This window comes from Streptomyces durhamensis, from assembly GCF_000725475.1.
Lineage (GTDB): Bacteria > Actinomycetota > Actinomycetes > Streptomycetales > Streptomycetaceae > Streptomyces > Streptomyces filipinensis.
The window spans coordinates 56,563-103,917 of the sequence record NZ_JNXR01000035.1 but is presented as its reverse complement, the minus strand read 5'-3'; the positions used below and the strand labels follow the sequence as shown (position 1 = coordinate 103,917).

41 protein-coding genes and 3 pseudogenes (1 of these 44 only partly in view) are annotated in these 47,355 nt (G+C 71.6%); 15 read left to right on the top strand and 29 right to left on the bottom strand.

Annotated features, from left to right (window positions below):
* The first annotated feature begins 98 nt into the window (after nucleotides 1-98).
* Nucleotides 99-2,962, top strand: a pseudogene (locus IO33_RS44785) (bifunctional [glutamine synthetase] adenylyltransferase/[glutamine synthetase]-adenylyl-L-tyrosine phosphorylase).
* A gap of 19 nt (nucleotides 2,963-2,981) precedes the next feature.
* Here IO33_RS44785 and IO33_RS0136610 read toward each other — a convergent pair.
* The 10 genes from IO33_RS0136610 to IO33_RS0136565 all read right to left on the bottom strand — a co-directional run bounded on the left by IO33_RS0136610 (nucleotide 2,982) and on the right by IO33_RS0136565 (nucleotide 13,568).
* Nucleotides 2,982-3,851: a phosphatase PAP2 family protein gene (locus IO33_RS0136610; protein ID WP_209438981.1), complete on the bottom strand. Its 870-nt coding sequence runs from the start codon at nucleotides 3,849-3,851 to the stop codon at nucleotides 2,982-2,984.
* Nucleotides 3,852-3,919: 68 nt separating this feature from the next.
* Entirely contained in the window at nucleotides 3,920-4,954 is a 1,035-nt protein-coding gene (locus IO33_RS0136605) for a LacI family DNA-binding transcriptional regulator (protein ID WP_031173221.1), read from the bottom strand.
* A 25-nt stretch (nucleotides 4,955-4,979) separates the two neighbouring features.
* Nucleotides 4,980-6,629, bottom strand: a complete 1,650-nt coding sequence (locus IO33_RS0136600) for a glycoside hydrolase family 13 protein (protein WP_031173220.1) — start codon at nucleotides 6,627-6,629, stop codon at nucleotides 4,980-4,982.
* Nucleotides 6,630-6,706: 77 nt separating this feature from the next.
* Nucleotides 6,707-7,615 (bottom strand): sugar ABC transporter permease, encoded by a 909-nt coding sequence (locus IO33_RS0136595; protein ID WP_031173218.1) that lies wholly within the window; start codon nucleotides 7,613-7,615, stop codon nucleotides 6,707-6,709.
* A 12-nt stretch (nucleotides 7,616-7,627) separates the two neighbouring features.
* Nucleotides 7,628-8,626 carry a carbohydrate ABC transporter permease gene (locus tag IO33_RS0136590; protein WP_037686884.1) on the bottom strand — a complete coding sequence of 333 codons (999 nt, stop codon included), beginning with the start codon at nucleotides 8,624-8,626 and terminating at the stop codon, nucleotides 7,628-7,630.
* 146 nt (nucleotides 8,627-8,772) lie between these two features.
* Entirely contained in the window at nucleotides 8,773-10,062 is a 1,290-nt protein-coding gene (locus tag IO33_RS0136585; protein ID WP_031173214.1) for an extracellular solute-binding protein, read from the bottom strand.
* Nucleotides 10,063-10,230: 168 nt separating this feature from the next.
* Nucleotides 10,231-10,692, bottom strand: a complete 462-nt coding sequence (locus IO33_RS0136580) for a S26 family signal peptidase (RefSeq protein WP_051927166.1) — start codon at nucleotides 10,690-10,692, stop codon at nucleotides 10,231-10,233.
* A complete protein-coding gene (locus tag IO33_RS0136575) occupies nucleotides 10,689-12,491 on the bottom strand; it encodes an ABC transporter ATP-binding protein (protein ID WP_051927165.1) in 1,803 nt (600 codons plus the stop codon). The genes IO33_RS0136580 and IO33_RS0136575 overlap by 4 nt, the downstream gene beginning before the upstream one ends.
* Nucleotides 12,488-13,042 (bottom strand): redoxin domain-containing protein, encoded by a 555-nt coding sequence (locus tag IO33_RS46185; RefSeq protein WP_167349493.1) that lies wholly within the window; start codon nucleotides 13,040-13,042, stop codon nucleotides 12,488-12,490. The genes IO33_RS0136575 and IO33_RS46185 overlap by 4 nt, the downstream gene beginning before the upstream one ends.
* A 4-nt stretch (nucleotides 13,043-13,046) precedes the next feature.
* A complete protein-coding gene (locus IO33_RS0136565) occupies nucleotides 13,047-13,568 on the bottom strand; it encodes a MauE/DoxX family redox-associated membrane protein (RefSeq protein ID WP_031173205.1) in 522 nt (173 codons plus the stop codon).
* A gap of 173 nt (nucleotides 13,569-13,741) precedes the next feature.
* Between IO33_RS0136565 and IO33_RS0136560 the strand changes: the two genes are divergently transcribed.
* Complete coding sequence (locus tag IO33_RS0136560; RefSeq protein WP_031173203.1) at nucleotides 13,742-13,942, top strand: hypothetical protein; 201 nt, start codon at nucleotides 13,742-13,744, stop codon at nucleotides 13,940-13,942.
* 49 nt (nucleotides 13,943-13,991) lie between these two features.
* On the opposite strand, the gene IO33_RS0136555 is transcribed toward IO33_RS0136560, so the two are convergent.
* Nucleotides 13,992-14,741, bottom strand: a complete 750-nt coding sequence (locus tag IO33_RS0136555) for an AfsR/SARP family transcriptional regulator (protein WP_031173201.1) — start codon at nucleotides 14,739-14,741, stop codon at nucleotides 13,992-13,994.
* A 206-nt stretch (nucleotides 14,742-14,947) separates the two neighbouring features.
* Here IO33_RS0136555 and IO33_RS0136550 point away from each other — a divergent pair, with 206 nt between their 5' ends.
* Complete coding sequence (locus IO33_RS0136550) at nucleotides 14,948-16,324, top strand: alpha-amylase (RefSeq protein WP_031173198.1); 1,377 nt, start codon at nucleotides 14,948-14,950, stop codon at nucleotides 16,322-16,324.
* On the opposite strand, the pseudogene IO33_RS48200 reads toward IO33_RS0136550, so the two are convergent.
* A pseudogene (locus IO33_RS48200) lies at nucleotides 16,263-16,481 on the bottom strand (carbohydrate-binding module family 20 domain-containing protein); the annotation flags it as partial. The gene IO33_RS0136550 and the pseudogene IO33_RS48200 sit on opposite strands and share 62 nt — an antisense overlap.
* A 164-nt stretch (nucleotides 16,482-16,645) precedes the next feature.
* On the opposite strand from IO33_RS48200, the gene pulA reads away from it, so the two are divergent.
* Nucleotides 16,646-22,012: a pullulanase-type alpha-1,6-glucosidase gene (gene pulA / locus IO33_RS0136545; protein ID WP_031173195.1), complete on the top strand. Its 5,367-nt coding sequence runs from the start codon at nucleotides 16,646-16,648 to the stop codon at nucleotides 22,010-22,012.
* Nucleotides 22,013-22,045: 33 nt separating this feature from the next.
* Nucleotides 22,046-22,408 carry a 5-carboxymethyl-2-hydroxymuconate Delta-isomerase gene (locus tag IO33_RS0136540; RefSeq protein WP_031173194.1) on the top strand — a complete coding sequence of 121 codons (363 nt, stop codon included), beginning with the start codon at nucleotides 22,046-22,048 and terminating at the stop codon, nucleotides 22,406-22,408.
* Nucleotide 22,409: 1 nt separating this feature from the next.
* Here the strand turns inward: IO33_RS0136540 and IO33_RS0136535 are convergent, their stop codons facing one another.
* The 4 genes from IO33_RS0136535 to IO33_RS0136520 form a co-directional block, all read right to left on the bottom strand.
* Nucleotides 22,410-23,099 carry a TetR/AcrR family transcriptional regulator gene (locus tag IO33_RS0136535; protein ID WP_107069463.1) on the bottom strand — a complete coding sequence of 230 codons (690 nt, stop codon included), beginning with the start codon at nucleotides 23,097-23,099 and terminating at the stop codon, nucleotides 22,410-22,412.
* 36 nt (nucleotides 23,100-23,135) lie between these two features.
* A complete protein-coding gene (locus IO33_RS0136530) occupies nucleotides 23,136-24,185 on the bottom strand; it encodes a PDR/VanB family oxidoreductase (RefSeq protein WP_031173190.1) in 1,050 nt (349 codons plus the stop codon).
* Nucleotides 24,185-25,063, bottom strand: a complete 879-nt coding sequence (locus IO33_RS0136525; RefSeq protein ID WP_031173187.1) for a metal-dependent hydrolase — start codon at nucleotides 25,061-25,063, stop codon at nucleotides 24,185-24,187. The genes IO33_RS0136530 and IO33_RS0136525 overlap by 1 nt, the downstream gene beginning before the upstream one ends.
* 87 nt (nucleotides 25,064-25,150) lie before the next feature.
* The gene (locus tag IO33_RS0136520; RefSeq protein ID WP_031173185.1) at nucleotides 25,151-27,070 is read right to left on the bottom strand and encodes a hypothetical protein; all 1,920 of its coding nucleotides are present in this window, start codon (nucleotides 27,068-27,070) and stop codon (nucleotides 25,151-25,153) included.
* Nucleotides 27,071-27,230: 160 nt separating this feature from the next.
* Here IO33_RS0136520 and IO33_RS0136515 point away from each other — a divergent pair, with 160 nt between their 5' ends.
* Nucleotides 27,231-27,623 carry a hypothetical protein gene (locus IO33_RS0136515; protein WP_031173183.1) on the top strand — a complete coding sequence of 131 codons (393 nt, stop codon included), beginning with the start codon at nucleotides 27,231-27,233 and terminating at the stop codon, nucleotides 27,621-27,623.
* A gap of 91 nt (nucleotides 27,624-27,714) precedes the next feature.
* Here the strand turns inward: IO33_RS0136515 and IO33_RS0136510 are convergent, their stop codons facing one another.
* From IO33_RS0136510 to glnII, 6 genes are all read right to left on the bottom strand, one after another.
* Nucleotides 27,715-29,268, bottom strand: a complete 1,554-nt coding sequence (locus tag IO33_RS0136510) for a DUF1996 domain-containing protein (protein WP_031173181.1) — start codon at nucleotides 29,266-29,268, stop codon at nucleotides 27,715-27,717.
* Between the two features lie 136 nt (nucleotides 29,269-29,404).
* Nucleotides 29,405-30,061 carry a LuxR C-terminal-related transcriptional regulator gene (locus IO33_RS0136505; RefSeq protein WP_031173180.1) on the bottom strand — a complete coding sequence of 219 codons (657 nt, stop codon included), beginning with the start codon at nucleotides 30,059-30,061 and terminating at the stop codon, nucleotides 29,405-29,407.
* Nucleotides 30,046-31,320 (bottom strand): sensor histidine kinase, encoded by a 1,275-nt coding sequence (locus tag IO33_RS0136500; RefSeq protein ID WP_031173179.1) that lies wholly within the window; start codon nucleotides 31,318-31,320, stop codon nucleotides 30,046-30,048. Before IO33_RS0136500 ends, IO33_RS0136505 begins: the two co-directional genes overlap by 16 nt.
* 32 nt (nucleotides 31,321-31,352) lie before the next feature.
* Complete coding sequence (locus tag IO33_RS0136495) at nucleotides 31,353-32,399, bottom strand: NAD-dependent epimerase/dehydratase family protein (RefSeq protein ID WP_209438980.1); 1,047 nt, start codon at nucleotides 32,397-32,399, stop codon at nucleotides 31,353-31,355.
* Between the two features lie 73 nt (nucleotides 32,400-32,472).
* Entirely contained in the window at nucleotides 32,473-33,039 is a 567-nt protein-coding gene (locus IO33_RS0136490) for a winged helix-turn-helix domain-containing protein (protein ID WP_031173175.1), read from the bottom strand.
* A gap of 1,135 nt (nucleotides 33,040-34,174) precedes the next feature.
* Nucleotides 34,175-35,206, bottom strand: a complete 1,032-nt coding sequence (glnII, locus tag IO33_RS0136485) for a glutamine synthetase (RefSeq protein ID WP_031173173.1) — start codon at nucleotides 35,204-35,206, stop codon at nucleotides 34,175-34,177.
* A gap of 172 nt (nucleotides 35,207-35,378) precedes the next feature.
* Here glnII and IO33_RS54230 point away from each other — a divergent pair.
* A pseudogene (locus IO33_RS54230) lies at nucleotides 35,379-36,143 on the top strand (alpha/beta fold hydrolase); the annotation flags it as partial.
* The gene (locus IO33_RS54225) at nucleotides 36,131-36,319 is read left to right on the top strand and encodes a hypothetical protein (RefSeq protein WP_425347992.1); all 189 of its coding nucleotides are present in this window, start codon (nucleotides 36,131-36,133) and stop codon (nucleotides 36,317-36,319) included. The pseudogene IO33_RS54230 and the gene IO33_RS54225, both read left to right, overlap by 13 nt.
* Nucleotides 36,320-36,322: 3 nt before the next feature.
* Here IO33_RS54225 and IO33_RS0136475 read toward each other — a convergent pair whose 3' ends face one another.
* Nucleotides 36,323-37,072: an RlpA-like double-psi beta-barrel domain-containing protein gene (locus IO33_RS0136475; protein WP_031173171.1), complete on the bottom strand. Its 750-nt coding sequence runs from the start codon at nucleotides 37,070-37,072 to the stop codon at nucleotides 36,323-36,325.
* Nucleotides 37,073-37,191: 119 nt separating this feature from the next.
* The gene (locus IO33_RS0136470; RefSeq protein WP_031173170.1) at nucleotides 37,192-37,560 is read right to left on the bottom strand and encodes an arsenate reductase family protein; all 369 of its coding nucleotides are present in this window, start codon (nucleotides 37,558-37,560) and stop codon (nucleotides 37,192-37,194) included.
* 220 nt (nucleotides 37,561-37,780) lie between these two features.
* Here IO33_RS0136470 and IO33_RS0136465 point away from each other — a divergent pair, with 220 nt between their 5' ends.
* Nucleotides 37,781-38,095 (top strand): hypothetical protein, encoded by a 315-nt coding sequence (locus tag IO33_RS0136465; RefSeq protein ID WP_031173167.1) that lies wholly within the window; start codon nucleotides 37,781-37,783, stop codon nucleotides 38,093-38,095.
* Nucleotides 38,096-38,360: 265 nt separating this feature from the next.
* Nucleotides 38,361-38,639: a hypothetical protein gene (locus IO33_RS0136460; protein WP_031173165.1), complete on the top strand. Its 279-nt coding sequence runs from the start codon at nucleotides 38,361-38,363 to the stop codon at nucleotides 38,637-38,639.
* A gap of 16 nt (nucleotides 38,640-38,655) precedes the next feature.
* Here IO33_RS0136460 and pspAB read toward each other — a convergent pair whose 3' ends face one another.
* The 3 genes from pspAB to IO33_RS0136445 all read right to left on the bottom strand — a co-directional run bounded on the left by pspAB (nucleotide 38,656) and on the right by IO33_RS0136445 (nucleotide 40,535).
* Nucleotides 38,656-39,243, bottom strand: coding sequence for a PspA-associated protein PspAB (gene pspAB / locus IO33_RS0136455; RefSeq protein WP_031173162.1), 588 nt, complete (start codon nucleotides 39,241-39,243; stop codon nucleotides 38,656-38,658).
* Between the two features lie 3 nt (nucleotides 39,244-39,246).
* Nucleotides 39,247-40,167: a zinc metalloprotease HtpX gene (gene htpX / locus IO33_RS0136450; protein WP_031173159.1), complete on the bottom strand. Its 921-nt coding sequence runs from the start codon at nucleotides 40,165-40,167 to the stop codon at nucleotides 39,247-39,249.
* Nucleotides 40,168-40,280: 113 nt separating this feature from the next.
* The gene (locus IO33_RS0136445; RefSeq protein ID WP_031173157.1) at nucleotides 40,281-40,535 is read right to left on the bottom strand and encodes an SCO2583/SCO2584 N-terminal domain-containing protein; all 255 of its coding nucleotides are present in this window, start codon (nucleotides 40,533-40,535) and stop codon (nucleotides 40,281-40,283) included.
* A gap of 264 nt (nucleotides 40,536-40,799) precedes the next feature.
* Between IO33_RS0136445 and IO33_RS0136440 the strand changes: the two genes are divergently transcribed.
* Nucleotides 40,800-41,042 carry a hypothetical protein gene (locus IO33_RS0136440; RefSeq protein ID WP_031173155.1) on the top strand — a complete coding sequence of 81 codons (243 nt, stop codon included), beginning with the start codon at nucleotides 40,800-40,802 and terminating at the stop codon, nucleotides 41,040-41,042.
* A gap of 110 nt (nucleotides 41,043-41,152) precedes the next feature.
* Here the strand turns inward: IO33_RS0136440 and glnA are convergent, their stop codons facing one another.
* The gene (glnA, locus tag IO33_RS0136435) at nucleotides 41,153-42,562 is read right to left on the bottom strand and encodes a type I glutamate--ammonia ligase (RefSeq protein ID WP_031173152.1); all 1,410 of its coding nucleotides are present in this window, start codon (nucleotides 42,560-42,562) and stop codon (nucleotides 41,153-41,155) included.
* Between the two features lie 209 nt (nucleotides 42,563-42,771).
* Between glnA and IO33_RS0136430 the strand changes: the two genes are divergently transcribed.
* Entirely contained in the window at nucleotides 42,772-43,239 is a 468-nt protein-coding gene (locus IO33_RS0136430) for an RDD family protein (protein ID WP_031173150.1), read from the top strand.
* A gap of 199 nt (nucleotides 43,240-43,438) precedes the next feature.
* Here the strand turns inward: IO33_RS0136430 and IO33_RS0136425 are convergent, their stop codons facing one another.
* Nucleotides 43,439-45,085, bottom strand: coding sequence for an FAD-dependent oxidoreductase (locus tag IO33_RS0136425; protein ID WP_031173148.1), 1,647 nt, complete (start codon nucleotides 45,083-45,085; stop codon nucleotides 43,439-43,441).
* A gap of 199 nt (nucleotides 45,086-45,284) precedes the next feature.
* Here IO33_RS0136425 and IO33_RS0136420 point away from each other — a divergent pair, with 199 nt between their 5' ends.
* The 3 genes in view from IO33_RS0136420 to IO33_RS0136410 are tightly spaced (at most 35 nt apart) and all read left to right on the top strand, a layout consistent with a single transcriptional unit that may run on beyond the window.
* Nucleotides 45,285-46,355, top strand: coding sequence for a SchA/CurD-like domain-containing protein (locus tag IO33_RS0136420; RefSeq protein WP_031173146.1), 1,071 nt, complete (start codon nucleotides 45,285-45,287; stop codon nucleotides 46,353-46,355).
* A 35-nt stretch (nucleotides 46,356-46,390) separates the two neighbouring features.
* Nucleotides 46,391-46,819 (top strand): cupin domain-containing protein, encoded by a 429-nt coding sequence (locus IO33_RS0136415; RefSeq protein WP_031173145.1) that lies wholly within the window; start codon nucleotides 46,391-46,393, stop codon nucleotides 46,817-46,819.
* Nucleotides 46,816-47,355 carry the start of a beta-ketoacyl-[acyl-carrier-protein] synthase family protein gene (locus IO33_RS0136410; protein WP_031173143.1) on the top strand. The gene runs 720 nt beyond the window's last position, so only the first 540 of its 1,260 coding nucleotides appear in the window; it begins with the start codon at nucleotides 46,816-46,818; its stop codon lies beyond the right edge, outside the window. The genes IO33_RS0136415 and IO33_RS0136410 overlap by 4 nt, the downstream gene beginning before the upstream one ends.

Sequence of the window (47,355 nt, the reverse complement as noted above, 5' to 3'; positions counted from 1 at the left end):
CACCCCCACCCCACCCCGACCCCGCCCTAAGCCGCTCCGCCCCCGCTTCGCCGGATAGGCTCTGGCCAGGACGACCGCACCCGAGGGAGGCCACGGAGATGACGCCGGGGCGCAGAAGCAGCACCTTCACCCGCCTGCTCCGACACGGCTTCACCGACCCCTCCGCCGCGGAGCGCCTCCTGGACGGCCCGGAACTCGCCCCCGTCCGCGACGACCCCGTCCTCCTGGAAGCCCTCGGTGCCACCGCCGACCCCGACCTGGCCCTGCACGGCCTGGTCCGCCTCCTGGAGGCCCAGGACGGCCCCACGTCCCACCGCGAACTGCTCGACACCCTCATCGCGGCCAAGCCGCTGCGCGACCGCCTCCTCGGCGTCCTCGGCGCCTCCGCCGCCCTCGCCGACCACCTGGCCCGCCACCCCAGCGACTGGTACGCCCTGGTCACCTACGAGCCCCAGGACCTGCACCCCGGCGTCGAGGAGTTCGCACGCGGCCTGGCCGGGGCCACCGACCCCGTCTCCCTCCGCGTCGCCTACCGCCGCTGCCTGCTCTCCATCGCCGCCCGCGACGTCTGCGGCACCACCGGCGTCGCCGAGACGGCCGCCGAACTCGCCGACCTCGCCACCGCCACCCTGCGCGCGGCCCTGGCCCTGGCGCGGACGAACGCCCCGGAGGACGCCGCCGCCTGCCGCCTCGCGGTGATCGCGATGGGCAAGTGCGGCGGCCACGAACTGAACTACGTCTCCGACGTGGACGTGATCTTCGTGGCGGAGGCGGCCGAGGGCACCACGGAATCCCACGCCCTCGCCTGCGCCACCCGCCTCGCCTCGCACCTCATGCGGATCTGCTCCGAGTCCACGGTCGAGGGCTCCATCTGGCCGGTCGACGCCAACCTCCGCCCCGAGGGCCGCAACGGCCCCCTCGTGCGCACCCTCTCCTCCCACCTCGCCTACTACCAACGCTGGGCGAAGACCTGGGAGTTCCAGGCCCTGCTCAAGGCCCGCCCGGTGGCGGGCGACGCCGACCTGGGCCAGGCCTACGTCGACGCGCTCGAACCCCTGGTCTGGAAGGCGGCCGAGCGGGACAACTTCGTCGCCGACGTGCAGAAGATGCGCCGCCGCGTGGTCGAGAACATCCCCGTGTCCGAGATCGAACGCGAGCTCAAGCTCGGCCCGGGCGGCCTGCGTGACGTCGAGTTCGCCGTTCAGCTCCTGCAGCTGGTCCACGGCCGCACCGACCCCGCCCTGCGCAGCGGCACCACCCTGGACGCCCTCCAGGCCCTGGCCGCCGGCGGCTACGTGGGCCGCGAGGACGCCGCCCGCCTGGACGAGGCGTACCGCTTCCTGCGCTCGATGGAGCACCGCATCCAGCTCTACCGCCTGCGCCGCACCCACCTCGTGCCCACCGCGGAAGCGGACCAGCGCCGCCTCGGCCGCTCCCTCGGCCTGCGCACCGACCCGGTCGCCGACCTGAACCGCGAGTGGAAGCGGCACACCGGCGTCGTACGGCGGCTGCACGAGAAGCTCTTCTACCGCCCGCTGCTCGACGCGGTCGCCCAACTCGCCCCCGGCGAGGCCCGCCTGAGCGCCGAGGCGGCCCGCGAGCGCCTGGTCGCCCTCGGCTACGCCGACCCGGCCGCCGCCCTGCGCCACCTGGAGGCCCTCGCCTCCGGCGTGACCCGCAAGGCGGCCGGGCCGGCGCCCGCGAGCGCCCGGCCACTGTCGTGTCGGCGCGCCGCCTCGCCCCCGACCTCCTCATGCGCGCCCCGGAAGCGGTGGCGCTGCTCGGCGACGGCGACGGCGGCGGGCTGGCGGCACGCGAGCGAAGCCCGCTCGAACAGGAGATCCTGGCGGCGGTGGGCCGCGCGGAGAACGCCGAGCAGGGCGTCACGGCGGCCCGCGGTGTGCGCCGTCGCGAGCTGTTCCGTACGGCTGCCGGGGACATCGTCGGCTCCTACGGCACCGAGACCAGCCCGGCCGAGGCCGACCAGGGCGCCCTGGTGGACCGGGTCGGCGCCGCGGTCTCCGACCTCACCGCCGCCACGCTCGCTGGTACCCTGCGCGCGGTGGTCCGGGACGGCTGGGGCGACACGCTGCCCACCCGCTTCGCGATCATAGGGATGGGCCGCTTCGGCGGTCACGAGCTGGGCTACGGCTCCGACGCGGACGTCGTCTTCGTGCACGAACCGCAGGAGGGCGTCGACGAGCACGAGGCGGCCGCGGCGGCGAACAAGGTCGTCGCCGAGATGCGCCGGCTGCTCCAGCTGCCCAGCGCCGACCCGCCGCTGCTGATCGACGCGGGCCTGCGCCCGGAGGGCAAGTCCGGCCCGCTGGTGCGCACGCTGAAGTCATACGAGGCGTACTACCGCCGCTGGTCGCTGGTCTGGGAGTCCCAGGCGCTGCTGCGGGCCGAGCCGGTCGCCGGGGACGAGGAGCTGGGCCGCCGCTTCACCGAGCTGATCGACCCCCTGCGCTACCCGGTCCACGGGCTCGGCGAGGACGCCGTGCGCGAGATCCGCCGGCTGAAGGCCCGCATGGAGGCCGAGCGCCTGCCGCGCGGCGCCGATCCCAGGCTGCACACCAAGCTCGGGCCGGGCGGCCTGTCCGATGTGGAGTGGACCGTCCAGCTGTTCCAGCTCCGGCACGGCTGGGACCAGCCCGGGCTGCGCACCACCCGCACCCGTGAGGCGCTGACCGCCGCCCGGCAGGCCGGGCTGCTGCCCGCCGAGGAGGCGGAGATCCTGGACGAGGCGTGGGTGCTGGCCACCCGGGTGCGCAACGCGGTGATGCTGGTGCGCGGCCGGGCCGGGGACACCTTCCCGACCGAGCCGCGCGAGCTGGCCGCCGTGGGCCGCTATCTGGGCTACGGCGCCGGGCACGCCGGGGACATGCTGGACGCGTACCGCCGTACCACCCGCAGGGCGCGCGCGGTGGTGGAGGAGCTGTTCTACGGCGACGGCGCCTGAGCCGGCACCGGCGGCCGGGCTACGGGGAGGTCGCCGGTGCCGGCCGCAGGGCCCCGGCCGGCGCCACCCGTGGCATCCGGTACGGCAGCGCGCCGTACCACGCCCGGGCGGCCGTGAAGCCGAAGCTCAGGCACAGCACACCGCCGACCGCGTCCAGCCAGAAATGGTTGGCGGTGGCAACGATGACCAGCAGGGTGAGCGTCGGGTAGAGCAGCCCCAGCACCCGCACCCATGGCACCGACGTCAGCGCGAAGATCGTCAGCCCGCACCACAGCGACCAGCCGATGTGCATGGACGGCATCGCCGCGTACTGGTTCGACATGTGCTTCAGATCGCCGGAGGCCATCGAGCCCCAGGTGTGGTGGACCATCACGGTGTCCACGAAACGCCCGCCGCGCATCAGCCGGGGCGGGGCGAGCGGGAACAGGTAGTAACCGACCAGGGCCACGCCCGTGGTCGCGAAGAGCACCGTCCGGGTCGCCGCGTAGCGGCCCGGATGCCACCGGTACAGCCACACCAGCACACCGATCGTGATGAGGAAGTGCAAGGTGGCGTAGTAGTAGTTCATGCCGACGATCAGCCAATCGACCGAGTTCACGGCACGGTTGACGGACTGCTCGGCGGCGATGCCCATCGTGTGCTCGGCGCGCCAGATCCAGTCGGCGTTGCGCAGCGCCTCGGCCTTCTGCTCCGGGACGGCGTTGCGGATCAGGGAGTACGTCCAGTAACTCACCGCGATCAGAAGGATCTCGAACCAGAGGCGGGGCCGCCGCGGATGCCGCAGCCGGGCCGCGAAAGCCCGGGCGCCCCGTCTGACCTCGCCCGTGACGGCCTGCGGAACGGCCACCTCCTCGCGACCTTCCGACTGCGTCACGGTCGAGTCACTCATAGCCATCAAGTCTGCCAGAAAAGGCTTCCTCGGCCGATCATCCCAAGGACGGGTCCGGGGCGCACCTTCTACGGCATACGGGCGACGTGCGGCGCCGACGCGGTGGAGCCGCGCACCACCAGCTCCGGCATGAACACGAACTCGCTGTGCGGCGCGGGCGTCCCGCCGATCTCCTCCAGCAGCGTGCGCACCGCGGCCTGCCCCATCGCCGGGACCGGCTTGCGGACCGTGGTCAGCGGCGGATCGGTGAAGGCGATCAGCGGGGAGTCGTCGAAGCCCACCACCGACACGTCCCGGGGCACCTCCAGACCCCGCTGCCGGGCCGCCCGTATCGCACCGAGCGCCATCATGTCGCTGGCGCACACCACGGCCGTGCAGTCCCGCTCGATCAGGGACGTGGCCGCCGCCTGACCACCCTCCAGGGTGTACAGGGAGTGCTGGATCAGCTCGGTCTCGATCACCTCGGCGGCGAGCCCCAGCTGGTCCTGCATGGCCCGCACGAAGCCCTCGATCTTGCGCTGCACCGGCACGAACCGCTTCGGCCCGAGGGCCAGCCCGATCCGGGTGTGCCCCAGCGACGCCAGGTGCGTCACGGCGAGCGTCATCGCGGCCCGGTCGTCGGGGGAGATGAACGGCGCCTGCACCTTCGGCGAGAAGCCGTCCACCAGGACGAACGGCACGCCCTGCGCGCGGAGCCGCTCATAGCGCTGCATGTCGGCGGTGGTGTCCGCGTGCAGCCCGGAGACATAGATGATCCCGGCGACCCCGCGGTCCACGAGCATCTCGGTCAGCTCGTCCTCGGTCGACCCGCCCGGGGTCTGGGTGGCCAGTACCGGTGTGTAGCCCTGGCGGGTCAGCGCCTGGCCGATGACCTGGGCCAGGGCCGGGAATATCGGGTTCTCCAGCTCCGGTGTGATCAGCCCGACCAGCCCCTCGCTGCGCTGCCGCAGCCGCACCGGGCGCTCGTAGCCCAGTACGTCCAGCGCGGCGAGCACGGACTGGCGGGTGGTGGCGGCGACGCCCGGCTTCCCGTTGAGGACCCGGCTGACGGTCGCTTCGCTCACCCCCGCCTGCGCAGCGATGTCGGCAAGCCGTGTGGTCACAGGATTGGACTGTACCGGTCGCATCTCAGACTGCCCACCAGATGGCGCAATCCGCGGGAATCTGCGTGCGCGCACCGCCCGGCTCCACATCGGTGCTGGCCAGCAGCAGCGTGCCGGGGGTGGCCACGGTGACCGGCGAGGCCGTGAGGTTGACCGTGCAGACGAAGGAGCCGTCGGCGGTGTCACGGCGGAAGGCCAGCACGCCCTCGGGGCTGTCCAGCCAGGTCACCTGGCGGCCGGCGCCGAGCGCCGGGTGCTCGCGGCGCACGGCCAGCGCGCTGCGGTAGAACTCCAGGGTGGAGGTCGGGTCCCCGTCCTGGGCCGCGACGGTGAGGTCCTTCCAGTCGGCCGGCTGCGGCAGCCAGCTCGGGCCGCCGTCGACGGGTCCGAAGCCGAACGGCGGCACCTGGCCCGACCACGGGATCGGCACCCGGCAGCCGTCGCGCGTGCCGTCCTGGCCCGAGCTGCGGAAGAACGCCGGGTCCTGGCGCACCTCGTCGGGCAGGTCGACGACCTCGGGCAGGCCCAGCTCCTCGCCCTGGTAGAGGTACGCCGAGCCGGGCAGCGCCAGCATCAGCAGGGTCGCCGCCCGGGCCCGGCGCAGACCACGCGCCTCGTCCCCTTCCGCGAGGCGCGTGGAGTGCCGTACCACGTCGTGGTTGGACAGCACCCAGGTCGCGGGCGCGTGCACGGCGCTCATGGCGCCGAGCGAGCGGTCGATGACGTCGCGCAGGTCCGCCGCGTTCCAGTCGGTGGTCAGGTAGGAGAAGTTGAAGGCCTGGTGGAGCTCGTCGGGCCGGATGTACAGGGCGCTGCGCTCCACGGTCGGCGTCCACGCCTCTGCGACCGCGACGCGCTCGCCCTGGTACTCGTCGAGGATGCGCCGCCAGCCCCGGTAGATCTCGTGCACGCCGTCCTGGTCGAAGTACGGCACGGCCTCGGTGCCGAGCAGCTTGACCTGCTCGTCCCGGCCGATGTCCGGCAGCCCGGCCGCCTTGACCAGCCCGTGCGCCACGTCGATGCGGAAGCCGTCGACGCCGAGGTCCAGCCAGAACCGCAGGATGGAGCGGAACTCGTCGTGCACGGCCGGGTGGTCCCAGTTGAAGTCGGGCTGCTCCGGCGCGAACAGGTGCAGGTACCACTCGCCGTCCGCGACCCGGGTCCAGGCCGGGCCGCCGAAGATGGACTCCCAGTCGTTCGGCGGCAGTTCGCCGTCCGCGCCCTTGCCGGGGCGGAAGTGGAAGCGCTCGCGCAGCGGCGAACCGGGCCCCTCGCGCAGCGCCTGCTTGAACCACTCGTGCTGGTCGGAGCAGTGGTTGGGGACCACGTCGACGATCACCTTCAGACCCAGCGCATGGGCGTCGCGCACCAGGTCGTCGGCGTCGGTCAGGGTGCCGAACATCGGGTCGACGGCCCGGTAGTCGGCGACGTCGTAGCCCGCGTCGGCCTGCGGGGAGGCGTAGAAGGGCGACAGCCACACGGCGTCGACGCCCAGCCGCTTCAGGTACGGCAGCCGGGAGCGGATGCCGGGCAGGTCACCCATGCCGTCGCCGTTGCCGTCGGCGAAGCTGCGCGGGTAGACCTGGTAGATGACCGCCTCGCGCCACCACTCCCGGCGCTCGGCGGCGGCGGAGGAGGCGTCGGTGGGGACTGCGTCGGTGACGTGCTGGGTCATGGATTCCCTTAAGGATGCGGGGGGAACGACAGAGGCGCTTGCGAGGTACGTGGATCCGCGGGCGTGCGCGGCGGCGGTCACGACTTGGTGCCGCCGGCGGTCAGTCCGGAGACCAGGCTGCGCTGCACGAGCATGAACACGAGGGCCGCCGGGACGGTGATGATGATCGCGGTGGCCGAGGTCCACGCCCAGTCGGGCCGCTGGTCCTGCGCGAAGGTGCGGATGCCGACGGCGAGCGTGTAGTGGTCGGACTGCATGAACTGCGTGGCGTACGCGACCTCGCCCCAGGCGGTGAGGAAGCTGTAGAACGCGGTCACCGCCAGGCCCGGCTTGGCCAGCGGCACGATCAGCCGCCAGAACGTGCCGATCGGGGTGAGGCCGTCCACCCGGCCCGCCTCGTCTATCTCCTTGGGGATGGTGTCGAAGTAGCCCTTCATCATCCAGGCGCAGAACGGCACCGCCGTGGTCGCGTACGCCAGGATCAGGCCGAGGTAGTTGTCGAGCAGGTCCAACTCGGACAGAAGCAGGTACAGCGGCACGATCAGCACGATACTGGGAAACATCTGGGTGACCAGGAACGTCCACATCAGCTGCCGGCTGCCCGGGAACTTCATCCGGGACACCGCGTAGCCGGCGGTCGCCGCGAGGAAGACGCCGAGGACGGTGGTGCCGCCGGCCACGACGACGGTGTTCAGGAACCACTGCGGCAGGTCCGAATGGGCCAGTACGTCGGCGTAGTTGTGGAAGCTGAGGTCCTTGAGCACCTCGCTCGGCTGCTGCCAGGCGTTCTTCGGGCCGAGCGAGATGAACAGGATCCACACCACCGGGAAGGCCGCGATCACCGTGGCCAGGATCAGGGTGGCGTGCAGGGCGATCGACGCCGCGGGGCTGCGCTCCTCACGCCCGCGCACCTTGCGGGAGGGGGCGGTGAGGGAGCGGGTGGCGGCGGGAGCGGTCGCGGGGGTCTCGTGGGTCGCTGCGGTCATGGCGGGTGCTCCTTACGCCTGCTCGGACTTCAGGGTGTTGCGGCGGTAGAAGGTCGAGAAGGCCAGCAGGAGGGCGAGGATGATGATCCCGTAGGTCGCCGCTCCCGCGTAGTCCGAGATGCCGGTGAAGGCCTTGCGGAAGGCGAAGGTGACGAGGATGTCGGTGTCGCCGGTGGTGTTGTTGCCCAGCAGCAGGTAGATGACGTTGAACATGTTGAACGTCCAGATGCAGCCCAGCAGGATCACCGTGTTGGACACCGGGCGCAGACCGGGCAGCGTGACGTTGACGAACCGCTGCCAGGGCGAGGCGCCGTCCATCTCGGCGGCCTCGTACAGCTCCTTGGGGATCGACTGCAGGCCGCCGAGCAGGGCGACCATGTTGAAGGGGACGCCGATCCAGACGTTCACCATGATCACGGCGACCTTCTGGGCGAGCGGGGTGCCCAGCCAGTTCTGCTCGGGCAGACCGACCGCGGTGATGATCTCGTTGAACACGCCGAACTGGGAGTTGAGCATCAGCCGCCAGGCGAAGACGCCGATGAACGACGGGACCGCCCAGGGCAGGATCAGCATCGCCCGGTAGAAGCCGCGCAGCCGCATCTTGCGGTTGAGCAGCACGGCGAGGCCCATGCCGATGGCGACGTGCAGCGCGACGCAGCAGACCGTCCACACGACCGTCCACACCAGCCGCGGGTAGAAGTCGCCGTCCGCGCCCGACAGGACGTGCCAGTAGTTGTCGAGGCCGACGAAGTCGTAGGTCGCGGGCCGGTGGAAGGCGCCGATGGTGGCGGCGACGTTCGACTCGTTGGCGTTGGTCAGCGACTGGTAGAAGCCGTACCCCAGCGGATACAGGACCAGCACGGCGATCACGACGGCGACCGGGGTCACCATCGCCCAGGCGTACCAGTACTTGTCCCAGGACCGCCTGAGGCGCGAAACGCGTGCGGGGCGCGGGGACCTGTCGTCCCGCGCTGTCTTGTCGGTCTGTGCCGTGCTCGCTGCGGTGGTCATCCTCATCGACTCTTTATCGGCTCGTTCGCGGCGGAGGGTGGGTGGTTCCGCAGCCCCGGGGAGCCCCGGTCGGGGCGGCAGCGGGGAAAGAACGTTCCCCGGGGCTGCGTGTCCTTCGGTTACGGTCCGGCTACCGACCGTTCAGGTCAGCCGATGGAGTAGCCGGGCAGCAGCGTCTGGAACTGCTTGGCGGTGGCGTCCAGGCCGGACTTGACCGACGAGTCACCCTGCAGGATCTTCACGTAGTTCTGCTGCAGCGGCGTGAAGAGCGAGCCGACCTGGGGGAGCGCGACGCGCGGCCGGGCGGTCTTCTCCAGGATCGGCTTGAAGCCGGCGATCTTGGCGTTGGAGGTGACCGCGGTGGTGTAGGCCGAGGTGCGGGTCGGCAGGGTGCCGGTCTTCTCCGCGATGGTGATCTGGCTCTCGGTGGACGTCATGAACTGCGTGAACAGGTAGCTGGCGTCCAGGTTGCCCGAACCCTGGTAGACGGCGAGGTTGTGACCGCCGGTCGGGGCCTGGGCCTTGCCGCCGGCGCCGGCCGGGACGGGCGCGTAGCCGAGGTTGGCCTCCTTGCCCTTGAACGCGGAGCCGGTCAGGTCGTCGCTGACGGACCAGGGGCCCTGGATCAGCATGGCCACCTTGCCGTTCTTGAAGGCGGTCTGCATGTTCTGGTAGGCGTTCGCGAAGTCGACCTTCATCGACGCCTCGTCGTAGATCTTCTTCGCGGTGGTCAGCGCGGTGACGGCGCTGCTGTCGCTGACGGTGATCTTCTTCGCCGAGGGGTCGGCCATGTCGGCGCCGTTGCTGTACAGCAGCGGGAGCAGGAAGTACGAGTCCGGGTTGACGTAGGTGCCGTAGGCGCCGGTCTTCTTCTTGATCGTCTTGGCGTCGGCGATGAACTCGTCCCAGGTGGCCGGCGGCTTGGCGACGCCGGCCTTCTTGAGCAGGTCCTTGTTGTACAGCAGGCCGAGGGTGTCGGTGACCGACGGGACGCCGTAGGTCTTGCCGTTGAACTTGGCGGTGTTCATCGCGCCCGTGCTGAAGTCCGAGGTGTTCTTCAGCGCGGCGGTGCCGTCGAGCGGGGCGATGTAGCCCAGCGAGGCGTACTCGGCCATCAGACCCACGTCGGTGCGCACCACGTCCGGCGCGCCCTTGCCGCTCTTGGCGGCCGACTTGAACTTCTGCTCGACGTCGGTGAACGGGACGCTCTGGTAGTTCACCTTGATCTTCGGGTACTTGGCCTCGAACTGCTTGATCAGGGCCTTGTACGTCGGAGCCTCGGTCGCCGCGTCGGAGGTGTCCCAGTAGGTGATCGTGCCCGAGACGTCCTTGGGGTCCTTCGGCTTGCCGTCGGCCTTGTCGTCCGAGCCGCCACAGGCGGTGGCGGCCAGGGCGACCACGGTGACCGCGGCGGCGATCGATATGCCACGTCGCATATGAACTCCTAGAAGAGGGTTGCCCGGATCATCCCCTGGGAAGACCGCGGGTGCCGTCTGTCCCAATCGACGGCCGCCGGGCGCGGGAGGAACGTAGCAAGGCTGCAAGTCCTTGCGAAAGATGTTGCAAGGAAATTTCCGCAAGATCCCGCAAGCGTGACGTCCCCGTTACCCCGGCATGTCCTCCGGACTGCGGCGATACGTGCGCACCGCCACCCCCACCACCCGCCGCACCGGGAAGTAACCGATCTCCCGCGAGTCGACGCTCTCTTGCAGGTTGTCGCCCAGCACCACCACGGATCCGGCCGGTACGGTGCCCGGCCCGAGCCGGTCGCGGGCGGCGGCCGGCACGGGCTCGCCGGGCACGGCCGCGAGCCGCTTGATCATGAAGTGCGAGGCCCGGTCCGGCCAGCTCCAGCTCTTCCAGTCGGCGCCCGGGTCCGGCATCTCGACCACCACGATCTGCCCCGACCGCAGCCGGCCCGCGCCCGTCCGGCGCCCGATCAGCACGTCCCCGTTCCGCAGCGTCGGCCGCATGCTCACCCCCCGGACGGTGATCACCACCATCCGGCGCCGGATCCACAGCACGCCCCCGGCCGCCCCGGCGGCCAGCGACAGCAGCGCGATCACCGCACATACCCCTCGGCCTGCCGCCGGAACAGCGCCGCGTACCGTCCGTCCGCCCCCACCAGCTCGGTGTGCCCGCCCGACTCCACGACCGCCCCGTCCCGCAGCACGACGATCAGGTCCGCGTCCCGTGCCGTGCCCAGCCGGTGCGAGATCAGCAGGCTCGTGCGGCCCCGCCGGTGCAGCCGGAGCGCCTCCTGGATCTCGTGTTCCGCCTCCGGGTCCAGTCCGGAGGCGGGCTCGTCCAGGATCAGCAGATCGGGATCCTCCCGCAGGAAGGCCCGGGCCAGCGCCACCCGCTGCCACTGCCCGCCGGACAGCTCCACGCCGACCTCCTCGCCGTCCCCGTACGACCGCGACAGCAGCGTGTCGTAGCCGCGGGGGAGCGCGGCGAGCGTGTCGTGGACACCGGCCGCCCGCGCCGCCCGGACCACCTCACCGGCCCGCTCGGGCGCGCCCAGCGCGATGTTCTCGGCGGCCGTCAGGTCGTAGCGCACGAAGTCCTGGAACACCGCTCCGACACGACGGCGCAGCTCGGCCGGGTCCAGCTCGCGGATGTCGGTGCCGTCCCACAGGATGCTGCCCCGGCTCGGGTCGTAGAACCGGCACAGCAGCTTGACCAGGGTGCTCTTGCCCGCGCCGTTGTCGCCGACGAGTGCGAGCGTGCGGCCGCGGGGAAGGGTCAGGTTCACCCCGCGCAGCACCCAGTCGTGCTGCTCGGAGTAGCGGAACCAGACGTCCCGCAGCTCGATGCCGCGGGTCAGCTCGCCCACGGGGCGGGCCGGCCGGGGTACGGGCAGGTCGGGCGGCGCGTTCGTCAGGTCGAGGTAGTGCTCGAACAGCAGCAGATGCTGACGTGCCACGGCGGCGGAGGCGGCGATGCCGCTCAGCCCGCCCTGCACGGCGGCGATCGCCGAGGTGAGCACGGCCAGGTCGCCGACGGTCAGCTCGCCCCGGGCGGCCGCCCGCACCGCCCAGAACAGACCCGCCGCCCCGATCCCCGCCGACACGGCCGCGGGCAGGCCCTGCGCCGCCGCCGTGCGCAGCTCCATCCGGCGCCGGGTCGCGTTGATCGCCGTACGGTCCCGGCGCATCCGCTCCCGCAGCGGCGTGCCGGTGCCGAACAGCCGGATCTCCTTCGCCGCCTGCACACTGCCCAGCAGATGCGCGTAGAACGACTCCCGGCGCTCCAGCGACGTCGTGTGCAGCATGGCCTGCGACCATGCGCGCGCCAGCCGCAGTTCGGCCGCCAGCGCCGGAAGCGCGCCGAGCAGCACGACCACGGCCAGCCACGGGCTCATCAGCCACAGCGACACCGCGAAACCCGCGACGGTCACCCCGGCCTGCCCCAGCGACACCGCCGCCGAGACGATCTGCACCGGGGTGTCCTGGCCGCACTGCTCGGCCAGCCGCAGCCGGTCCAGCCGTTCCGGGTCCTCGAACGGGGCGAGCCCGGTGAAGCCGTTGACCCGGGCATACAGGCGGTCCTGGGCCGCGAGCCCCACCCGGCGGCCCAGCTCACCGCAGAGAAACCGCTCGGCGTGCGGCAGGAACGCCACGGCCACGGCCACGCCGGCCAGTCCGGCGGCGGGTCCCATGACGTCCGCGACGGCTCCCCGCCGGGCGCCGGCCACCAGGTCCAGCACCTCCCGGGTCAGCCACGCGGCCGCCACCGGAAGCCCGGCACCCAGCAGCGCGGCCAGCGCGATGCCGGCCAGCGGGACGGGGGCGGCGCGCAGCGCGAGACCGGCGACGGCACGCAGCCCGGCGGCACGGCCCCGGCCCGTGTCCCGGGTGCTCACACGCCCACCGGCGCCGTCAGTTCGTGCAGGTCGCGGGCCAGGGCCGTGAGCCGGCCGCCGGCCCGGACCCGGCACACCACCGGGTAGGCGTTCACCCCGAACGCGGCCTCCACCGTACGGGCGTCGTCGTCCGTCAGCACCGTCGCCACCTCCCGCAGCGCCGACGCGTACGGCGCGGAGTCCTCCTTGCCCGGTACGACGACCGCGAGGACCTCGTCCGCCGGGCGGCCGGAGCGCGCCACGGTGTCCACGAAGTGCGGCAGCAACTCCGCGCAGGGGCCGCAACCCGGCGCGAAGAAGGCCACGAGGGTGTCGTCGCCCAAGGAGTCCCGGGAGATCTCCCGGCCGTCCTTGAGGCGTACGCTGAATTCCTCCGCAGTGGCGCCCAGACTGTCGGCATCGGTCACCGGAAAGACGGTGGACGGTGAATTCCGGGTATCCGTCCGGAGCCTGCGGATGATGCCGTAGGCGAGCACCAGATTCAGCAGTCCCAAACCGATCGCGAGGGTCACTGCGGCGGCGAGAATCGACACGAAGATCTCCTGACTCACGGAATCAACTCGACAGACGGAAAAGGGCGACGAGGTCGTCGAGACGAATGACCAGACTCGCCAGGACCGCGCCGGCGAGCACGGCGAGCACCCCTTTGGCACCCGCTGCGGACGCCCCGCCGCCGACCGTGGCCAGCCCCACCGCCGCGACGCCCGTCAGCGCGGTGTTGCGGACGGCGTGCCGCACTCCGAACGGTGCTTCGGACGCCCCGAAGCACGGGCAGGACGCGACCGTCCCGCGCCGCAGCACCACCCCGACGGCCAGTGTGAACGCACCCATCAGCAAGGCCGCGAGTCCGAACCCGAACCGCGCCGTCGCCGGCGCGAGCAGCAGTACCGGTACCACCGCCTCGGCCGCCGCCACCGCGCCGGCGAGCGTCCGCAGGCCCCGCTCCGGAACCACCCGCATGGCGGTCAGGCCGTCCGTGAACGCGTCGAAGGCACCGCGCCCGCGCAGCTTCGCGAACGCCGACGCGAGAAACACGAAACCGAGCAGAACCCGGCACAGCACCGCTGTGTACCACACGTCCGTTCCCCCTTCCGTGAAGACGGCGGCCCAGCGTAGGAGCCGGATATACAGAGGGCATACACGGAGGCATACATCAGAAGTGGAAGGTGACCTGTATGCGGTCCTCGTAATGTGCCAGGCGGTTCGGCCGCGACGGGCGGCCGAGGGTGAAAAGGAAAAGGGGTGTCCCCTTGCTTCAGCGATTCGCGGACGCGCTGGTGAACAAGCTCGCGCCGAAGGTCACGGCCGACGCCACCTGGTGGACCGACACCAAGTGCGCGGGCGGCTGTTCGTCGTACCCTGCCTACCAGGCGAAGTACACCCGTCAGTGCTGGGACAGCACCGGCAGCTGCACCAGCTGGACCAACACCGGCAAGTGCTGCAGCTCGTGACGGAACGGCACTGAGTCGCGCCCCGCTCCCGCCCGGGGGGAGCGGGGCGTCATGCGCTCCTGGGCAGCCGCCCGCCCATCAACTCGGCGTACACCGCACCCAGTTCACGCCCCGGAGCGATGCCCAGCTCCGCGCGGTAGACCGCGCACGCGCTGCGGTAGGCCTCCTGGACGCCGCCCGCCTCGCCCAGCCGGTGATGGGCCCGCATGCGCAGGGCCCAACCCCTGCCGCGCAGCGGTGCCGCGGAGAGCAGGCCGGTCAGATCGCGCAGGGCCGCCCGGGGCTCGCCGACCCGCAGCTGGGCCTCGGCCAGGTCCTCCACCGCCCGCATCCGCTCCTCGTCCAGATGCCCGAGCGCTCCGAGGAGCGGGCCGACGCGTGGCACACCGACGGCCGCGCGGTCGCCGTCCCACAGCAGCAGCGCCGCCGCGAGCAGGCGCGTCGCCCGGTCGGCGTCCCCCGCGAGCAGTGCCGCCCGGCCCGCCCCGGACAGGTCGAGGAAGCGCAGGTGGTCGCAGGCCTCGGCGGACACCTCCAGCGCGTAGCCGCCGTCGCCGGCGGCCAGCGTGGCGGTGCCGCCCAGCGCCGCGCGCAGGGCACTGGCGTGCGTACGGATGTTGGCCACGGCGGAGCGCGGGGGTTCGCCGTCCCACAGCGCCTCCTGGATCACATCCAGCGAGACGCGGCGCCCCGCGTGCAGCAGCAGGGTCACCAGCAGGGCTCGCGGCTTGAGGCCCCGGACCCCGGCCGGCTCCCCGCCCACCCGCACGCGGCCCAGTATGCGAAACCCTTCGGCCATGGAAGTCCCCCTCTTCCCGCCCGCCCGCACGTGCGAGCGTTGCTGCTGTGGAGCCTGTGACGGGCGAACTGGCCTCGTCAAGACGCCCGTTGGAATTTCTTTCTGCATCTTGCTGAAACATTGGCGTAACGGTTAGGTTCACGCCACCTGTTGGTGGTTGACCACTCAAACTCCCCCCACACGCACAACGAAGTGCAGGAGCGCACATGGCACGCAGAACCCTCCCCGTGGCGGTCGCCCTCACCGCCGCCGCCCTGGTTGGCATGAACCCGACGACCGCCGAGGCCTCCCCGCCCGGCACCAAGGACGTCACCGCCGTCCTCTTCGAGTGGAACTACGCCTCGGTCGCCAAGGAGTGCACCAGCACCCTCGGCCCCGCCGGCTACGGCTACGTCCAGGTCTCCCCGCCCGCCGAGCACATACAGGGCTCACAGTGGTGGACCTCGTACCAGCCGGTGTCGTACCGGATCGCGGGGCGGCTCGGCGACCGCACCGCGTTCAAGAACATGATCGACACCTGTCACGCGGCCGGCCTGAAGGTCGTCGTCGACACCGTCGTCAACCACATGGCGGCGGGCAGCGGCACCGGCACCGGCGGCTCCTCGTACACCAAGTACGACTACCCGGGGCTGTACTCGTCCCCCGACTTCGACGACTGCACCTCCCAGGTCACCAACTACCAGGACCGCTGGAACGTCCAGCACTGCGAGCTCGTGGGTCTGGCCGACCTGGACACCGGCGAGGAGTACGTCCGCAGGACGATCGCCGGATACATGAACGACCTGCTCTCCCTCGGCGCCGACGGCTTCCGCATCGACGCGGCCAAGCACATCCCCGCCGAGGACCTGGCGAACATCAAGTCCCGCCTGACCAACCCGTCCGTCTACTGGAAGCAGGAGGTCATCTACGGCGCGAACGAGGCCGTCCAGCCCTCCGAGTACACTGGCAACGGGGACGTCCAGGAGTTCCGCTACGCCTACGACCTCAAGCGCGTCCTCAACAACGAGAAGCTGGCCTACCTGACCAACTTCGGCGAGGGCTGGGGCTACCTGAAGAGCTCGGACGCCGGGGTCTTCGTCGACAACCACGACACCGAGCGCAACGGCTCCACCCTGAACTACAAGGACGGCGCCAACTACACCCTGGCCAACGTCTTCATGCTCGCCTGGCCCTACGGCGCCCCCGACATCAACTCCGGCTACGAGTGGTCGGACGCGGACGCGGGCCCGCCCCACAACGGCCAGGTCAAGGCGTGCTGGCAGGACGGCTGGAAGTGCCAGCACGCCTGGCCGGAGATCAGGTCCATGGTCGCCTTCCGCAACGCGACACGGGGCCAGGCGGTCACCGGCTGGTGGGACAACGGCAACAACTGGATCGCCTTCGGCCGCGGCACCAAGGGGTATGTGGCGATCAACCACGAGTCCTCGTCCCAGACCCGCACCTACCAGACCTCCCTGGCAGCCGGCACGTACTGCAACGTGCAGAACAACACGACGGTGACCGTGAACTCCAGCGGACAGTTCACCGCCACCCTGGGCGCCAACACGGCGCTGGCGATCTACGCGGGGAAGTCCAGCTGCTGAGCCGGCCCTGCTTCCAGGTGTCGCTGGTGGTGTAGCCGGAGGAAGCGCCCGTCGTGTACGAGCGGTTCGTCCCGGACTCCCAGGTCGCGTTCCCGGAGCCGTCCTTCTTGACGTACGCGTAGTCGAAGGACGTGCTCCTGGGGACGATGACCAGCCTGCTCCAGCAACCGCTGAGCGTGCGGCAGTTGAGAAGAGCGCGTCAAGATTGACTTTGAAACTTCTTGCTGTGAGTTTCAAGCCTCTTGCTGTAAGGCTTTCGTCGGCGATACGGTCGCGCCGGGTCGGACCCAAGAGAGCCGCATTCGCTAGGAGTTACCGCCTGTGATACCGAGAGCGAGACGGGCCGCGGCCGTCACCGCAACAGCCCTCGCCGCCGCACTGATCCAGCCACTGGCCGCCCACGCGGCCACCCCGCCCGCGCCCCCCTCGGACGCGGCGCTCGCCGCCCAGCCCGCGCGGCACGACGACACCCGCGAGCAGTTCTACTTCGTCCTGCCGGACCGTTTCGCCAACGGGGACACGGCCAATGACGAGGGCGGACTCACCGGCTCACGCCTCAGCACCGGGTACGACCCCGCCGACAAGGGTTTCTACCAGGGAGGCGACCTCAAGGGCCTGACCAGGCGGCTGGACTACATCAAGGGGCTCGGCACGACCGCCATCTGGATGGCGCCGATCTTCAAGAACCGCCCGGTGCAGGGCACGGGGACCAACGCCTCCGCCGGCTACCACGGCTACTGGATCACCGACTTCACCCAGGTCGACCCGCACTTCGGCACCAACCAGGACCTCAAGAACCTCATCTCCAAGGCCCACGCCAAGGGCATGAAGGTCTTCTTCGACGTCATCACCAACCACACCGCCGACGTCGTGGACCACCGGGAGAAGTCCGCCGGCTACCTCTCCAAGGGCGCCTTCCCCTACCTGACCAAGGACGGCAGGCCCTTCGACGACGCCGACTACGCGGACGGCGGCAAGAGGTTCCCGGCCGTCTCCCCCTCCTCCTTCCCGTACACCCCGCAGGTCACGAGCCGGTCCAAGGTCCCGGGCTGGCTCAACGACCCGACGATGTACCACAACCGGGGCGACTCGACCTTCGCCGGCGAGTCCGCGACCTACGGCGACTTCTCCGGACTGGACGACCTGTGGACCGAGCGTCCCGAGGTCGTGCACGGCATGGAGAGGATCTACGAGCGGTGGGTGAAGGACTTCGCCGTCGACGGCTTCCGGATCGACACCGTCAAGAACGTCGGCATGGGGTTCTGGACGCAGTGGGCGACGGCGCTCGACGCGTACGCGGCGGCGCACGGCCGGAAGAACTTCTTCATGTTCGGCGAGACCTACGCCGCGGACACGAACGTCACCTCCCCGTACGTCACCCAGGGCCGCCTCGACGCCACCCTCGACTTCCCCTTCCAGGACGCGGCCCGCTCCTACGCCTCCCAGGGCGGCAGCGCGCAGAAGCTGGTGAGCGTCTTCGGTGACGACTACAAGTACACGACCGACAAGGCCAACGCCTACGAACAGGTCACCTTCCTCGGCAACCACGACATGGGCCGCATCGGGTACTTCCTCAAGCAGGACAACCCGAAGGCCACCGACGCCGAGATCCTGAAGAAGGACGAGCTGGCCGACGAGCTGATGTTCCTCAGCCGTGGCAACCCGGTCGTCTACTACGGCGACGAACAGGGCTTCACCGGCTCCGGCGGCGACAAGGACGCCCGCCAGACCATGTTCGCCTCCAAGGTCGCCGACTACCTGGACGACGACGAGATCGGCACCGACCGCACCCACGCGAGCGACTCCTACGACCCGAGCGCCCCGCTCTACCGGCAGATCGCCGCGCTCGCCGAGCTCCGCAAGGCCAACCCGGCCCTGACCGACGGCGTCCAGACCGAGCGATACGCGGCCGACGGCGCCGGGATCTACGCCTTCACCCGCACCGACGCCGCGTCCGGCCAGGAGTACGTCGTCGCCCTCAACAACGCGGGCGAGGCGAAGACGGCCACCTTCACGACCGGCTCGGCCGGCATGTCGTACCGGGGCGTCTACGGGGCCGAGGACTCCCTGAGGTCCGACGCCGACCGCAAGGTCACCGTCACCGTGCCGGCCGGGTCCGCCGTCGTCTACCAGGCCGCCGGCCCCCTCGCCCGGCCCGCCACCGCCCCGACCCTCACCCTGACGGCCCCGGCCCCCGGAGCCACCGGGACCGTGGACCTCACCGCCGGGGTCGACGGCGGACAGCTGAACCGGGTCGTCTTCGCCGCGCAGGTCGGGAACGCCCGATGGCAGGTCCTCGGCTCCGCCGACCACGCCCCGTACAAGGTCACCCAGACCCTCGGCAAGGACATCCCCGCCGGGACCGCGCTGCGCTACAAGGCCGTCGTGATCGACTCCGCCGGACACACCGCGAGCGCCACGGCGAGCAGCACCACCGGCACCCCGCCCGCGCCCGAGACGCCCACGGCCTCCTCCCGGGACTACGCGGTCGTCCACTACAAGCGCACCGACGGCGACTACGCCGACTGGGGCCTGTACGCGTGGGGCGACCTCGCCGACGGCGAGGCCACCACCTGGCCGGCCGGCCACCCGTTCACCGGCCGGGACGCCTACGGCGCCTTCGCCTACGTCAAGCTCAGGCCCGGCGCCTCGAACGTCGGCTTCCTGGTCGTCGACAAGAACGGCGACAAGGACGTCTCCGCCGACCGGTCCATCGACGTCACCAGGACGGGTGAGGTGTGGATCGAGCAGGGCAAGCCCGGCGTCCTGACGCAGAATCCCGACCATCCGGCGCAGGACACGGCCAAGGCCGTCCTCCACTACCACCGCGCCGACGGGAACTACGACGGCTGGGGCCTGCACGTCTGGACGGGTGCCGCGCACCCCACCGACTGGTCGGACCCGCTGAAGCCGGTGAAGACTGATGCCTATGGCGCGGTCTTCGAGGTGCCGCTCACCGAGGGTGCCACCAGCCTCAGCTACATCATCCACAAGGGCGACGACAAGGATCTCCCGGCCGACCAGTCCCTGGACCTCAAGGCCGACGGCCACGAGGTGTGGCTGTTGAACGGCCAGGAGAAGTACCTGCTGCCGCAGCCGGCGGGCAGCGCCGCCGCGCTCGACCTGAGCACCTCCAAGGCGATCTGGATCGACCGGGACACCCTCGCCTGGAACGGCGCCGACGGGGCCGCCTCCACCGAGCTGCTGTACTCCCGCGACGGCTCGATCGCCGCCAAGGACGGGACGCTGACCAGCGACGACGAGCGCTGGCTGCGGCTGGAGAAGACCACGCTGAGCGACGCCCAGAAGACGAAGTTCCCGCAGGTGAAGGACTACACCGCCTGGTCCGTGGACCCGCGCGACCGGGGCCGGGTGCGCGAGGCGCTGGGGGGCCAGCTCGTCGCCTCGCAGCGGGCCGCGAACGGTGCCGTGCTGGCCGCGACCGGCGTGCAGATCGCGGGCGCGCTGGACGACCTCTACCCGGGCGCGACCAAGGCGAAGCTCGGTCCCGTGTTCCACGACGGCAAGCCCACGCTCTCCGTCTGGGCGCCGACCGCGCAGAGCGTCTCCCTGGAGCTGGACGGCTCGCTCAAGGCCATGCACCACGACGCCGCGACCGGCGTCTGGTCCGTCACCGGCCCCGCCTCCTGGAAGGGCAAGCCCTACCGGTACGTCGTGAAGGTCTGGGCGCCCAGCGTCCGCAAGATGGTCACCAACAAGGTCACCGACCCCTACTCGGTCGCCCTCACGGCGAACTCCGAGCGCAGCCTCGTCGTCGACCTGGACGACCGGTCCCTGGCACCGAGCGGCTGGTCGGGGCTGCGCAAGCCCAAGGCCGTACCGCTGAAGGACGCGCAGATCCAGGAGCTGCACATCCGGGACTTCTCCGTCGAGGACCGCACCGCGAAGCACCCGGGCACCTACCTGGCCTTCACCGACAGGAACAGCGACGGCTCCCGGCACCTGCGGCAGCTGGCGAAGGCCGGCACGTCGTACGTCCACCTCCTGCCCGCCTTCGACTTCGCCACCGTCCCGGAGAAGAAGGCCGACCAGGCGCGCACCGAGTGCGACCTGGCCTCCTACCCGGCCGACTCCGGCAAGCAGCAGGAATGCGTGGCGAAGACCGCCGCGAAGGACGCCTTCAACTGGGGCTACGACCCGTACCACTACACGGTCCCCGAGGGCTCGTACGCCACCGACCCGGACGGCACCGCCCGTACGGTCGAGTTCCGCAGGATGGTCCAGGGTCTCAACGAGGACGGCCTGCGGGTCGTGATGGACGTCGTCTACAACCACACGGCGGCCAGCGGCCAGGCGGACACCTCCGTGCTCGACAGGATCGTGCCCGGCTACTACCAGCGGCTGCTCGCCGACGGCTCGGTGGCGAACAGCACCTGCTGCTCCAACACCGCGCCGGAGAACGCGATGATGGGCAAGCTGGTCGTCGACTCGATCGTCACCTGGGCGAAGGAGTACAAGGTCGACGGGTTCCGCTTCGACCTCATGGGCCACCACCCGAAGGCCAACATCCTGGCGGTCAGGAAGGCCCTGGACGCGCTGACCGTCGAGAAGGACGGCGTCGACGGCAAGAAGATCATCCTGTACGGCGAGGGCTGGAACTTCGGCGAGGTCGCGAACGACGCCCGGTTCGTCCAGGCCACCCAGAAGAACATGGCCGGCACCGGCATCGCCACCTTCTCCGACCGCGCCCGTGACGCCGTGCGCGGCGGCAGCCCCTTCGACTCCGACCCCGGCGTCCAGGGCTTCGCGTCCGGGCTGTACACCGACCCCAACTCCTCCGCCGCCAACGGCACGAAGGAGGAGCAGAAGGCCCGGCTGCTGCACTACCAGGACCTGATCAAGGTCGGACTGAGCGGCAACCTCGCCAGGTACCGCTTCACCGACACCGACGGCAAGGAGGTCACCGGCGCCGGGATCGACTACAACGGCTCGCCCGCCGGCTACGCGGACGAGCCCGGCGACGCCCTCGCCTATGTGGACGCGCACGACAACGAGTCGCTGTTCGACGCGCTCGCCTACAAGCTGCCGAAGGACACCTCCGCGTCCGACCGGGCCCGGATGCAGGTCCTCGCGATGGCCACGGCCGGCCTCTCGCAGGGCCCGGCCCTCTCCCAGGCGGGCACCGACCTGCTGCGCTCGAAGTCGCTGGACCGCAACTCCTTCGACAGCGGGGACTGGTTCAACGCGATCCACTGGAACTGCGCCGACGGCAACGGCTTCGGGCGCGGACTGCCCATGGCGGCCGACAACCAGTCCAAGTGGGACTACGCCCGGCCGCTGCTGAGCACGGTCAGGGTCGGCTGCGAGCAGATCACCGGGGCCTCCGCCGCCTACCAGGACCTGCTGAGGATCCGTACGACGGAGAAGGCGTTCTCGCTGGGCACGGCCGGCCGGGTGCAGGACGAGCTGTCCTTCCCGCTGTCCGGCACGGACGAGACGCCGGGTGTCATCACCATGCGCCTCGGTGACCTGGTGGTGGTCTTCAACGCCACGCCGGAGCAGCAGCGGCAGCAGGTCGGCGCCCTCGCCGGGACGCCGTACCGGCTGCACCCGGTGCAGGCCTCGGGCTCCGATCCGGTGGTGAAGACCTCCGCCTACGCGGCCGGCACGGGCACGTTCACCGTCCCGGCGCGGACCGTGGCGGTGTTCCGGCGGGCGGGGAAGTAGGGTCGGGACAGGTCCCGTAGAACAGGAGTGCGCATGCCGCAGATCACCATCGACTACTCGGACATCGTGGAGGACGCCTTCGACCGCGAGGGCTTCGCCCGGGCGCTGCACGAGGCGACCGTGGAGATCGCGGCGGCGAAGCCGGAGGCCTGCAAGACGCAGTTCCGGCCGAGCGCGTACACGGCGTTCGGGTACGAGGACCCCGGGGCGCGCGGGCACGCCATCGTGCACGTGGCGATCGGGCTCCTCGCCGGACGCAGCGACGAGACGAAGGCGAGGCTCACGCAGGCGGCCCTGGAGCTGCTGCGCGAGCACGTGGCGGACACCGGCGTCGCGCTGCACGCCTCCGCCGAGGTCCGCGACCTGGATCCGTCGTACCGGAAGTTCGACCGGTAGCTCAGGGCGCCAGGGACAGCAGCCGGCCGACCAGCTCCGCGAAGGGGCCGTCGGCCGGCTCGTCCTTGACCATGGTGCGCAGCAGGAGCGCCATGTCCTCGTCGTGGGCGGCGCTGACCGCGGCCAGCGCGGCGAAGTCGTGCACCAGCTGCAGTTCCAGCTCCGCGCGCGGGACGCGCCGGCCGTCCAGCCAGATCAGGGCCGTCGACTCGGCGAGCGAGATCCAGGAGCGGACGACCAGTTCCAGTCGTGCGGAGGCCTCGGTGACGCCCAGATGCGCGAGCATCTGCTCGTAGGCGGCCTGCCGTACGGAGTCGATGAGGGCGTTGGTGGCCGACGAGCCGACCGCCGGGCCGCCGCGCATCAGCGCCGAGAAACCGGGCCCGTGCTCGTCCACGAAGTCGAAGTAGCGGCGCATCACGCGCAGCAGCCGGGTGCCGAGCGGCCCTTCGTGCGGCTCGGCGAAACGGCCCGCGAGATCCTCCGAGGCGCGCTTCAACGCGGCCTCGTACAGACTGAGTTTGCCGGGGAAGTAGTGGTAGACCAGCGGACGTGAGATGCCCGCGGCCGACGCTATCTCGTCGATGGAGACCTCGTCGGGCGAGCGTCGGCTGAACAGGTCGAGGGCGACACCGATCAGCTGCTGCCGTCGCTCCTCGACGCCCATCCTGCGGCGAACCCCGATACTCATGCGCACACCTTACCGATCGGATTCGATCGCAGGTGATCACATATCGAGCACCAAACGATCGCTCCTGCATCGGGACACACAGATCAGCATCGAGCCGGCCCGTTCCTCGTCCGTCAGCAGCTCGTCCCGGTGCTCGATCTCTCCCTCCAGCACCCGCTGTTGACAGGTTCCGCAGAACCCCTGCTCGCAGGAGTAGGCGGTGTCCGGCAGCTCCCGGCGCACCGCGGCCAGCACCGTCGAGCCGGCCGGGACCGTCAACGTCCGCCCGCTGCGCCGGAGTTCGACCTCGAACGCGGTGGTGCCGACGGCTTCGGCGCGCGGGGCGAACCGCTCCAGGTGCAGCGTGGCACCCTCCGGCAGCCGTTCCTCCACGGCGGCCGTCAGCCCCTGCGGACCACAGCAGTACACGGCCGTCCGCTCCGGCAGGTCCGCCAGGAGGGCGCCCAGGTCCGGGCGCCCGTCCTCGTCCCCGGCCGCGACGGTCAGCCGGTTTCCGGCGAGCCCCCGCACCTCCTCCAGGAACGGCATCGAGGCCCGCGACCGCCCGGCGTACAGCAGCCGCCACTCGGTGCCGTCCGGCAGGGCCCGCAGCATGGGCAGGATCGGGGTGATGCCGATGCCGCCGACGACGAACACGTACGCGGGCGCCTCGACGAGGGGGAAACGGTTCCTCGGCCCGCGCACCTGGAGCTCCATGCCCTCGGCGAGCTGTTCGTGCACCTCGCGCGAGCCGCCCCGCCCGTCCGTGACCAGCCGGGCGGCGACCGTGTAGGAGGACGTGTCCGCGGGGTCCCCGCACAGTGAGTACTGCCGTACCCGCCCCGAGGGCAGCACGAGGTCGAGATGCGCGCCCGGCTCCCAGGCCGGCAGCCCGCTTCCCTCCAGGCGCAGCCGTACGACGCCGTCGGCGACCGTCTCGTGCGCGGTGAGCAGCAGCCGCAGGGTCCGGGAGCGCGGCCGGCCGGAGACCGGCGGGTCCAGGGCGGGCATCGGCCACAACGGGGAGGCCTGGACCCGGCGGCGCAGGGACCGCCGGGCCAGCAGGGCGGCGCCCGCGACGAGCGCGGCGGTACGCAGCTTCGGCATCAGGAGACCCGCCTTTCCGCCGCCGTGGCCGCGGGCGAGGCGGCCAGATAGGCGACGGCCTGCTCGGTGTCGCCCTCCTGCCCGGGGTGGTACCCACGGCTGAGATAGCGGGGTATGGACCTGAGCATGTCCCCGGTCCCGGGGAGCAGGCCCCGCCGGCCGCGGACGTAGAACTCCCTGAAGGAGGCCTTGCCGTCGACGAGGGTCGGGTCGTTCTCCATGAAGAACCGCGCCCCGCGCTGCCACAGGAACACCAGCGCCGAGAAGGCCGTGGCCCAGGTCCGTACCCGGCGGCCGTAGCTGCCGTCGATGTGCAGGAACAGCTCGAAGGCGACGGAGCGGTGCTCCACCTCCTCCGCGCCGTGCCAGCGCAGCAGGTCCAGCATGGTCGGATCGGCGCCGCGCCGGTCCAGCTCCCCGGCGTTGAGCACCCAGTTGCCGAGGAAGGCGGTGTAGTGCTCGATGGCCGCGATGAGCGCCACCCGCTCCAGCAGCCACCAGCGGCGGGCCCTGCCGGGCGGCAGCGTGCGGTCGCCGAGCAGCTTCTCGAAGAACCAGTCGACCTGCGCGGTGTACGGCGTCGGGTCCAGTCCCTGCTCGCGCAGGTGCGGAAGCACCTCGTCATGGGCCTGGGAGTGCATCGCCTCCTGGCCGATGAACCCGATGACGTCCGCACGGAGCCGGTCGTCCCGGATCAGCGGCAGCACCTGCTTGTACACCTGCACGAACCAGCGTTCACCGGCGGGCAGCAGCAGATGCAGCACGTTGATGGTGTGCGTGGTGAACGGATCCCCCGGCACCCAGTGCAACGGCGTGTCGTCCCAGGAGAAGGACACCTTGCGTGCCTTGAGCGGCACCCGGGCCTGCGTGTTAGACATGGCGTCAATGTACTGGCGGGTAGGGGTGCTGAGAACCCCTTGCGGCAGACCTTGTTTACGCCGGTGTCAGCAAACCCGCGGCCACCCTCACTGCAGCCCGGTGACGGACCGCCCGTCCTGCAGGGTGCCCTTCAGGCCGGCCCGGGCGCCCTGCTTGGCCCTGGCCACCAGGAACGGGCCCTGCCCGGCGGCGGTGACCCCGCCCCCGGCCTGGATCGTCGCCGTGTCCCTGTCGCCCGCCGCCAGCAGATACCAGTGCCCGGCCGCGGACCTCCACAGCACCCCGGCCAGCACATGGGGCTCGCGCGGCCCGCAGGAACGGGCGTCCGTGCCCTTGGCGACCACCGCGCCGCCCCGCCCGCCCGGCGGGTGGAACTGGGCCAGCGCGCCCGTGCCGTCACCGCGCCAGGTCTCGGCCCTGGTGCACACCCAGTCGGCCGTCCCGCTGCCGTCGGGCAGCGGCTGGCCGGCGAACGCCCAGGCGTTGACCCGGCGCACCCCGGCGGAGCGCTCCACCGACAGCGAGCAGGCGAACGGCGCCCAGGTCCGCAGCCCGGCCGCGCCGGAGGCCTCGCCGGGCGACGCGGGTCCGCCGGCGGTGAGGTGGGCGGGGACCAGCTCGCCCAGGTCGGTGCCGAGCGTGGTGCCGGTGGCGCCGGTCAGCTGGAGCACCGTCCAGGAGGTGCAGTTGCCGGGGCGCAGCGCGGGGCTGGCCAGCGGGGCGGTGATGCCGTCGGTGAGCCTCAGCGGGGCCGCGGGCGAGTCCGGCTTCATCAGGTCCCGCGAGGCCGCCCGCTTCACCCAGGGCGCGGTCAGGTACTGGACGTTGCCGTCCGAGCGGCCCAGCACCAGCGCGCTCGCCTCCGCGCCGCTCGCGCCGTCGGCACGGGCGAGGTCGAGGGCCGCGCCCTGGGTGCCGTCGACCGGCTCGGCGTACCGCGCCAGGCGCAGGCCGTCGTACAGCATCACCACCCGGGCGTTGTCGACCTGGCCCGCGTACAGCAGCTGGGGCGGGCCCGCCGGGCCGCCGGTGTCGGTGCCGGGTGTCGCCGAGACGTGGACCGTCCCGCCGGGTCGGGCCCACACGGCCAGGGCGCGGCGCAGCAGGGCCGTGTCGCCGGTGAGCGGGCCGCGCGCGGGCCACACGGAGAAGTCGGTGCGCGCGGCGGACTCCCAGGCGGTGGGGGCGACCTGGATCAGCCGGCCGGGATCGAGGGCGGCCTCGGCGGCCGGATTCCCGGCGTAGGCGGGGGCGGCGGCGCCGTCCGGGCCCCAGCCGCCGCGGGGCACGGCGACCAGCGCCCCGCACACCGCGAGCGCCGCGGCGGCGGCGAGCGCGGCCTTGGTGTGCTGGCGGCGGCGCATCAGGTCGGTGGGCCGGGCCTGGAGCAGACAGGGGTCGAACTCGGGGGAGGAGAGCAGCTCGGGCTGCGTGGGCACGCTGTTCGCGGCGGCCAGGGCGCCGCCCGGGTCGTCCACCCCGGCGGCGCTGAGGAGCGTGCGGATGCCGGCGTCCGGCAGCTGCTCCAGCCCGCGCAGCACATAGGCGGCGCGGGCCGGTCCGGACAGGGCGGACAGCCGCTGGTCCAGGGCCAGTTCGTCGGCGCCGCCCGAGCGCGGGAACAGCTTCAGGCCCCACACCTGGGGCAGCGGCGGCGGCAGCTGGGCGAGCCGGGACAGGCCTGTGCGGGGGCGGGCCGTCTCCAGGGCCGCGCACAGGATCCGTTCCCGAAGGAAGGTGTACCCGGGGTCGCCCTCGCCGCCCGAGGCCTGGGCCGGAATCGCGGACTGCCGCCCGCGGCCCCGGGGCAGGGAGCGCTGGACGAGGGCGTGTGCGGTCAGCACCCGGCGGCTGCGGCCGAGGCCCGGTGGCAGCACCAGGTAGGCGATCCGGACCAGCCGTGGATAGTGCTCGACGAGCGCGGCCTCGGCCTGTTCCAGGTCGACCGGTGCGGTTCCTTCGGCGGAGGCGGGTGCGTGACGCTGGGCTACATCCTGTGACTGCACGTCCAGGAGAACGAACGAGCCGGAGGTTGGTCACCCCCGGACGGGTGATTCACCCTTCCGGGTCGGCCGGACGGCGTGGCACCCGATTGAGCGCGCGGCGGCCCGGAGCCGTATCCGAAGGGGCTGAGGCATGCTTGGCCCACCGGGACCGGAGGAACAGATGAGGGTGACACGACTGCTGCCGGCCGCCGCCGCCGTACTCGCGCTGGCGGGATGCGGCTCGGGCGGGGACACCAAGAGCGTCCCGCCCACCGCGACCGGCAGTCTGGAGAGCCTGGCCGCCGAAGTGAAGTGCAAGCCGAACATGCAGACCGACGCCGACGAGATCCGCCAGGCGATCTGCAGGAACGGCGACGGCAGGTTCATTCTCGCCACCTTCGCCACCGACCGCGGCCAGCGCGAGTGGATCAACGACGCGAAGGACTACGGCGGCTTCTACCTCGTCGGCCGCAAGTGGGTCGCCGTCGGCGACGACGGGGTCGTCAAGGCGTTGCGCGGCACGCTCGGCGGGGACGTGGAGATCGGCACCGACCACCACGCGCACCACGGCTGAGCACCGGGCGCGGACACGGCGAAGGCCGGTGACGGGAGGGGGGTCCGTCACCGGCCTCGTTCGTGGCCCGGATCAGCCGATCACGGCGTGATCAGGCGCAGTTCTGGCCGTTGTTGACGCAGTTGGCGATCCGGTTGGCCAGGCCGCCGGTCGTGACGCTGATGAAGTCGTCGTGGTCGGTGGCCGGCTTGTGCAGCTGCTCCGGGAAGCCGTCCACCGCGTAGGCGTTCTTCACCTGCCCGTTCTGGATGGTGGGCGGGTTGATCTGGTACACCAGACGCATCGTCAGCTGCGGAATCGCCTTGAAGCCGTTCGGGCAGACGCCGCTCGCGGGGTCCGCGAAGGCCACGTGCGTGCGGTGGTTGGCGCTGTCGATGTTCTGCCCGTCCCAGCAGCTCTGGAAGGCGAACGTGCGCACCACGTTGCTGCCCTGCGGGCAGATCGGGTACTGCTGCGTCAGCTGGACCTTGTTCTCGAAGCCGGTGCAGCTCCAGTGCGCGTTGGCGTTCGCCAGACCGTTGGTGGTGGTCTTGGCGTCACCGGTGATGATGCGCAGGAACTGCGGCATCGCGACGACCTTGCTCGCCGGGCTGCCCACGTACTTGATCTGGGCCTGCACCGGGGTCAGGATCTTGCCGACGTTGCCTTCCTTGCCACCGCCGTCCGCGTTCTGGTCGAAGTCCTGCGAGCCGTCCTGGACGCGGACCACCGGCCAGTAGTACGCCGACAGGTCGTTCCTGTTCTGGCAGCTGGTGCCGCCCTGCAGGAAGGTCTGGTTGCTGGAGAAGGCGTTGACCTTCTGGTTGCCGACGTAGTCGTGCAGGTGGTGCGCGCCGTTGGTCACGCCGGGCGCCACGATCACGTTGTCGGTGTTGTGGTTCTTGTTGGCGTTCACACCGCAGCGCGTGGTGAACGTACCGGTCGAGGCGGACTGCTGCCGGCGCGGCTTGCCCTGGACGTTCGGCGCGACCTTGGTGATGTCGACGAAGTCGGCCGCGACCGGGCCGTTGCCGGCCTGCCCGCCGATGTTCTGCCCCGCGTTGCCCTGCTGGCCGGTGTTGCCCTGCTGCTGACCACCGTTGTTCTGCTGTTGGCCGCCGGTGTTCTGCTGCTGACCGCCGGTGTTCTGCTGCTGGCCACCGTTGTTCCCCCCAGCGGTGGTCTGGTTGGCGGCCTGCGTGGTGCAGGCGGCGAGCTGGGACAGCGCGCTGTTGAACGTACCGCCGACGCGCTGGATGTCGATCCGGATCCGGTCGATCGTCGCCGACCGCTTCTCCTTGAGGGGGCCGACGATCGCGTTCTGTACGAAGCTCGGGTCCTTGGCCTGCGCGTCGCGTGTGGAGGCGAGCCGGTTGTAGGCCTCGGTGACCTGCCGGTCGAGGTTGGCCAGCTCCGTCGCCACGCCCTGCCGCGCGCGGTAGGGCACGCTCGTCAGCTTCTGCTGGACGTCCGGGCAGGAGATCGTCGCGACCTGCGCCGTCGCGGCCTTCGTCTGGTTGCCTCCCCACGTCTGGTTGTTCGACTCGTGCGCCGAGGCGTAGAAGTTCGCCCAGATCAGCCCGCCCCCACCGAGCGCTAGGGCCGCCGATGCGGCTATGGCCTTGGTGGCCAGCGGCGTACGGCGTTTTCGTGTGTTGCGTCCCATGGAACTCCTCTGACTTCCTTGCGGGGCAGCATCGAGGCGCCCGACAGGAGTGAAGCGGCGTCCTTCCATACGGACGCCGCCCCAGTGGTGTTCACCGGTCTCACAAATTCCTCGCGGAAACAGGGGAGTTGGCAGGTCAGCGGCTGTCCCGGTCGAGATGGGCGAGGACGGCCAGAACGCGCCGGTTGTCGTCGTCCGACACCTCCAGTCCCAGTTTGCCGAAGATGTTGGAGGTGTGCTTCGCGATGGCCCGTTCCGTCACCACGAGCTGCGCCGCGATGCCGGCGTTCGACCGGCCCTGCGCCATCAGCTCCAGCACCTCCAGCTCGCGCGGGGTGAGGCGGCCGAGCGGCTGGTCCTCGGCGGCTCGCCGGGACAGCAGCTGCTGGATCACCTGCGGGTCCATCGCCGTACCGCCCGCCGCCACCCGCCGTACGGCGTCGACGAACTGCTCGGCGTCGAACACCCGGTCCTTCAGGAGGTAGCCGATCCCGCCGGCGCCGTCGGCGAGCAGCTCGCGCGCGTACAGCTGCTCCACGTGCTGGGAGAGCACCAGGACCGGCAGCCCGGGCCGGGTCCGGCGAGCCGCGAGCGCGCACTGCAGGCCCTCGTCGGTGTGCGTGGGCGGCAGGCGCACGTCGACGACGGCGACGTCCGGGTCCAGCTCGGCCAGCGCCTTGGAGAGTTCGGGGCCGGACTCGACGGCGGCGGCGATCTCGAAGCCGAAGGCCTGCAGCATCCGGACCAGCCCGTCACGCAACAGGAAGAGGTCTTCGGCTAGGACAACACGCACGGGATCTCCATGGTCACCAGGGTGGGGCCGCCGGCGGGGCTGTCGACGGCCAGGACGCCGTCGAATGTACCGAGCCGGCGCTCGACCCCGGCGAGCCCGGACCCGGCGCCGATCACCGCACCGCCCCTGCCGTCGTCGGTGACCGTGATCCGCAGCCGGCCCTCGCGGTGGTGCAGGCCGGCCCGGATCCGGCCGGCACCGGAGTGCTTGACGGCGTTGGTGAGCACCTCGCTGACCGCGAAGTAGGCCGCCGACTCCACGGGGGCGTCCGCCCGCCCGGACAGCTCCACGGTCACCTCCGTGGGCAGCGGCAGCCGCAGCGCCAACGCCCGTACCGCGTCGCCCAGTCCGCGCTCGGCCAGGACCGGCGGGTGGATGCCGCGCACCAGGTCGCGCAGCTCCTCCAGGGCCTCGGCGGAGTTCCGGCGGGCCTGGGCGAGCAGCCGCTTCGCCTGCGCCGGGTCGTGTTCCACCAGCATCTCGATGGTGCCGAGGTCCATGCCCATGGCGACGAGCCGAGCCTGCGCCCCGTCGTGCAGGTCCCGCTCGATGCGCCGCAGTTCGGCGGCGGAGGTGTCCACGGCGTCCTGCCGGGTCTCGGTCAGTACCCTGACCCGCTCGGCGAGTTCCGCGTCGCCCCCGAGCACGGCCCGGGTGAGCCGGAAGTGCGTGGTCAGCAGGCGCGGGGCGAGGCGCCAGGCGACGGCGAGGACCACGGCGCCGAGCAGGGCCGCGAGGAAGGCGGTGCCCTGGCCGGAGACCGGCACGAAGGCGTACCAGTACGTGTCGCCGCTGTGGTGCAGGTGCGCCCGCCACAGCCCGGCGCCCAGCAGGAACCCCTCGACGGGGAAGTACAGCAGCAGGGCCGGGAGCAGCGCGGTGAGGAAGCCCGCGGTCATGTCGACGGGCAGCCAGCGCACGTCCCGCCAGGTCTGCGGGTCCCGGAGCAGGGCGAAGGTCCGCGTCCAGGGGGCGGCGCCCTCGGGCGGCGGCCGGTAGGCGGCCGGGATCCGTATCCCCCTCCATTCGTAGGCGAGTCTGCGCCGGGTGCTCGTGTACTGCCGCAGCGCGTCGAGGACCAGGGGGGTCGTGACGAGTCCGATGCCGAGCGGGACGAGCACGAGGGAGACGGCGGTCAGCGCGAAGCACAGCACCGCCACGGGCAGCATCGCCACGGCCAGGACGAGCCCCCGCACGGCGTCCAGGACCACCCCCCGGGCCCGGGTGCGGAAGTCGTCTCTCTGCGTGTCGGTCTTCATGGCGTCAGTCTCGCCCACGGGCCCGCGCCGGGTCAGTCGTGCGAGGCCCCCTGCCCGGGGGTGGTGCCAGGTACACCGCCGGCCAGCAGCCTGGCCTCCACCTGCGGATCGACACCCTTGACCGTCCGGTCCGGCCGCATGGGCGCCACCCCGCCGATCCGCGTCAGCCACCGCCAGGTGTCCGCGACGGTCCGCGCGGCCGGCCGGCACACGAGCCCGGTGGCCAGCGCGCGGGACACGTCGGTGCGGTGGACGCAGGCGTACAGCTCGCTGTCCGGCGGCACCCACACCGGAAGCCCGGTCCACGGCTCGATCCCGGCGGCCAGGATCACCTCCGGGTCGGTCCAGCGCAGCTCGGCGTCCGCGCCGGTCACCCGGACGCACTGGTCGAGCAGCTCGCCCATGGTGCTGTGACCCGGCGGGCCGATCAGGTCGTAGGGCCCGCTCAGCCCCTGGGCCACCGCGCCGAGGAGCCAGCCGGCCAGGTCCCGGGCGTCGATGAACTGCACCGGAAGCCCGCGCGGCCCCGGAGCGAGCACCGGCCCGCCCCGGGCGATCCGGGTCAGCCACCACGGCAGCCGGCCGACGTTCTCGTACGGGCCGAGGATCAGCCCGGCCCGTACCAGCAGCGAGTCCTGCGCGCCGAAGGCCTCGACGGCGGCCAGTTCGCCGCCCCGCTTGTCCCGCGCGTAGTCGGTGGGACCGGCGTCGGCGGCGGCACCCCCGACCAACTCCCCGGCCCCGGCGGGCCCGTCCAGGCTGGGCCAGGGCCAGGCGTACACGGACCGGCTGGAGACGTACACGTACCGCGCGGCACGGCCCCGCAGCAGCCGGGCCGCCGCGAGCACGGCGCGGGGCTCGGCCGACCAGGTGTCGACCACGGCGTCCCAGGTGCCGGCGTCGGCCGCGAGCGCGGCCAGTCCGTCCGGGGTGGTGCGGTCGCCGAGCAACGTCCGTACCCCGGAAGGTGGTTGGTGGCGTCCCCGGTGGAAGACGGTCACCTCCCAGCCGCGCTCCCGCGCCGCCTCCGCGACCGCCCGGCCCACGAACTCCGTACCGCCCAGCACCAGAAGCCTCATGCCGGCGATCATGCCCGCCCCGGGCGCACGCGGCACGGGACTCTGCCGAGGGCAGAGCCGGGGGACGGGGAGGTCAGCGCGCGGTCGGCGGCGTGTACTTGTAGCCGACCCGGCGCACCGTCTGGATCGACTGGCGGTGCTCGGCCCCCAGCTTGCGGCGCAGCCGGGCGATGTGCACGTCGACGGTACGGCCGTCCCCGACATGGCCGTAGCCCCACACCGTGGTGACCAGCTGGTCGCGGGTGTGCACCCGGTGCGGATGGGCCACCAGGTGGGCCAGCAGCTCGAACTCCAGGTAGGTCAGGTCGAGTTCGAGACCGCTGACGCTGGCCGTGCGCCGCACCGGGTCGATCCGCACCAGCGGCTCGGCGTCCGTGTCCGGGGCCGGGTCCGGCTGGTCCGGCACCGCGACCGGCAGGAACGGCGGTCGCTGGTCGGCCGGTACCAGCACCAGGTAGCCGACCATCGGCGGCTGGCCGGGGAGGGCGGGCAGGGTGTGCTGCGGCGCGGGCAGCCAGGTGGCGCCCGGCGGCAGGAAGTCCGCGACGTCGACCACCTCGTCCCGGTCGACGGCGCGCAGCCGGTGCCGGGCCGGGGCGGTGAGGGTGGAGGCGGAGGAGAGGGAACCAGTGGTCGCCATGAGAGGTCAGCTCTTTCACGCGAGAAGTTCGTCGGTCGATGCGACGGCCGCGATTCGTGGTCGGGGCGCGCCGGGGGACGTACGTCGCTTCGCGCTGGGCCGAAGGCCGGGGGTTACGGCTTTAGAGGGCCCGCGCGTTCGTCGCGCGGCAACACACCCGGTCGAAGTCGTGGTGCTGACGGGAAGGCCAGAAGGGCTCGAGGTCATGGCGACCCGTCGCGGTGTACTTCTGGAAGCTGGCCATGCGCCCATTGAAGCAGACACCGGTGCCGGAGAGGACCCTCCTCTCACTGCTTGGACGCGTCCTTGGTGTGAAGTTGACGTTGCGTGGGCTCCCGGACCGCCCGCAAGGCCCTGATCAGGAGCTTGTCGACGGTTCACGCGTCCGGAACGCCGTCTCGGCATGCGGACGCGACCTCCTCGGTCGGCCACTCTCGCCGTCGCCGGCAGCCCGCGTACGGCGGACCGCAGGACGCGGTCCGGGTGCGGGCCGCCCGCCACGAACAGGTCGTGGCCGGTCCGCCGGGCCGGCGCGGCGACCAGGCGCGGCGGGTCCACGGCGAACCGGGCAGCAGGCCGATCGCGGTGAGCGCGGGCAGCGCGTCGGGCAGTTGGGGGCGGTCCACGAACTGTCGCCGACCAGCCGGCGGGCCGGCGGTTCCCCCGTGTCCTCGGTGCGGCCCGTGATCCGTCACACGGCCGGCGCCGCCACACCCCGGCCGCCGCCGTGCCCGCGCGCGCCGGCCGGTGCACGACGTGCGGCAGCAACGGCGCGGCGGCGGGACCCAGTTCGCTCGCCACCCACGTCCGTCCGGAGGCCCCGTCGGCGCGTTCGGCATCGACCAGGGCGAGCGCGGGGCCTGGATCGCCGGTCACGCGGTGGTGGGCCGGCGCGGCGGCCGTCGACGGCGGGCAGGTGGTGTCTCCGCTGGCCGCCGTCCGCAGCGCCGCCGCCCCGCCGCCACCCGCGGCCGGGCCGAGTGCGCCGAGCACGGTGACCGCGGGGTCCGGGCCGGTGTGCGCCGGCCGGCCCGTACGCGTGCTTCAGCTTCCCCGTGCGGTCTCCATGTCCGCACGACAGGCGGAAGGGGGCGCCCGCCGTGACGGCGGACGCCCCCTTCACAGGGCGGACGGATCAGACCTGGCCGGCCTTCTCCAGCGCGGAGCAGCAGGTGTCCACCAGCAGGCGGGTCACCACGTACGGGTCGACGTTGGCGTTCGGGCGGCGGTCCTCGATGTAGCCCTTGCCGTCCTTCTCGACCTGCCACGGGATACGGACCGAGGCACCGCGGTCGGAGACGCCGTAGGAGTACTTGTCCCACGGGGCGGTCTCGTGCAGGCCGGTCAGCCGCTCGTCGATGCCGGCGCCGTAGTTCTTGACGTGGTCGAGCGGCTTGGAGCCCTCGCCGAGCGACTCGCAGGCGGTGATGATCGCGTCGTAGCCCTCGCGCATCGCCTTGGTGGAGAAGTTGGTGTGCGCGCCCGCGCCGTTCCAGTCGCCCTTGACCGGCTTCGGGTCCAGGGTGGCGGTGACGCCGAAGTCCTCGGCGGTGCGGTAGAGCAGCCAGCGGGCCACCCACATGTGGTCGGAGACCTCCAGCGGGGAGACCGGGCCGACCTGGAACTCCCACTGGCCGGGCATGACCTCGGCGTTGATGCCGGAGATGGCGAGGCCGGCCTTCAGGCAGTTGTCCAGGTGGGCCTCGACGATGTCGCGGCCGAAGATCTCGTCGGCGCCGACACCGCAGTAGTAGCCGCCCTGCGGGGCCGGGAAGCCGTTCTCGGGGAAGCCGAGCGGGCGGGAGCCCTCGAAGAAGGTGTACTCCTGCTCGATGCCGAAGATCGGCTCCTGGGCGGCGAACCGCTCGGCGACCTCGGCCAGCGCGGCCCGGGTGTTGGACCGGTGCGGGGTCATGTCGATGTCGAGGACCTCGCACAGCACGAGGATGTCGTCGCCGCCGCGGATCGGGTCCGGGCAGGTGAAGACCGGCTTGAGCACGCGGTCCGAGGCGTGGCCCTCGGCCTGGTTGGTGGAGGAGCCGTCGAAGCCCCAGATCGGCAGCGCGTCGAGACCGGCCGGTGCACCCGTGATGATCTTCGTCTTGGAACGGAGCTTGGCCGTCGGCTCGGTGCCGTCGATCCAGATGTACTCAGCCTTGAAGGTCACGGGGCCTCATCCTCAGGGGTAAGTCGGGCGCACTCGTCGTCGCGGGTGCTGCGGCGCTGCGGCACTGGGGCGCCGCTCGATCTGCCGGGCAGCCTGTCAACAGGCGGTTTCCCGGCCATTGCCCGAATGTGAACCCCGTGTTACCTGGTGGTTTTGTGTCACGGCTCACGTTGTGGGGTGTCAGTGGGTGAGGTATGGGCGCCCTCCGCTGCGGCCTTCCGCACCCCGTCCAGGAACTCCCGTACGGCGGCCCGCTGTTGGTCGTCGTACCCGCGCGGCAACTCCACCGACCGGTCGATCGGCGGCCCACCGCTCCAGCCGGTCCAGCAGCGCGGTCGTGCCCGCCGAGTTCAGCCCGAGCGCCGGGTGGGGCGTGGCCGGATATGACGGGGAGGCCTTTCGGGTCGCATACGACAAGGTGCTGGCGAAATGGCCGGCGGACCGCGAGGCGCTGACGGTCGCCACGCCCTTCGGCGGCATCCGCGTCAACGCCTGCGGCCCGCGCGAGGCGCCCCCGCTCCTCCTGCTGCCGGGCGGCGGCGGAGCGACCTCCGTGTCCTGCTACGCCCAGGCCGCCGGCCTCGCCCGCGTCCGCCGGGTCTACGCCCCCGACCTGATCGGCGCGCCGGGCCTGAGCGCCCCGGCCGGCGACCGCCACCCCCGTACGGTCGCCGACCTGGACGCCCTGCTGGACGGCCTGGGGGCCACCTCGGCCGACGTGGGCGGGCACTCGTACGGCGCCTGGATCGCCCTGCAGTACGCCCTGCGCACGCCCGCGCGGGTGCGCCGCCTGTTCCTCCTGGACCCGACCCTGTGCCTGGCCGGGTTCAAGGCGGCGTACCTGCTCCACGCCCTGCCGATGCTGCTGCGGCCCTCACCCCGCCGGGTCCGCGCCCGGCACCGGACGCGCTGCGGGCTCTGGACGTGCCGGTCCTGCTGCTCGTGGCCGCGAACAGCAGGACCCATGACGCCCATGAGGTGGTGGACCGGGCCGGCGCGGTGCCGGCGCGCGGGGAGACCGCCGTCCCGCCGGACGTCTCGTACCACGCGCTGCCGCAATCGGCACCGGACGGCCTGGCCCGCCGCCTCACCGCCTTCCTGTCCGGCTGCTGATGCTCACCCCACCTTCTCGATCACGGCGTGGCGGATGAGGAACTTGCCCGGCTCCCGTACCTGTTCGAAGGCCGCGTTGTTGAGCAGCACACAGCTGCCGGAGACCGAGGTGACCTTCACCGTCGTGGACTTGTTGTTGTCCAGGTTGGTGACCTTCAGGGTCGTGCCCGCCGGGAACTGGCTGCTGGACGCGGCCGGGGCGCCGCCCTCGCCGGAGAGCGTGACCGTGGAGCCCTTGCAGACCTGCTGCCCTGCGCCCGCCGCGGCGGCGCCGGTGTCGTTGCCGCCGGCGGCGGACTGCGAGGGCTGTGCCGACTGCTGGGCGCCGCCGGCCTGCTGCTGGTCACCGCCGGCCTGCTGCTGGTCACCGCCGGCCTGCTGGGCGCCACCTCCGGCCTGCTGGCCGCCCTGCGCCGCCTGGGAGCCCTGAGCCGACTCCCCAACGGTGCAGCCGGCGGCCTTCTGCTGGACCTCGATCTGCTTGATGACCGCCTCGCGGTTGGCGATCCGGGCTGCCGACTGCGCGTCCGGATGAGCCTTCTGGTCCGCGATGAACTTGTCGTTGTTGCCGTGGGCCGTGGCCAGCCCCTGGCAGACGTTCGAGTCCGAGGCGGACAGCGTTTTCGCGTTGTGCGCGGGCTGGGCGGCGTTGGACGTGGTGGCCAGCGCGAAGGCCCCGCCGCCCGCCACCGCCGCGGCGCTGACGAGCAGCGCGATCTTCTTCTTCGTGCCGAGAGTTCTCCTGCGCGACATGCGCGCCTCCTGAAGAGGTAGGGGAGCGTACGCCGCTATGTACGAGATACCGAACGAAGTTACTCAGCGGTTGCAGGGGTCGGTGAAGTGGCCTGTGTCACAGCCGAGTTGTGCCACGTTCAGCCCTTGTTGTGCTCGATGGCCTCCCGGACGGCGTCCTCGGTGCGGGCCACCAGGGCCGTTCCGTCGTCGGCCGTGATGATGGGGCGCTGGATGAGCCGGGGGTGCTCGGCGAGCGCGGAGATCCACCGCTCACGCGTGTCCGCGTCCCGCGCCCACTCCTTGAGCCCCAGCTCCTTGGCCTCGGCCTCCTGGGTGCGGGTGATGTCCCACGGCTCCAGGTCCAGCCGGTCGAGTACGGTCCTGATCTCGTCCTCGCTCGGCACGTCCTCCAGATAGCGGCGGACGGTGTACTCGGCGCCCTCGGCGTCGAGCAGGCTGATGGCGCTGCGGCACTTGGAGCAGGCCGGGTTGATCCAGATTTCCATGCGGCACACGGTACTCGGCCTCGGCTCTGTTCGAATTTCTGACGCCTCGGCAGTCCCTTCTCAACCGACTGTCACGCGCCCCTGATTCGCTTCTCCACCTGGGCATTTGATGACCGTCGCGGACCTTCGGTTGTCAGTGGCCGCCGGTAGACTGGATGCAGTGTTCGAGACAGTCGCCGGAACCCCGGAGGGCTGCCCTGACCGCGACAGGAGGATGCCCGTGCCCGCTGCCGCCCTGAAGTCCAAGCCGTTGCCCACCCAGTCCACCGTCCAGCGACCCGTGCTGTTCGACTCGCCCGTCGAGCCGGTGGCGAAGCGGCCGCTGCCGGCCGGACGGCCGCGCGAGTGGTATGTCACCCACAACCGCCGCCTGAAGGCCATGCGCCTGGCCATAGCCCTGCTCGACTCCGGGATCTACCAGCCGGCCCAGGCCCGCGACGAGACGATCCGCAGCACGGCCGAGGAGATCGGCATGCGTCCGCCGTCCGACACGACCTGCCACATGGTGCGCGCGTTCATGCGCTACAGCCGCTGACGCCCGGCACCGGCGCCGGGTGCCCGAGCCTCGCCCGGGCACCCGGCGCCGAAGACGGCCGCGCTGCCCGGCCGTAGCGCTTCAGCGGCTCAAGGACCGAAGTCGTGGGTGAGAGGCGGGAGTTCGCTCCTGCGGACCGTCGGCTCACGGCCGACAGGCGGGTGGAAAACGGGATGCGGCTGAGACGGTGTCATCCCTACGCTGAAAAAACGGCACGAAGCCGACACACTCCACCCCCGCCACCCTCACCCCACGGAGGTCCGTCATGCGTGGCATCGTCGCGTCCGGGACCGTCGTCCTGGTGGTCCTCGGAATCGGAAACCATCTGTGGTGGCTCGCCGCCGTCGCGCTGCTGTACCTGTACGCGACGCACGGACGCGGGTCGCCCGGCACGCCGTCGCCCCCCGGCGCGGGCGCTCCGCCCGTGCCCGACAGCTACCGCACCTACCGCGAGCGCCGGGACCGGCAGGCGCGCTGGGAGCGCCGCTACCGCCGGGAGCGTCCCTTCGAGTCCCGCCGTCAGGAGCGCGAGAAGAGCAGGTGAGCCAGGGCGTCCCCGGTCACAGACCGGGGGCGCCCCACACCGGGAACCAGCGGCTCAGGTCCTGCTCGATCCGCAGATCGTTCGCGAGCGCCGCCTTCACCTGGAGTTCGAGCGCGCTGTCCCGGCGCCGCGCGGCGCCGGGCAGCGGGGCGAAGGGGTAGAACGTGCCCCGCTTGTAGAGGTAGACCAGCGCCAGCTCGCGGCCCGCGTCGTCCGTGAAACCCGCCAGCGAGCACAGCAGCTGGGGGCCGAAGCCGTTGACCTCCATCGCGCTGTTCACCGCGTGCAGGTCGGTGACCAGCTCCGGCAGCTGCTCGGGCGAGCGCCGCGAGACCAGCCAGGAGTAGCCGTAGTCGTCCCGCCGCAGCTCCACCGGCGGACCTCCCTCGCGGTCGGTGTCCGCGTCCAGCAGCGCCTGCACCTCCCGGTGGGTCTGCTCGAAGGCCGCGCCCTCCACCGTGGCGAAACACACCGCCCCGGTCCCGGTCGCGGTGAAACCGGCCGCGGCCTGCAGGGTCACGGCCGCCGAGGGCAGCGCGAAGAGCTGGTCCAGGTCGGGCGCGACCGGCTTCGTACGGCCCAGCAGGATGTCCAGCAGTCCCAACGCTCAGCCCGCCTTCCCCGGTGTGGCGGCCTCACCCAGCTCCGCGGAGATGCGGCCCAGCTGTTCCAGCCGCTGCTCCAGGGTGGGGTGCGTGGAGAAGAACCGCTCGATGCCCGGTTCCCTGCCGGTCGCCGGCGTGAAGTAGAAGGCGTTGAAGGCCTGGGCGGTGCGCAGGTCCTTGGTCGGGATCCGGGCGATGTCCCCGGAGACCTTGGTGAGCGCCGACGCCAGCGCCGAGGGCCGCCCGGTCAGATGCGCCGCCGCCCGGTCGGCCGCCAGCTCCCGGTACCGGGACAGCGCCCGGATCAGCAGGAAGCTGATCGCGTACACCGCCGCGGACACGCCCAGTACGCCGGCGAGGACGGCGGCGGTGTTCTGGTCCCGCCGGCCCCCGCCGAAGACCTGTGAGTAGAAGGCGAACCGTACGATCAGGCCCGCCAGCACACCGAGGAAGGACGCCACCGTGATCACGGCGACGTCCTTGTGCGCCACGTGCGACAGCTCGTGCGCCAGCACGCCCTCCAGCTCCGCCGGCTCCAGCCGCCGCAGCAGCCCGGTGGTCACGCAGACCACCGCGTGGTCGGGGTTCCGGCCGGTCGCGAACGCGTTCGGCATGTCCATGTCGGACACGGCGACCACCGGCTTGGGCATGTCCGCGATCGCGCACAGCCGGTCGACCACCGCGTGCAGCTCGGGATACTCCTCACGCTCCACGACCCGGCCGTGCATCGCGAACATGGCGATCCGGTCGGAGAACCAGAACTGCGCCACGAACATCGCCCCGACCACCAGGACGACCAGCACCCAGGACTTCAGCAGCGCGATCAGCGCGGCCACGAAGCCCACGTACAGCAGCCCGAGCAGGAACAGCGTGAGACCCATGCGCACGGTCAGCCGTCGATCGCTCCGGAAGCGGCTCTGCATCTTGCATCACCCCGCAGTCAGGCACTCGTCCCGCTGTCCAGTGTGCACCTGCCGATTCCCATGAAGTGGTTCCGAGCGGCCCTAGGGGCAGCAAAACGTACCGGCGGGTACGGCTAGTACGACGAGCCGAACTGCGTCAGCCCGATCAGCACCATGACCACGATCACGCTGCCGAGGACCACCGCCGTCGACGCCCACGACGCCCGGCGCGGCGCCGGGCCGGGGTCGGCCCGGAAAGGGGCCGGGTCCGGCGGGTTCTCCCTCCAGCGGGCGGCCAGCATCCTGGCCCGGGCCGAGGGCTCCTTGTGCTCGGCGGAATTCGCCCAGCGGTGATCGAACTCCCGCTCCCAGTCGTCGTTTTCCGTCATCCCCGTTCAACCTCTCTCGTCGGACAGAGCCAGGGGGATGATCCCCCGAGAGTAGGAAGCATGGGAAGCGGCAAAGGTTGCCCAGGATGCTGGGTGGTCGCCCGACGGCTAGCATTTAGCTGAGAGCCGCACCGCGGGGTGCCCACCATCGTCTGCCCCGCCTCCCTGGTCGTGCGGCACCTACGACCGCGCCGGACTTCCGAGGTCGCGGCCATCCGACTCGTGCCCGGAAAGCCGCACGAGGGGTGGAAGGAAGGTGGATCCATGAATGCACATCGTGCGAGGCGTCTCGCCGCAGCGTCCGCCATCGGCGTCCTGATGGCGAGCGGAGTGGCGATCGGCACCGCCGGCACCGCGTCGGCAGCCGCCCCGACCCAGATCTCCACCAACCGTGGCTGCTGGTGGAACAACTGTGGCTTCGGCTTCAACAACGGCTTCGGCTTCAACAACGGCTTCGGCTTCAACAACGGCTTCGGCTCGGGCGTCGTAGTGATCGTGGTGGGCTGAGAAGGCGGTGTGACAGAGCTCTGAGCACGGCTGAGGGCCGTCACCTGCGGCGTTCGCAGGTGGCGGCCCTCAGTGCGTCGCCCGGCGGCCGTGACCGCCGGACGGTCATGTCACACGTCGAAGTACAGCTCGAACTCGTGCGGGTGCGGACGCAGCTGCAGCGGCGCGATCTCGTTGGTGCGCTTGAAGTCGATCCAGGTCTCGATCAGGTCCGGCGTGAACACGTCGCCCTGCAGGAGGAACTCGTGGTCGGCCTCCAGCGAGTCGAGGACGGCCGGCAGGGAGGTCGGGACCTGGGCGACGTTCGCGTGCTCCTCGGGAGCCAGCTCGTACAGGTCCTTGTCGATCGGCTCGGCCGGCTCGATCTTGTTCTTGATGCCGTCCAGACCCGCGAGGAGCAGGGCGGAGAAGGCCAGGTACGGGTTGCCGGAGGAGTCCGGGGCGCGGAACTCGACGCGCTTGGCCTTCGGGTTCGAGCCGGTGATCGGGATACGCATCGCGGCGGAGCGGTTGCGCTGCGAGTACACCAGGTTGATCGGGGCCTCGAAGCCCGGCACCAGGCGGTGGTAGGAGTTCACCGTCGGGTTGGTGAAGGCCAGCAGCGACGGGGCGTGCCTGAGGATGCCGCCGATGTAGTAGCGGGCGGTGTCCGACAGGCCCGCGTAACCGGCCTCGTCGTAGAACAGCGGGTCGCCGTTGCTCCACAGCGACTGGTGCACGTGCATGCCCGAGCCGTTGTCACCGAAGATCGGCTTCGGCATGAAGGTCGCGGTCTTGCCGTTGCGCCAGGCCACGTTCTTCACGATGTACTTGAAGAGCTGCAGGTCGTCGGCGGCGGCCAGCAGGGTGTTGAACTTGTAGTTGATCTCCGCCTGGCCGGCGGTGCCGACCTCGTGGTGCTGGCGCTCGACCTTGAGGCCGGACCGCTCCAGCTCCAGGGAGATCTCGGCGCGCAGGTCGGCGAAGTGGTCCACCGGGGCCACCGGGAAGTAGCCGCCCTTGTAGCGGACCTTGTAGCCGCGGTTGTTCTCCACCGCACCGGTGTTCCAGGCGCCCGCCTCGGAGTCGATGTGGTAGAAGGACTCGTTCGCGCTGGTCGCGAAGCGCACGGAGTCGAAGACGTAGAACTCGGCCTCGGGGCCGAAGTACGCGGTGTCCGCGATACCGGTCGAAGCGAGGTACGCCTCGGCCTTCTTCGCCACGTTGCGCGGGTCACGGGAGTACTGCTCGCCCGTGATCGGGTCGTGGATGAAGAAGTTGATGTTGAGGGTCTTGTCCCGGCGAAACGCGTCGACACGCGCGGTGGACAGGTCGGCACGCAGAGCCATGTCGGACTCGTGGATGGCCTGGAAACCACGGATCGACGATCCGTCGAAGGCCAGCTCCTCGTCCGGGTCGAACGCCTCAACGGGCACCGTGAAGTGCTGCATGACGCCCGGCAGGTCGCAGAAGCGGACGTCGATGAACTTGACGTCCTCGTCCGCGATGAACTTCTTGGCCTCGTCGGCGTTCTGGAACATCCAGCTCCTCCTACTCCCGACCGTCCTCGCCGGGGTGGTAGATCGTTCGTGCGGCCAGTGCGGTGGCACACGCTGGTCTCGACCCTAGGGACGGGTGATTTCTCGGGCGTGACCCGATTGTTTCGCAGAAGTTAACCGGCCACGGGTCCACCCTAGCCCCGGGACACCCCGCCGTACCCCGGTCATTTCGGGCGCAGTACCGTGGTCGCGTGGACAACAGGCAAGCACTCGGATCGTGGCTCTCCGGGCCCCGCGCGGCCATGGAAGAGGCCGGTGCCGACTTCGGCCACCGGGGCGAGCAGCTCGGTCTGCCCGCGGACGGGCCGAACTCGATCGCCCGGCCCGGCCGACGGCTCGGCGCGCTGGCCGTGGACTGGGGGCTGAGTGTCCTGATCGCATACGGCCTGGTCACGGACGGCTACAGCCCGGCTACGAGCAACTGGGCGCTGGGTGTCTTCTGCGTCATGAGCGTGCTGACCGTCGGCACGATCGGCTTCACCCCGGGCAAGCGGCTCTTCGGTATCCGGGTGGTGGCGCTGGAGACCGGCACGGTCAACCCGCTGCGGGCCGTCCTGCGCACGGTCCTGCTGTGCCTCGCGGTTCCCGCGCTGATCTGGGACCGGGACGGCAGGGGGCTGCACGATCGCCTCGCGAAGACGGTCGAGGTCCGGGTCTGAGCTCGGGCCGGCCCGCCGTCAGCCGGGTACGAGCCCGTCGTGGCTGGTCGCGCAGTTCCCCGTGGCTCCAGGGAGCCGCAGTGCCCTTGCCTGCGAAGCCGCCGCGGCCGCGGGCGGTCGTGCCGCTGGGGCGGCACGGGCGGGCGCAGCGGCACCCCGCGAGCGCGGGCGAGCGACGCCACCCCCGGCCGGCCCCGGCTCACGCCTTCCGCAGCACCGCCCCCAGTGCCTCCCGCAGCTCCGTCTCCGGGGCCGCTGCCGCGTCCACCGCGCGCCACGCCACGAACCCGTCCGGGCGTACCAGCACCGCCCCCTCCGGCGTCGTACCGTGCGCCGCCGCCCAGTCGCCGTCCGGACCGTCGTAGGTCAGGTCGGCCTCCGGCGTCGTACCGATCCGGTACGCGTCCAGCCGTACACCGTCCGTGTCGGCGATGCGGCGGCCGGCCGCCCGCCAGGCGGCCCCCGCGGGCGTCGACGCGTCGCTGAGCAGGACCAGTGAACGCTCGTACAGATCGAGCGTGGAGATCCGCTCGCCCGCCCGGCGCAGCCACAGGTGCGGGGCCCGGCTGCCAGGCTCCCCGGTCAGCCGCATCCCTTCGGGTACGACCGGCTGCTCCGGGTCGGCCCCCACGACGGCGCCCCGCGGGTAGCGGTAGCCGAGGACCACGTTGAGGATGCCGCCGCGCTTGCCGCCGCCGATGCCGGGCGCGGGGGCGAAGCCGGGGTGGCTGTGCTCCACGGAGCGGGCCGAGGCGCGGGCGCTGGTGGCGAGGGCGACGGGCCGGCGCTCGGTGTCGTAGGTGTCCAGCAGCCCGGGCCCGGCCCAGCCGTCGAGGACGGCGGCCAGCTTCCAGGCCAGGTTGTGGGCGTCCTGGATGCCGGTGTTGGAGCCGAACGCGCCGGTCGGGGACATCTCGTGGGCGGAGTCGCCGGCGAGCAGGACGCGGTCGTCCCGGTACTGTTCGGCGACGCGTTCGGCGGCGCGCCAGGACGCCTTGCCGGTGATCTCGACGTCGAGGTCGGGGACGCCGACGGCACGGCGGATGTGCCGGGTGAGCCGCTCCTCGGTGAACTCCTCCAGCCTCTCTCCGTGCTCGGGGTGCCAGGGGGCGTGGAAGACCCAGCGCTCCTTGTTGTCGACGGGCAGCAGCGCGCCGTCGGCCTCGGGGTCGGTGAGGTAGCAGCAGATGAAGCGCCGGTCGCCGACGACGTCGGCGAGCAGCTTGGACCGGAAGGTGACGCTCACGTTGGCGAAGAGGTCGCCGGGTCCGCTCTGGCCGATGCCGAGCCGGTTCCGGACGGGGCTGCGCGGGCCGTCGGCCGCGACCAGGTAGTCCGCGCGGACGGTGTAGAGGTCGTCGCCGTCGCGGTCCCGGACATAGCCCGTCACTCCTTCGGAGTCCTGGGCGAAGGACTCCAGCTCGTGGAAGTACCGCAGGTCGCCGCCGAGGGCGCGGGCCCGGTCCAGGAGCACCGGTTCCAGGTCGTTCTGGCTGCACAGACACCAGCTGGTGGGGCTGAACCGCGCGAGCCCGCCGCCGGGGTCGATCTCCCGGAACAGCCACTCGCCGGCGTCTCCGGCCAGCGTCGGGGTCTGCAGGATGCCGTGGTTGTCCGCGAGGAGGGCGGCCGCCGTCTTGATGTCCGGCTCGATGCCGGCCACCCGGAACAGCTCCATCGTCCGCACGTTGTTGCCGCGGCCGCGCGGGTGGATCGAGGTCCCGGAGTGCCGCTCGACGAGCATGTGCCGCACGCCGAGACGGCCCAGGAACAGGGACAGGGAGAGGCCCACCAGTGAGCCGCCCACGACAAGGACGGGCACGCGGTGATCGGCTTTGTGCTGCATCGACGACTCCAGAGGCAGGGGCGGGGGTGTGGGGCACCTCGGAGTTTCCATGCCCTCTCGGAAGGGCTTCGCGTGCTCAATCACCCTCCTGGTTCACACGAGTCGCGCGCTCCGGAGGACAGGAACAGGATCAAGGAACGCTGACGTCGCGTCATGGGCGGCGTTCACCCTCTGCTCCCTTGAAGGAGATGTGCGCGGTATGACCACCACGTCGGAAAAGGTTTCGGAACAGCTGGCGCGGCAGGTGTCGAAACGGGTCTCGCAATCCGTCTTCGACGGCTCCCGCCTCCGGGTCGTCCTGCTGGTGGACGTGCACGACGGCGCCCAGCAGCAGTTCCTCGAGGCCTACGAGCAACTGTGCAACCAGGTCGCGTCGGTGCCAGGCCACGTCAGCGACCAGCTGTGCCAGTCGATCGAGAACCCCTCCCAGTGGCTCATCACCAGTGAGTGGGAGAGTGCCCCGCCGTTCCTCGCCTGGGTGAACAGCGAGGAACACGTCCGCATGGTGGAGCCGCTGCACAGCTGCGTCCGGGACACCCGGTCGCTGCGCTTCCACATCGTCCGTGAGACGGGTGGCGCGGCGGCGGCCGCCCCCGCGGCCCAGCGCCGGCTCCAGGTCTCCCCGCGGATCGGCGACGGCGTGATCCGGCACGCGCTCACCTTCACGGTGAAGCCGGGCAGCGAGGCCGAGGTCGCGAGGATCCTCGCGGACTACGCCTCGCCCCAGGCGCGGGTCGACGAGACCACCCGCCTGTGCCGTACCTCCCTGTTCATGCACGGCAACCGGGTGGTCCGGGCCATCGAGGTGCGCGGCGACCTGCTCGCGGCGCTGCGCCACGTCGCGCGGCAGCCGGAGGTCCGGGCCGTGGAGGAGGCGATCAACCCCTACCTGGAGCAGGAGCGGGATCTCAACGACCAGGAGTCCGCGCGGGTGTTCTTCACCCGGGCGGCGCTGCCGGCCGTGTTCCACGTCACCGCGGACGAACTGGTCGAGGGCGAGCGGCTCGCGCTGTACTACCCGGCCCGGCCGGGCCGCGGGATGGAGCTTGCGGAACTGCTCGCGCAAGGGGACGAGGCGGCGGCGGAGGACCCGGGCGGCCCGGTCCTGCGCAGCACGATCTTCCAGCGGGACGACGTCGTCGTACGGCTGGTCGACCACCGTGCAGGCGTGCGGGTGGACCTCACCCCGGCGGCCCCGCTCACCGCCCTGCTGGACGGCGCGGCCGTCCGGATGCAGCTCGTCACCGACCGGCGCTCGCCGGACGCCTGAGACCCACAGCCGCATCACACCCACGGAGGACTGTCGTGATCAAACCCCTTCCGAAGATCGTGGACCTCAGCGAGGTCGAGCCCAACACGCGGCGCGGCGGCGATCTGCGCGCCATGCTCACCCCGGCCACGGTGGGCTCGACCAGCGGTTTCATGGGCGTGGCCCTCGTACAGCCGGGCGACCGCATCGCTGAGCACTACCACCCGTACTCCGAGGAGTTCGTGTACGTCGTCTGCGGCGAGCTGGTGGTGGACCTGGACGGCGAGCCGCACCCGCTGCGGCCCGAGCAGGGGCTGATGATCCCCATCAACATGCGGCACCGCTTCCGCAACGTCGGCAAGGTGGAGGCGCGCATCGTCTTCCACCTGGGCCCGCTGGCCCCGCGTCCGAGCCTCGGCCACGTCGACACGGAGGAGACGGAGCCGGTGGCCGTCGCCGCCGAGGCGGGGCAGGCCCGGTCATGACCCGGCGCGTGGCGGTCACCGGTATAGGCATCGTGGCTCCGGGCGGGATCGGCGTGCCGGCGTTCTGGGATCTGCTCGCCGAAGGCCGTACCGCGACGCGCGGCATCACGTTCTTCGACCCCGCCGGACTGCGGTCGCGGATAGCGGCCGAGTGTGACTTCGAGCCTGCGGCGTACGGTCTGGACGCCGGGCAGGTGGAACGCGCGGACCGGTACATACAGTTCGCCCTGGTCGCCGGCGACGAGGCGGTCAGGGACTCCGGACTCGACGTCGCCCGTGAGGACCCGTGGCGGATCGGGGTCTCCCTGGGTACCGCCGTCGGCGGCACCACCCGCCTGGAGCACGACTACGTCCTGGTGAGCAGCCGCGGGCAGCGCTGGGACGTGGACCATCATCTGGCCGACCCCCAGCTGCACCGGGCGTTCTCGCCGAGCACCGTGGCCTCCGCGGTGGCGGAACGTTTCGGCGCACAGGGTCCGGTGCAGACGGTCTCCACCGGCTGCACCTCCGGACTCGACGCCGTCGGCTACGCCTTC

What these genes read in the sequence shown, in the direction of transcription:
- IO33_RS0136555 (WP_031173201.1), bottom strand. Translation starts at nt 14,741, where the DNA reads ATGGCCGAAGGGTTTCGCATACTGGGCCGCGTGCGGGTGGGCGGGGAG.
- IO33_RS0136510 (WP_031173181.1), bottom strand. Translation starts at nt 29,268, where the DNA reads ATGGGACGCAACACACGAAAACGCCGTACGCCGCTGGCCACCAAGGCC.
- IO33_RS0136590 (WP_037686884.1), bottom strand. Translation starts at nt 8,626, where the DNA reads ATGACCACCGCAGCGAGCACGGCACAGACCGACAAGACAGCGCGGGAC.
- IO33_RS0136585 (WP_031173214.1), bottom strand. Translation starts at nt 10,062, where the DNA reads ATGCGACGTGGCATATCGATCGCCGCCGCGGTCACCGTGGTCGCCCTG.
- IO33_RS0136610 (WP_209438981.1), bottom strand. Translation starts at nt 3,851, where the DNA reads ATGAGTGACTCGACCGTGACGCAGTCGGAAGGTCGCGAGGAGGTGGCC.
- IO33_RS0136460 (WP_031173165.1), top strand. Translation starts at nt 38,361, where the DNA reads ATGCGTGGCATCGTCGCGTCCGGGACCGTCGTCCTGGTGGTCCTCGGA.
- IO33_RS0136470 (WP_031173170.1), bottom strand. Translation starts at nt 37,560, where the DNA reads ATGGAAATCTGGATCAACCCGGCCTGCTCCAAGTGCCGCAGCGCCATC.
- IO33_RS0136525 (WP_031173187.1), bottom strand. Translation starts at nt 25,063, where the DNA reads ATGTCTAACACGCAGGCCCGGGTGCCGCTCAAGGCACGCAAGGTGTCC.
- IO33_RS0136490 (WP_031173175.1), bottom strand. Translation starts at nt 33,039, where the DNA reads ATGGCGACCACTGGTTCCCTCTCCTCCGCCTCCACCCTCACCGCCCCG.
- IO33_RS0136540 (WP_031173194.1), top strand. Translation starts at nt 22,046, where the DNA reads ATGCCGCAGATCACCATCGACTACTCGGACATCGTGGAGGACGCCTTC.
- IO33_RS0136425 (WP_031173148.1), bottom strand. Translation starts at nt 45,085, where the DNA reads ATGCAGCACAAAGCCGATCACCGCGTGCCCGTCCTTGTCGTGGGCGGC.
- IO33_RS0136500 (WP_031173179.1), bottom strand. Translation starts at nt 31,320, where the DNA reads ATGAAGACCGACACGCAGAGAGACGACTTCCGCACCCGGGCCCGGGGG.
- IO33_RS0136445 (WP_031173157.1), bottom strand. Translation starts at nt 40,535, where the DNA reads ATGACGGAAAACGACGACTGGGAGCGGGAGTTCGATCACCGCTGGGCG.
- IO33_RS0136535 (WP_107069463.1), bottom strand. Translation starts at nt 23,099, where the DNA reads ATGAGTATCGGGGTTCGCCGCAGGATGGGCGTCGAGGAGCGACGGCAG.
- IO33_RS0136550 (WP_031173198.1), top strand. Translation starts at nt 14,948, where the DNA reads ATGGCACGCAGAACCCTCCCCGTGGCGGTCGCCCTCACCGCCGCCGCC.
- IO33_RS0136600 (WP_031173220.1), bottom strand. Translation starts at nt 6,629, where the DNA reads ATGACCCAGCACGTCACCGACGCAGTCCCCACCGACGCCTCCTCCGCC.
- IO33_RS0136530 (WP_031173190.1), bottom strand. Translation starts at nt 24,185, where the DNA reads ATGCCGAAGCTGCGTACCGCCGCGCTCGTCGCGGGCGCCGCCCTGCTG.
- IO33_RS0136515 (WP_031173183.1), top strand. Translation starts at nt 27,231, where the DNA reads ATGAGGGTGACACGACTGCTGCCGGCCGCCGCCGCCGTACTCGCGCTG.
- IO33_RS0136495 (WP_209438980.1), bottom strand. Translation starts at nt 32,399, where the DNA reads ATGAGGCTTCTGGTGCTGGGCGGTACGGAGTTCGTGGGCCGGGCGGTC.
- glnA (WP_031173152.1), bottom strand. Translation starts at nt 42,562, where the DNA reads ATGTTCCAGAACGCCGACGAGGCCAAGAAGTTCATCGCGGACGAGGAC.
- htpX (WP_031173159.1), bottom strand. Translation starts at nt 40,167, where the DNA reads ATGCAGAGCCGCTTCCGGAGCGATCGACGGCTGACCGTGCGCATGGGT.
- IO33_RS0136475 (WP_031173171.1), bottom strand. Translation starts at nt 37,072, where the DNA reads ATGTCGCGCAGGAGAACTCTCGGCACGAAGAAGAAGATCGCGCTGCTC.
- IO33_RS0136440 (WP_031173155.1), top strand. Translation starts at nt 40,800, where the DNA reads ATGAATGCACATCGTGCGAGGCGTCTCGCCGCAGCGTCCGCCATCGGC.
- IO33_RS0136420 (WP_031173146.1), top strand. Translation starts at nt 45,285, where the DNA reads ATGACCACCACGTCGGAAAAGGTTTCGGAACAGCTGGCGCGGCAGGTG.
- IO33_RS0136595 (WP_031173218.1), bottom strand. Translation starts at nt 7,615, where the DNA reads ATGACCGCAGCGACCCACGAGACCCCCGCGACCGCTCCCGCCGCCACC.